Source organism: Kurthia sp. YJT4 (assembly GCF_030219945.1).
Taxonomy (GTDB): domain Bacteria; phylum Bacillota; class Bacilli; order Bacillales_A; family Planococcaceae; genus Kurthia; species Kurthia gibsonii.
Window position 1 is genome coordinate 2,000,661 of sequence record NZ_CP126689.1, and the last position, 57,671, is coordinate 2,058,331.

General features: G+C 36.6%; 54 protein-coding genes, 2 tRNA genes and 1 other annotated feature (1 of these 57 only partly in view). Of the genes, 17 read left to right on the top strand and 39 right to left on the bottom strand.

Annotated features, from left to right (window positions below):
- The first annotated feature begins 331 nt into the window (after positions 1–331).
- A complete protein-coding gene (locus QN089_RS09945) occupies positions 332–1,876 on the top strand; it encodes a hypothetical protein (protein ID WP_285215241.1) in 1,545 nt (514 codons plus the stop codon).
- A gap of 71 nt (positions 1,877–1,947) precedes the next feature.
- Here the strand turns inward: QN089_RS09945 and QN089_RS09950 are convergent, their stop codons facing one another.
- Entirely contained in the window at positions 1,948–3,192 is a 1,245-nt protein-coding gene (locus tag QN089_RS09950) for a bifunctional folylpolyglutamate synthase/dihydrofolate synthase (protein WP_285215242.1), read from the bottom strand.
- A 95-nt stretch (positions 3,193–3,287) separates the two neighbouring features.
- Between QN089_RS09950 and QN089_RS09955 the strand changes: the two genes are divergently transcribed.
- A complete protein-coding gene (locus QN089_RS09955; RefSeq protein ID WP_285215243.1) occupies positions 3,288–4,154 on the top strand; it encodes an ATP-grasp domain-containing protein in 867 nt (288 codons plus the stop codon).
- A 7-nt stretch (positions 4,155–4,161) separates the two neighbouring features.
- On the top strand, positions 4,162–4,983 hold the full coding sequence (locus tag QN089_RS09960; protein WP_068452242.1) for an ATP-grasp domain-containing protein: 822 nt from the start codon (positions 4,162–4,164) through the stop codon (positions 4,981–4,983).
- A gap of 141 nt (positions 4,984–5,124) precedes the next feature.
- Here QN089_RS09960 and QN089_RS09965 read toward each other — a convergent pair whose 3' ends face one another.
- The 17 genes from QN089_RS09965 to QN089_RS10045 form a co-directional block, all read right to left on the bottom strand.
- Complete coding sequence (locus QN089_RS09965) at positions 5,125–7,773, bottom strand: valine--tRNA ligase (protein WP_068452239.1); 2,649 nt, start codon at positions 7,771–7,773, stop codon at positions 5,125–5,127.
- Positions 7,774–7,839: 66 nt separating this feature from the next.
- Positions 7,840–8,053, bottom strand: a binding site (T-box leader).
- A gap of 99 nt (positions 8,054–8,152) precedes the next feature.
- Complete coding sequence (hemL, locus tag QN089_RS09970; RefSeq protein WP_068452236.1) at positions 8,153–9,445, bottom strand: glutamate-1-semialdehyde 2,1-aminomutase; 1,293 nt, start codon at positions 9,443–9,445, stop codon at positions 8,153–8,155.
- A 2-nt stretch (positions 9,446–9,447) separates the two neighbouring features.
- A complete protein-coding gene (gene hemB / locus QN089_RS09975; RefSeq protein WP_285215244.1) occupies positions 9,448–10,431 on the bottom strand; it encodes a porphobilinogen synthase in 984 nt (327 codons plus the stop codon).
- A 1-nt stretch (position 10,432) separates the two neighbouring features.
- Complete coding sequence (locus QN089_RS09980; protein WP_068452230.1) at positions 10,433–11,191, bottom strand: uroporphyrinogen-III synthase; 759 nt, start codon at positions 11,189–11,191, stop codon at positions 10,433–10,435.
- Positions 11,181–12,113: a hydroxymethylbilane synthase gene (gene hemC, locus QN089_RS09985; protein WP_068452227.1), complete on the bottom strand. Its 933-nt coding sequence runs from the start codon at positions 12,111–12,113 to the stop codon at positions 11,181–11,183. The genes QN089_RS09980 and hemC overlap by 11 nt, the downstream gene beginning before the upstream one ends.
- A gap of 18 nt (positions 12,114–12,131) precedes the next feature.
- On the bottom strand, positions 12,132–12,962 hold the full coding sequence (ccsA, locus tag QN089_RS09990) for a cytochrome c biogenesis protein CcsA (RefSeq protein ID WP_087680358.1): 831 nt from the start codon (positions 12,960–12,962) through the stop codon (positions 12,132–12,134).
- Between the two features lie 86 nt (positions 12,963–13,048).
- Positions 13,049–14,413, bottom strand: coding sequence for a glutamyl-tRNA reductase (gene hemA, locus QN089_RS09995; protein WP_068452221.1), 1,365 nt, complete (start codon positions 14,411–14,413; stop codon positions 13,049–13,051).
- Between the two features lie 145 nt (positions 14,414–14,558).
- Positions 14,559–15,164: a precorrin-2 dehydrogenase/sirohydrochlorin ferrochelatase family protein gene (locus QN089_RS10000; RefSeq protein ID WP_068452218.1), complete on the bottom strand. Its 606-nt coding sequence runs from the start codon at positions 15,162–15,164 to the stop codon at positions 14,559–14,561.
- Positions 15,165–15,226: 62 nt separating this feature from the next.
- Entirely contained in the window at positions 15,227–15,808 is a 582-nt protein-coding gene (yihA, locus tag QN089_RS10005) for a ribosome biogenesis GTP-binding protein YihA/YsxC (protein WP_068452215.1), read from the bottom strand.
- A 1-nt stretch (position 15,809) separates the two neighbouring features.
- A complete protein-coding gene (lon, locus tag QN089_RS10010; protein ID WP_068452212.1) occupies positions 15,810–18,137 on the bottom strand; it encodes an endopeptidase La in 2,328 nt (775 codons plus the stop codon).
- Positions 18,138–18,245: 108 nt separating this feature from the next.
- Positions 18,246–19,514, bottom strand: a complete 1,269-nt coding sequence (gene clpX, locus QN089_RS10015; RefSeq protein ID WP_068452210.1) for an ATP-dependent protease ATP-binding subunit ClpX — start codon at positions 19,512–19,514, stop codon at positions 18,246–18,248.
- A gap of 208 nt (positions 19,515–19,722) precedes the next feature.
- Positions 19,723–21,009: a trigger factor gene (tig, locus tag QN089_RS10020; protein WP_068452206.1), complete on the bottom strand. Its 1,287-nt coding sequence runs from the start codon at positions 21,007–21,009 to the stop codon at positions 19,723–19,725.
- Positions 21,010–21,114: 105 nt separating this feature from the next.
- Positions 21,115–22,113 (bottom strand): tetratricopeptide repeat protein, encoded by a 999-nt coding sequence (locus QN089_RS10025; RefSeq protein ID WP_285215245.1) that lies wholly within the window; start codon positions 22,111–22,113, stop codon positions 21,115–21,117.
- A 387-nt stretch (positions 22,114–22,500) separates the two neighbouring features.
- The gene (locus tag QN089_RS10030) at positions 22,501–23,694 is read right to left on the bottom strand and encodes an NAD(P)/FAD-dependent oxidoreductase (RefSeq protein ID WP_068452199.1); all 1,194 of its coding nucleotides are present in this window, start codon (positions 23,692–23,694) and stop codon (positions 22,501–22,503) included.
- A 37-nt stretch (positions 23,695–23,731) separates the two neighbouring features.
- Entirely contained in the window at positions 23,732–24,157 is a 426-nt protein-coding gene (locus QN089_RS10035) for a DUF1641 domain-containing protein (protein ID WP_068452196.1), read from the bottom strand.
- A gap of 690 nt (positions 24,158–24,847) precedes the next feature.
- Complete coding sequence (locus QN089_RS10040) at positions 24,848–25,888, bottom strand: AbrB family transcriptional regulator (RefSeq protein ID WP_165442640.1); 1,041 nt, start codon at positions 25,886–25,888, stop codon at positions 24,848–24,850.
- Between the two features lie 65 nt (positions 25,889–25,953).
- Positions 25,954–27,372, bottom strand: coding sequence for a SulP family inorganic anion transporter (locus QN089_RS10045; RefSeq protein ID WP_285215246.1), 1,419 nt, complete (start codon positions 27,370–27,372; stop codon positions 25,954–25,956).
- 99 nt (positions 27,373–27,471) lie between these two features.
- Here QN089_RS10045 and QN089_RS10050 point away from each other — a divergent pair, with 99 nt between their 5' ends.
- Entirely contained in the window at positions 27,472–28,005 is a 534-nt protein-coding gene (locus QN089_RS10050) for a recombinase family protein (protein WP_285215247.1), read from the top strand.
- Between the two features lie 143 nt (positions 28,006–28,148).
- Here QN089_RS10050 and QN089_RS10055 read toward each other — a convergent pair.
- Positions 28,149–28,222: transfer RNA gene (locus QN089_RS10055), tRNA-Arg, on the bottom strand.
- A gap of 51 nt (positions 28,223–28,273) precedes the next feature.
- The gene (gene sstT / locus QN089_RS10060; RefSeq protein WP_285215248.1) at positions 28,274–29,482 is read right to left on the bottom strand and encodes a serine/threonine transporter SstT; all 1,209 of its coding nucleotides are present in this window, start codon (positions 29,480–29,482) and stop codon (positions 28,274–28,276) included.
- Positions 29,483–29,885: 403 nt separating this feature from the next.
- On the opposite strand from sstT, the gene QN089_RS10065 reads away from it, so the two are divergent.
- Positions 29,886–31,175 (top strand): globin-coupled sensor protein, encoded by a 1,290-nt coding sequence (locus QN089_RS10065; protein WP_285215249.1) that lies wholly within the window; start codon positions 29,886–29,888, stop codon positions 31,173–31,175.
- Between the two features lie 40 nt (positions 31,176–31,215).
- On the opposite strand, the gene mqo is transcribed toward QN089_RS10065, so the two are convergent.
- On the bottom strand, positions 31,216–32,694 hold the full coding sequence (gene mqo / locus QN089_RS10070; RefSeq protein ID WP_068452178.1) for a malate dehydrogenase (quinone): 1,479 nt from the start codon (positions 32,692–32,694) through the stop codon (positions 31,216–31,218).
- A 541-nt stretch (positions 32,695–33,235) separates the two neighbouring features.
- On the opposite strand from mqo, the gene QN089_RS10075 reads away from it, so the two are divergent.
- From QN089_RS10075 to QN089_RS10085, 3 genes are all read left to right on the top strand, one after another.
- A complete protein-coding gene (locus QN089_RS10075; protein ID WP_087680366.1) occupies positions 33,236–33,736 on the top strand; it encodes an Lrp/AsnC family transcriptional regulator in 501 nt (166 codons plus the stop codon).
- Entirely contained in the window at positions 33,736–34,908 is a 1,173-nt protein-coding gene (locus QN089_RS10080) for an aminotransferase (protein ID WP_285215250.1), read from the top strand. The genes QN089_RS10075 and QN089_RS10080 overlap by 1 nt, the downstream gene beginning before the upstream one ends.
- A gap of 171 nt (positions 34,909–35,079) precedes the next feature.
- Positions 35,080–35,805, top strand: a complete 726-nt coding sequence (locus QN089_RS10085; protein ID WP_068452169.1) for a 3-ketoacyl-ACP reductase — start codon at positions 35,080–35,082, stop codon at positions 35,803–35,805.
- Between the two features lie 104 nt (positions 35,806–35,909).
- Here the strand turns inward: QN089_RS10085 and QN089_RS10090 are convergent, their stop codons facing one another.
- Together QN089_RS10090 and pruA are read right to left on the bottom strand one after the other, a co-directional pair.
- Entirely contained in the window at positions 35,910–36,212 is a 303-nt protein-coding gene (locus tag QN089_RS10090) for an antibiotic biosynthesis monooxygenase family protein (protein WP_068452166.1), read from the bottom strand.
- Between the two features lie 164 nt (positions 36,213–36,376).
- On the bottom strand, positions 36,377–37,921 hold the full coding sequence (gene pruA / locus QN089_RS10095) for an L-glutamate gamma-semialdehyde dehydrogenase (RefSeq protein WP_068452163.1): 1,545 nt from the start codon (positions 37,919–37,921) through the stop codon (positions 36,377–36,379).
- 181 nt (positions 37,922–38,102) lie between these two features.
- Between pruA and QN089_RS10100 the strand changes: the two genes are divergently transcribed.
- On the top strand, positions 38,103–39,431 hold the full coding sequence (locus QN089_RS10100; protein WP_285215251.1) for an AAA-type ATPase lid domain-containing protein: 1,329 nt from the start codon (positions 38,103–38,105) through the stop codon (positions 39,429–39,431).
- A 648-nt stretch (positions 39,432–40,079) separates the two neighbouring features.
- Here the strand turns inward: QN089_RS10100 and QN089_RS10105 are convergent.
- On the bottom strand, positions 40,080–41,057 hold the full coding sequence (locus QN089_RS10105) for a proline dehydrogenase family protein (protein WP_068452158.1): 978 nt from the start codon (positions 41,055–41,057) through the stop codon (positions 40,080–40,082).
- A 352-nt stretch (positions 41,058–41,409) separates the two neighbouring features.
- Here QN089_RS10105 and QN089_RS10110 point away from each other — a divergent pair, with 352 nt between their 5' ends.
- The 6 genes from QN089_RS10110 to QN089_RS10135 all read left to right on the top strand — a co-directional run bounded on the left by QN089_RS10110 (position 41,410) and on the right by QN089_RS10135 (position 45,305).
- Complete coding sequence (locus tag QN089_RS10110; protein WP_068452156.1) at positions 41,410–42,129, top strand: metal ABC transporter ATP-binding protein; 720 nt, start codon at positions 41,410–41,412, stop codon at positions 42,127–42,129.
- A gap of 1 nt (position 42,130) precedes the next feature.
- Positions 42,131–42,973 carry a metal ABC transporter permease gene (locus QN089_RS10115; protein ID WP_068452153.1) on the top strand — a complete coding sequence of 281 codons (843 nt, stop codon included), beginning with the start codon at positions 42,131–42,133 and terminating at the stop codon, positions 42,971–42,973.
- Positions 42,970–43,905: a metal ABC transporter substrate-binding protein gene (locus QN089_RS10120; protein WP_068452150.1), complete on the top strand. Its 936-nt coding sequence runs from the start codon at positions 42,970–42,972 to the stop codon at positions 43,903–43,905. Before QN089_RS10115 ends, QN089_RS10120 begins: the two co-directional genes overlap by 4 nt.
- A gap of 123 nt (positions 43,906–44,028) precedes the next feature.
- Positions 44,029–44,382 (top strand): DUF2089 domain-containing protein, encoded by a 354-nt coding sequence (locus QN089_RS10125; protein ID WP_068452147.1) that lies wholly within the window; start codon positions 44,029–44,031, stop codon positions 44,380–44,382.
- Positions 44,382–44,750: an SHOCT-like domain-containing protein gene (locus QN089_RS10130; protein ID WP_068452144.1), complete on the top strand. Its 369-nt coding sequence runs from the start codon at positions 44,382–44,384 to the stop codon at positions 44,748–44,750. The genes QN089_RS10125 and QN089_RS10130 overlap by 1 nt, the downstream gene beginning before the upstream one ends.
- 324 nt (positions 44,751–45,074) lie before the next feature.
- On the top strand, positions 45,075–45,305 hold the full coding sequence (locus QN089_RS10135; RefSeq protein WP_285215252.1) for a hypothetical protein: 231 nt from the start codon (positions 45,075–45,077) through the stop codon (positions 45,303–45,305).
- Between the two features lie 40 nt (positions 45,306–45,345).
- Here QN089_RS10135 and QN089_RS10140 read toward each other — a convergent pair whose 3' ends face one another.
- Together QN089_RS10140 and QN089_RS10145 are read right to left on the bottom strand one after the other, a co-directional pair.
- A complete protein-coding gene (locus QN089_RS10140) occupies positions 45,346–45,492 on the bottom strand; it encodes an alcohol dehydrogenase (protein WP_068452138.1) in 147 nt (48 codons plus the stop codon).
- Between the two features lie 64 nt (positions 45,493–45,556).
- Positions 45,557–46,177 (bottom strand): hypothetical protein, encoded by a 621-nt coding sequence (locus tag QN089_RS10145; RefSeq protein WP_285215253.1) that lies wholly within the window; start codon positions 46,175–46,177, stop codon positions 45,557–45,559.
- A gap of 150 nt (positions 46,178–46,327) precedes the next feature.
- Here QN089_RS10145 and QN089_RS10150 point away from each other — a divergent pair, with 150 nt between their 5' ends.
- On the top strand, positions 46,328–46,798 hold the full coding sequence (locus QN089_RS10150) for a hypothetical protein (protein WP_068452132.1): 471 nt from the start codon (positions 46,328–46,330) through the stop codon (positions 46,796–46,798).
- Positions 46,799–46,837: 39 nt separating this feature from the next.
- On the opposite strand, the gene QN089_RS10155 is transcribed toward QN089_RS10150, so the two are convergent.
- The 11 genes from QN089_RS10155 to QN089_RS10205 all read right to left on the bottom strand — a co-directional run bounded on the left by QN089_RS10155 (position 46,838) and on the right by QN089_RS10205 (position 55,139).
- Positions 46,838–47,035: a hypothetical protein gene (locus tag QN089_RS10155; RefSeq protein WP_285215254.1), complete on the bottom strand. Its 198-nt coding sequence runs from the start codon at positions 47,033–47,035 to the stop codon at positions 46,838–46,840.
- Positions 47,036–47,770: 735 nt separating this feature from the next.
- Positions 47,771–48,013, bottom strand: coding sequence for a hypothetical protein (locus QN089_RS10160; protein ID WP_068452109.1), 243 nt, complete (start codon positions 48,011–48,013; stop codon positions 47,771–47,773).
- 462 nt (positions 48,014–48,475) lie between these two features.
- Positions 48,476–48,549: transfer RNA gene (locus QN089_RS10165), tRNA-Arg, on the bottom strand.
- A 72-nt stretch (positions 48,550–48,621) separates the two neighbouring features.
- On the bottom strand, positions 48,622–49,137 hold the full coding sequence (locus tag QN089_RS10170; RefSeq protein WP_285215255.1) for a metallophosphoesterase: 516 nt from the start codon (positions 49,135–49,137) through the stop codon (positions 48,622–48,624).
- Between the two features lie 21 nt (positions 49,138–49,158).
- Positions 49,159–49,743 carry an XTP/dITP diphosphatase gene (locus QN089_RS10175; protein ID WP_121176286.1) on the bottom strand — a complete coding sequence of 195 codons (585 nt, stop codon included), beginning with the start codon at positions 49,741–49,743 and terminating at the stop codon, positions 49,159–49,161.
- Positions 49,744–49,965: 222 nt separating this feature from the next.
- The gene (gene racE, locus QN089_RS10180; protein WP_285215256.1) at positions 49,966–50,760 is read right to left on the bottom strand and encodes a glutamate racemase; all 795 of its coding nucleotides are present in this window, start codon (positions 50,758–50,760) and stop codon (positions 49,966–49,968) included.
- Positions 50,761–50,785: 25 nt separating this feature from the next.
- Positions 50,786–51,238 (bottom strand): MarR family winged helix-turn-helix transcriptional regulator, encoded by a 453-nt coding sequence (locus QN089_RS10185; protein ID WP_068452098.1) that lies wholly within the window; start codon positions 51,236–51,238, stop codon positions 50,786–50,788.
- A 112-nt stretch (positions 51,239–51,350) separates the two neighbouring features.
- Positions 51,351–51,788, bottom strand: a complete 438-nt coding sequence (locus tag QN089_RS10190; RefSeq protein ID WP_068452095.1) for an acyl-CoA thioesterase — start codon at positions 51,786–51,788, stop codon at positions 51,351–51,353.
- Between the two features lie 154 nt (positions 51,789–51,942).
- Positions 51,943–52,710 carry a succinate dehydrogenase iron-sulfur subunit gene (sdhB, locus tag QN089_RS10195; RefSeq protein ID WP_285215257.1) on the bottom strand — a complete coding sequence of 256 codons (768 nt, stop codon included), beginning with the start codon at positions 52,708–52,710 and terminating at the stop codon, positions 51,943–51,945.
- A gap of 2 nt (positions 52,711–52,712) precedes the next feature.
- Complete coding sequence (gene sdhA, locus QN089_RS10200; RefSeq protein WP_068452089.1) at positions 52,713–54,464, bottom strand: succinate dehydrogenase flavoprotein subunit; 1,752 nt, start codon at positions 54,462–54,464, stop codon at positions 52,713–52,715.
- A 63-nt stretch (positions 54,465–54,527) separates the two neighbouring features.
- Positions 54,528–55,139, bottom strand: a complete 612-nt coding sequence (locus QN089_RS10205; protein ID WP_068452087.1) for a succinate dehydrogenase cytochrome b558 subunit — start codon at positions 55,137–55,139, stop codon at positions 54,528–54,530.
- A 274-nt stretch (positions 55,140–55,413) separates the two neighbouring features.
- On the opposite strand from QN089_RS10205, the gene QN089_RS10210 reads away from it, so the two are divergent.
- The gene (locus QN089_RS10210; RefSeq protein ID WP_068452083.1) at positions 55,414–55,845 is read left to right on the top strand and encodes a YslB family protein; all 432 of its coding nucleotides are present in this window, start codon (positions 55,414–55,416) and stop codon (positions 55,843–55,845) included.
- Between the two features lie 65 nt (positions 55,846–55,910).
- Here the strand turns inward: QN089_RS10210 and QN089_RS10215 are convergent.
- Both QN089_RS10215 and QN089_RS10220 read right to left on the bottom strand, forming a co-directional pair.
- Positions 55,911–57,265, bottom strand: a protein-coding gene (locus QN089_RS10215; RefSeq protein ID WP_285215258.1) for an IS3 family transposase whose coding sequence is annotated in 2 segments (ribosomal slippage) — positions 55,911–56,812 and positions 56,812–57,265 — 1,356 coding nt in all. Because the reading frame shifts where the segments join, the coding sequence is not laid out codon by codon here.
- A gap of 83 nt (positions 57,266–57,348) precedes the next feature.
- A protein-coding gene (locus tag QN089_RS10220; RefSeq protein ID WP_285215259.1) for an aspartate kinase crosses the window boundary here: on the bottom strand, positions 57,349–57,671 show its 3' portion. The gene runs 913 nt beyond the window's last position; the window shows 323 of its 1,236 coding nt (coding positions 914–1,236); its start codon lies off the right edge, out of view; it ends in the stop codon at positions 57,349–57,351.

Below are 57,671 nucleotides of genomic sequence, written 5' to 3' on the forward strand. Positions count from 1 at the left end.
TTATACATTCCACATGTTACTACTTGGATATATACCCTATTTTTTTACATAACAAATACATTTTAAGGAAAAAGATAGAATTTATTTTTTTCTTTCATACGTTTTTTTATTATAATACTTTTAGTTTGTAAAATAAATATATTGCCCTAAAAATTAACAAGATAGCTATTGAGTACACTTTTTGTAAATTGTATGATAATTACGTTAGAAAAAAACGATTATTACTATAATACATCAAAAAAAGAGCTAAAATAGAAAAAAATGGGTATATTATAAATAACATGACTTTTTACATACACAGAAATCAAATTGATTAACCGGGGTGAATTACGTGAGAAAAACAAACAAGCGACCTTTACAAAAAAAGAATGGGTCGCTCATTGCAATTTTATTAATTAGTCTATTCATTATTTCTGGCTTCATTGTGAACAAAGCAGTGGAAGGAAAACAAATTCCTCTTGTCACAACAAAAGATACGAAAGAAAGCTATCTAGTTGCAAATGAAGGATTAGATTATGCACGACTAGAAATTAAACAACAGATGGTAAAAATTTATCAAGATGTTCAAAAACGATACGAGCGATTAAGTCCATCTGAAAAAGCAGCCTTTGATGTAAAAGAAATTTCTCTTTATAAAATTCAAACTTTATTAAACCGTAAATCAGGTATCCCGAAAACATGGGACACACATCAAAAAGTAGATGATATACAGCCGACCTCTACCACACTCATTATAAAAGATTCAAAACCAAATCAATATACAATTCAATCGACTGGACGTATCGGTGGGGAGCAGACAAAATTAAAGCAATCCCTTCAATTAGACTTAGAAATTGATACAACGATGAGGCAAGGTCGCTATGAGCCACCTTATGCCATTCATGCATCTAAGGAAATTGTTGTCCAGAATGCTTCAAAGGTTTGGGGGTTAATGGCGAGTAAAAATCCACGTAATATTCAAATAGATGGTTCTTCTTGCCAATATGAAATGACCAGAACAAATTATTTAAATGAATGTTTTAACGATGGGAATACAGAAGCATCGGATTTAAAAATTTGGAATGAACAAAATTTCAATAATTTTTTACCATCCTTCCCAACGAATGAATTAAAAACAATCGATGAACAGCCATATAATGAAGAAGAAAAATATGTAACTGAAATTATCCCTAATCCAGACCCTGAAAAAAAAGATAAAAAAATCAAGTATTATTACTTACAAAATGGTGTCCTAACCGTAACCGATAAAACGCAAGAAGACTTCTCAATCGAAACACCTTATCAATTCACTTCTTCTGAAGAACGTCTTCAAGAGTTAACACTGGACGGTGTAGATACTTATATTGATATTGGCGACGGTGTACAAACTTTACGATTAGATACACTAAATTTAACTGGTGGCGCAAAACTTCATATTTTAGGCAGTGGAACACTCAAATTATTCATTCAAGAAATGGGTGAATCTGAAGGTAAGATTATAGCAGAAGAAGCAAAAGTCGCTACTTATTTTGATGGGGATGCTGCTTTAGAATTCTCGAAAAATTTCCGTAGTAGTGGTTTTATTTATACTAAAAAAGCAGATGTCACTTTACGAGCAAACACGTATAAAGGCAATATTTTATCGGGTGGTAAACGTGTAGTCATGAATGGTGGGAAAACAAATATAGGAAAATTATTACTCGCACCGAAAGCGAATATTGAATTGAAAGACAAAACAAACTTTAAAGGTTCTATTCTTGGTCAAGCCATTGTCGTTACAGACTCAAATGTGCAGCATAAACCGTTAAAAGACAATGTTAATATTCCGATTCAATATGCAGTATATGATAAGCCGAAACATTTTGCTTTGTACGGACAAATTAAACAGTTTGAATAAAAGACAAAAAGCCAACATCGTGCTACAAGCGTGATGTTGGCTTTTCTTATATTCAGTTAGAATAAAATTCTTCATTCTAATACTTGCTGTAAAATCGAACGCCACTGCGCTAAAAGATAGAGTGAACCTGTTACGACTACAGACCCTTCTTTTTGCTTCTCTTGAACAGCTTGTAAAACAGATGATGCAATTTGTTTGTGCTTTGCATGACTTAACTTCATTAATTCTTCTGGTTGCATTAATCGATCTTGTTCACGCTCAACTGCTACAAAGATAAAATCATCTGACACTTGTTCAAGTTCACGCAATACCGCTTCTACATCCTTATCTTTTAAAATCCCAACAACCATCGTCACTTTTTCGCCTTTCAATACTTGTTGAATGGTTTTTCGCAAGCTCCTTGCACTTGCTGGATTATGCGCTCCATCTAACCAAACTTGTGGAGCGAGTTGTTCAAAACGTCCTTCGAGCTTTGTAGTTGCTACAGCTTGTTGAACTCCATCTTCTACTAATTCAATATGCAGTACTTTCGCCACCTCTATAAATGCTTGAATCGCGAGTGCCATATTCTCTTTTTGGTGTTCGCCTTTTAGGCTTGGATGTAATCCTGACATACAGATTACTTCATTCGACCACGTATCATCTAACACTTTAAAATCTTTGCCATTTATTTTAATCGTTGCTTGTTGCATATGTGCTTCTTCTTCGATTACTTTTTGTGCAGCTTCAGGTATTTCACCTATTACAGCATAGCCATTCTTTTTAATAATCCCAGCTTTATGCCATGCAATCTTTTCTAGTGTATCACCTAAAAAATTCGTATGCTCTAATGCAATACTTGGAATGACTGATACAATGGGCTCAACCACATTCGTACTATCAAAACGCCCACCCATACCACTCTCGATCATCGCAAGGTCTGGTTTAGCTTGACGAATGGCAATAAAAGCGATAGCTGTTAATAATTCAAATTCTGTCAATAAGCCACTTAGCCCTGCTTTTTTTGCTTCTTCGAACGCTCGATTCATCTGCTCTGGTGTAATCGATTGTCCATTCAACCGAATTTGATCGTGGACATTTTCGATACAGGGTGACATAAATGTTGCAGTCGTCAAACCATGTTCCTGTGCGATTCGTTCGATCATGCGAATGGTAGAACCTTTGCCATTTGTACCTGCGACATGAATGGTTGGTATAGCAAGTTGTGGATTGCCTAACTTCTCCATCGCTACTTGAATCGCTTCAAGACCAGGCTTAATCTCATTTGCACTCTCAATTTTGTATGTATTTTGATATTCTTCAAACATTGGAATCATGGAATTTTCCCTACCTATTCATTTTCTACGTAATTCGTGCTAAAATTTGTATTGATTGTTTTTATTATAACACTGTTATTCGGAGGTTTGAACGTATGAAGACATGCTGGATTATTTACAATGGTAGTCTTGTATCGGATAAATTTTTAGACCAAGCAAGACTCATGGCTGAAGCCTGTCAAAATCATGGCGTTCAACCGTTTATTTATAAAAATTATGAAATTCAAATGCATTCCGCTAAAAAGTTAGAACAGGCACCTGACTTTGTCATCTTTTTAGATAAGGATATTTTGCTCGCTACGTATTTAAAAAATCAAGGAATTCCCGTTTTCAATGATCCTGAAGTGATTGAAACATGTGACAATAAAGCAAAGCAATACATACAATTAGCCAAAGCAAATATTCGTATGCCAAAAACGATTATCGCACCGAAAGTCTACCCTAAATTCACAATTCGTGAAAGTGGTTATTTTGAAGGTGTATTAGAAGAACTTGGACTACCTCTTATTATTAAGGAGGCGCATGGTTCATTTGGTATGAAAGTGTATTTAATTGAAACACAAGAAGACTTTTTCGAAAAGGTAGATACACTACGTGGTGTTGACTTCATCTTCCAACAATATATCGCATCAAGCTATGGACGTGATATTCGTGTCAATACGATTGGTGATGAAGTCGTCGCTGCAATGTATCGTCACTCTGAAACAGATTTCAGAGCGAATATTACAAATGGTGGTAAAGCTGAAACGATTACATTAACAAAAGAACAGGAACAATTAGCGCTCGCAGCAGCCAAAGCGATCGGTGCTGACTTCGCTGGTGTTGATTTACTGTTTGATGAACAAGAACAGCCACTTGTATGTGAAGTCAACGCAGCTTCACATATTCGCAACATTTACAATGTAACAGGTATTCACGTGGGCGATGCATTCGTTCAGTATATTTTAAAAAAGTTAGGATGAGAAGATTTTGAAACGCGCATATCTTGTATATGACGCAGCTGATGCAAAAGTGAATATGGCCTTTATCAATCAGCTCGTCGTATCTGCAAAAAAACAGATGATTGACTTGCAACTTGTGCTGTTAAATGACTTCTCTGTTCCAGAATTAGTCGAACATTGCCAAGATGCTTGTTTTGTATTTTATCGTGCACGTAACTGTGACTATGTTACTTCATTGGAACAAGCAAATATTCCGGTTGTAAATAGCAGTCACGTAAACGCACTCGCAAATAATAAATATATGACTTTACAATTTGCTCGAACACTTGGCATTCCAACTGTTCCACTCTATCAACAAGCTTCAGATTACGAGTATCCACTTGTATTTAAAACAATTGATGGACATGGTGGCTCAGAAGTCATGCTTTGTCAGGATGAACAAGAGTTAAATGCTTGTCAAAAACAGTTTGAAAATCGTTTAACACTGGTTCAACCTTATATTGAATCCAATGCGACAGATGTTCGCGTTTGGGTGCTCGGTAACCGTATTATTGGTGCGGTTAAACGTCAAGGTCGTGCTGATTTTCGTTCGAATGTCACATTAGGTGGTTCGATTGAAAAATATGAACTTGATTCACTTCAAATGGACCATGTACTTGCGATGCAAAAAGCCATTCGTAGCGATTATATCGGTATGGACTTCTTACTACTAGAAGACGGTACATGGCTATTGAATGAAATTGAAGACCCTGTAGGTGCTCGTTCATTCTATGATTTATTCGATGAATATTTACCTGATTTACTGATGGATTATTTAGTGAATCATTATGTAAACGTAACAATTTATTAAAAAAAGATACTGAGATAAAACATTTCATTTTCTTTTTAGAGTTCGCAACAAAAAACCAGAATCGCGCCACAGTGCGATTCTGGTTTTTATTATGCTCATATGAGACGGTGTTTTTACACATATGTCCCAGGCTATTTTTTATTACATTTCTTTTAGTTCTGCAATACGTTTTTGAACAGTTGCTTGTTTTTCAAGATAGTCTGCTTCTTTTTCACGCTCTGCTGCAACAACTGCTTCAGGTGCGCTTGAAACAAATTTCTCGTTGTTCAATTTACCTTGAACACGTTTTACTTCTTTATTCCACTTGTCTAACTCTTTTTCAAGACGTGCAATCTCATCTTCTAAGTTAATTAAACCTTTTAGTGGTAAGAATAACTCTGCTCCTGAAATAACTGCTGACATCGTTTTACCTTCTGGTTCTACGTTTAAGCCAATTGTTAATGTTTCTGGGTTACAGAATTTTTCGATATATCCTTTATTCGCTTCAAGTACAGCTAATTCTACATCTGATTTTGCTGAGATGAACATTGGTACTTGTTTGCTCATTGGTGTATTTACTTCTGCACGAATGTTACGAACTGCATGGATAATATCCATTAATAACTGCATGTTTTTCGCTTCTTCTTCAAAGTGAAGATCTTCGCGTACTGTTGGCCATGCTGCATTTACGATTGTGTCGCCTTCGTGTGGTAAGTGTTGCCAGATTTCTTCTGTGATGAATGGCATTAATGGGTGTAATAGACGCATCGTTTGATCTAATACGTAAGCAAGTACTGAACGAGTTGTTTTCTTCGCTGCTTCATCCTCACCATATAATGGTAATTTCGCCATCTCGATATACCAAGAACAGAAATCATCCCAGATGAAGTTATTTAAGTAACGACCTACTTCACCAAACTCATACTTCTCAGCAAGCTCTGTTACTTTTTCGATTGTTTCATTTAAGCGTGTTAAAATCCACTTATCTGCAACTGATTTTTCACCTGTTAAATCAATCTCATCATATGTCATGCCTTCCATATTCATTAATGCAAAACGTGAAGCATTCCAAATTTTGTTTGAGAAGTTCCAAATCGCTTCTACTTTTTCAGTTGTATAACGTAAATCTTGACCTGGTGATGAACCTGTTGCTAAGAAGAAGCGTAATGAGTCTGCGCCGTATTCTGCGATGACGTCCATCGGATCAACACCGTTACCAAGTGATTTTGACATCTTACGACCTTCACCGTCACGTACTAAACCATGAATTAATACGTCTTTGAATGGACGCTCGCCTGTGAATTCAAGTGATTGGAAAATCATACGAGATACCCAGAAGAAGATGATGTCATAACCTGTTACAAGTGCACCTGTTGGGAAGTAGCGTTTGAAATCTTCTGATTCAACGTCTGGCCACCCCATTGTTGAAAACGGCCATAATGCAGATGAGAACCATGTATCTAATACGTCTGCATCGCGTGTCCAGTTTTCTTCATCAGCTGGTGCTTCTGTACCTACATATAATTCACCTGTTTCGTTATGATACCAAGCTGGAATTTGATGTCCCCACCATAATTGACGTGAAATACACCAGTCATGGATATTCTCCATCCAACGTGTGTACGTATTTTCAAAGCGTTGTGGCACGAAGTTTACTTTTTCGTCTTCTTTCGCTTGTAAATCAAGTGCCTCTTTTGCTAGTGGTCCCATTTTAACAAACCATTGTTTTGATAAATATGGTTCAACTACTGCACCAGAACGCTCTGAGTGACCTACTGAATGTAAGTGATCGACGATTTTAATTAATACACCTTGTTCTTGTAAATCTTTTACGATTTCTTTACGGCATTCAAAGCGGTCCATACCTGCATATTTACCAGCCATATCATTCATCGTACCGTCGCCATTCATCACCATAATGCGCTCTAGGTTATGACGATTACCTACTTCAAAGTCATTCGGGTCATGTGCTGGTGTCATTTTTACAACACCTGTACCGAATTCCATGTCTACATAGTCATCTGCAACGATTGGTAATTCACGACCTACGATTGGTAGAATTGCCGTTTTACCGATTAAGTGTGCGTAACGTTCATCATTCGGGTTTACTGCAATCCCTGAGTCACCTAACATTGTTTCTGGACGTGTTGTAGCGATTTCTACTTTTTCGTCGCTATCTTTGATTGGGTATTCCATATGGTAGAATGCACCTTGTACATCTTTATAAATTACTTCGATATCTGAAAGTGCTGTTTGTGCTGCTGGGTCCCAGTTGATAATACGTTCACCGCGGTAGATTAGGCCTTTTTCGTATAATTTTACGAATACTTCTTTTACCGCATCTGATAAACCATCATCTAATGTGAAACGTTCGCGTGAGTAATCTAATGCTAAACCTAGTTTCGCCCATTGCGCACGAATTGTTTCAGCATATTCTTCTTTCCACTCCCATGTTTTCTCTAGGAATTTTTCACGACCTAAATCGTGACGAGATACGCCTTGTTCGCGTAATTTTGCTTCTACTTTTGCTTGTGTTGCAATACCAGCATGGTCCATACCTGGTAACCATAATGCATCATAACCTTGCATACGCTTCATACGAATTAAGATATCTTGTAATGTTGTATCCCAAGCGTGACCTAAATGTAATTTACCTGTTACGTTTGGCGGTGGAATTACGATTGAGTACGGTTCTTTATCACTCTCTGGTTGTGCTTTAAAGCAATCTTTTTGTAGCCACCACTCGTAGCGACCTGTTTCAACAGCTTGTGGGTCATACTTCGTTGGCATTGAAATTTCTTGTTCTGACATGTTTTCGTCCTCCTTCATTTCTTGACCATCCATTTTAGGCATAAAAAAAATCCTTCACATCCTTAAAAAAAGGACGAAAGAATTCGCGGTACCACCTTTATTCCAGCACAGTTGACTGGCACTTCATTGGATAACGGTCTCTAAACCGAATTTCGCTACTAAAATCTGTTCACGAAATTTGCTCATGGGCTACCTTCAGACATCTACTTGAGAAACTTTCACCAACCGTTTCCTCTCTCGACAAGTAAGAATGCTTACTCCTCCCAATCATTGCAATTGTTTATTTGAATAAGCTAATTGTATCTGAATTTATAGCTTTTAGCAATACAGTGCATAAAAAAACTTCGACACATATACTGTGCCGAAGTATCTCTTAAAATTAACGACGTAATTGCTTAAATACTTTTTGGAAAGCTGCGATTGTTTGGTCGATATGTTGTTCTGTATGCGCTGTTGATACGAATACACCTTCGAATTGTGATGGTGGTAAGAAGATTCCTTCTTGTGCCATTAAACCGTAGTATTCAGCGAATAATTCTAAATCAGATGTTTTCGCTGTATCAAAGTCGATTACTTTTTCATTTGTTAAGAAGTAACCAATCATTGAACCTGCACGATTCACTGTATGTGGAATATTGTATGTTTCAGCTGCTTCTCTAAAACCAGCTTCTAAACGATCCCCTAATTTTTCAAAGTGTTTATATGAATCCTCTGTTAAATGTTGAATCGTTTCAAGTCCTGCTGTCATCGCAAGTGGGTTACCTGATAGCGTACCTGCTTGATAGATTGGACCAGCTGGTGCGATTCGTTCCATAATATCACGACGACCACCGAAAGCACCTACAGGTAGTCCTCCGCCGATTACTTTACCAAGACATGTTAAATCAGGTGTTACACCGTAGTAACCTTGTGCTGAATGGTAGCCTACGCGGAAACCAGTCATGACTTCATCAAAGATTAATAGAGAACCTGCTTTTTTCGTCAAGTCACGTAAACCTTCTAAGAAGCCTGGAAGCGGTGGTACACAGCCCATATTTCCAGCAACCGGTTCAACGATTACTGCTGCAATCTCTTCACCGAATGCTTCAAATACTTGTTGAACTGCTTCTAAATTATTATAAGGAACTGTTAATGTGTTTTGTGCAATTGACATTGGAACGCCAGGACTATCTGGTAAACCAAGTGTCGCAACACCTGAACCCGCTTTGATTAATAGTGAATCACCATGTCCATGATATGAACCTTCAAATTTCAAGATTTTATCGCGACCTGTGAAACCACGTGCTGCACGAATGGCAGACATTGTAGCCTCTGTACCAGACGATACCATACGAATCATCTCAACAGAAGGTACACGACGAATCACTTCTTTCGCTAATTCGTTTTCAATACGTGTTGACGCACCAAATGATGTACCTGTTGTAGCAACTCGTTGAATCGCTGCTACTACGTCTGGATGTGTATGACCGATAATGAGTGGACCCCAAGATAAAACGTAGTCGATATAATCATTGCCATCGACATCTGTAATAATCGCTCCATGACCTTTTTCCATAACGATTGGCTCTTGTTTAACAGCTTTGAACGCACGAACAGGACTATTTACGCCACCAGGCATTAAATCTACTGCTTCTGCAAAAACTTTACGTGATTCTTCAAAAGAACGTGTCATCTCTATTTCTCCTCCAACCAACGTGCCGCATCTTTTGCATGGTACGTCATGATTAAATCTGCACCTGCACGTTTCATACTTAGTAATGTTTCTAAAACCGTTTGCTTTTCATCCATCCAACCATTTAATGCTGCTGCTTTGACCATTGCATATTCGCCTGATACATTGTAAGCAACAACTGGCATATCATGGTTATTACGTACATCACGTATAATATCTAAATACGATAATGCTGGTTTAACGATTAAGAAATCAACGCCTTCTTCAACATCTGAAGCTGCTTCACGCATCGCTTCTAAACGATTTGACGGGTCCATTTGATACGTTTTACGATCACCAAACTTTGGTGCACCATCTGCTGCTTCACGGAAAGGTCCATAGTAAGCAGAAGCATATTTTACTGCATAGGACATAATCGGTGTATCTTCAAATCCAGCTTCATCTAATCCTTTACGAATCGCCGCAACAAAACCATCCATCATGTTTGAAGGTGCGATAATATCAGCACCTGCTTTTGCTTGTGAAATAGCTGTTTGTGCTAATAAATCAAGTGAAGGATCATTTAAAATACGTTCATCTTCTGACACAACACCACAGTGACCATGCGATGTATATTCACATAGACATGTATCTGCAATGACCATGACTTCAGGATAGTTCTCTTTTACAAAGCGAATCGCTTTTTGAATAATCCCATGATCATGATAAGCTTCTGACCCAACTGCGTCTTTCTCAGCAGGTAAACCGAATAAAATAACAGAAGGAATACCTAGGGCAACAACCTCATCCATTTCCTCATGTAAACGATCTAATGAGAATTGATAAATTCCCGGCATAGAAGCGACAGGGTTTTTAACATTCTCGCCTTCCATTACAAAAATAGGGTAGATGAAATCTTCTTTATGTAGATACGTTTCTTTTACCATTGCACGCATCGTTGCATTTTGTCGTAAACGTCTGTGTCTTTTAAATTGTAAGTTTGTCATATTAAGATTCCTTTCTTCTTGCGATTTCTTCAATTACCTGTTGCATCGTGTATGTTTTTGGCTGGATAATATCCCATGCACCAAGTGCGATTAATGCTTTTTCGGTTACATGACCAATCGCTGCCACTTGGATTTGTTCCCAATCGTGTAGAGGTAATATTTCCTCAGCATACACACGCACAGCCGAGGGACTTGCAAAAACAACCGTACAATTTTTATGTTGAATTTGCTCTTTCAATTCTGGAATTGACTTTTTTGTTGGACGTGTTTCATAAATTGTCCATGTTTCTACTCGACATTTGAGACCATTTGGAATCGTGTCTTTCGCCATCGAACCTCGCATAAATAGACAGGTCGTTTCAGGCTGTAAAAAACGATTAAACTCTTTCACCATTGTATCTGCACTATACGTTGTCGGAACAAAGTGAATTGAAAAACCTGCCATTTCTAAAGCTTCGGCTGTTTTTTCACCCACAACTGCAATTCGCTGTTCTATCCACAAACTTGCATCCTGTTCGTATTGTTCCATTTTTCTAATGAATGCGTGTACTGCATTTTGACTTGTGAAAATTAGCCAGTCTACTTGCTGACTACGCTGCAAAAATAAGCCATCATCATTTGACTGTACATCGGCCACTTCAATCAAAGGTAAATGAAGTGCTTCTCCACCTAGCGCCTCGATTTGTGACTGAGCTTGACCTGTAATCGAGGTGCCTGTTAACACAATGGTATCATGTTGAAGCGGTTGATTATTGCTCATTTTGCTCCGCTTTTACTTTTTGAATCAATTCATACGCACCTTGCTCAGTCAGTTGTTTTGCTACTACTTCTCCTACTGTTTTTGCATCTGTGTGTGTGGCTTTTTCATGGTAGAAGACAGAAGCATCTGGTGCAGCAACAAGTCCTTCAAAATGTAATTGTCCTGCTTCATATGTTGCGTATCCAGCGATTGGCACTTGACATCCACCATCCATCGCTGCTAAAAAAGCACGTTCTGCATGTGCTGTTTCCCAAGTCGCTTGGTCTGTCATTTTTGCCAATGCCGCTAACAATTCGGCATCATCTGCTCGACATTCAATTCCTAACGACCCTTGTCCTACAGCAGGTACACAAAGATCAGTTGATAAATATTCAGTTACAACATCATCTGACCAACCAAGTCGTTTTAAACCAGCAGCAGCTAAAATAATCGCATCATATTCGCCAGCTTCTAATTTAGCTAAACGTGTGTCTACATTTCCACGAATCCATTTAATCGTTAAGTCTGGGCGTGCTTTTAATAATTGAGCACTACGACGTAAGCTTGATGTACCGACAACCGCACCTTCTGGTAAATCCATGAATTTTACATGATTTTTTGAGATGAAGGCATCACGCGCATCTTCACGTTTTGGAATACATCCAATAACTAAACCTTCTGGTAAAACCGCTGGCATATCTTTCATACTATGTACAGCGAAATCAATCTCTTGGTCGAATAAGGCTTGTTCAATCTCTTTTACAAACAAACCTTTTCCGCCAACTTTTGATAACTGTACATCTAAAATACGATCGCCTTTTGTCACAATCTCTTTGACCTCAAATTCAAACGGTGCACCTGTTTTCTTTAATTCTTCGATGAACCAATTTGTTTGAGTTAAGGCTAACTTACTTCTTCTTGAACCAACAATAATTTTACGCAAAATAATCCTACCCTTCTGTTAATACCAAAAATGGAAACCTGATAAGCTACTTCCTAAAAAGAAATTAATAATAACCAATAAAAAGGCACATATGTTGACCCATGCCAATCGAATTGAATGTAGTTGATCGCGACGATTCAATAACACAATCATACAATAGACAAACAATGTAATGAATGAACCGATGATTTTTACATCAAATACATTTAAATTATCGACGGTGATATAAGCCCACATAAACCCTAAAATCAGACTGATAAAAAGAATGGGAATCCCAATTACCATTGCCCAATTTGAACTACTTTCTGCTTGTCCAAGCGATGGTAGCCTCGTCCACTGCTTCGTCCATTTTTTCTTTTTTAATACATTGTATAAAATAACGTACAATGTCGAAAAGACAAAAGATAATGAAAAAGCAACATAAGACAAAATCGCAAACATCACATGAATAAATAATAACTCAGAAACTAAATTCTCACCTACAGGTGATTGCGCCACTTGGTTTGGTGCAAATGTATGAATAACCATAAAGATAAACCCGAGAATATTAATAAAGAATACAGGTAAATCGGCTCGATAAACACAATGCAGTAAAATCGAGATGGATACTAATAACCAACTATAAAAATAAATCCCTTCAAATAGTGTCAGAATCGGGAATCGATGCGTTTGAATAATATATACAATTAAAAAAACTGATTGTAAAATCCAAACAACCGAAACAAACCAAAAAGCGATTCGACGTGACTTTGCATCTTTTTTTAAATAATCTACAAAGTAAAAAATTATCCCGATTGCGTATAGCACAACGATTGCTTCGTGCAATCGGGTCATTGCTAAATCGGTCATATACGACGCTCCTTATATATCATGAAAAAAACGCTCTCGCATCTATATTTTAACACATAGATACGAAAACGTTCTTAAATCAGCTCTTAAAAAGTAAATTTAGGTTCTGCAACGACTTCTTCTGCTACTCGTTTTTGATAGCGCTCTTCTGATTGTAGTTGCTGTTGCTCAATTTGAGCCTGTGTATCTTCTTCAATCCCAAAAATACGTTGGAACAGTTCCAATTGCTTCGCTGCATTTGGAGAACCTGCCAATTCTTTTGCTTGTAGAATTGGTTCTTTTAATAATTGGTTGACGATTGATTTGGTATGCTTACTTAAAATTTTTCGTTCACGATCTGTTAAATTCGGCATTTTATTTTCAATACTTTGCATTGTTTCAGCTTGAATTGTCGCCGCTTTTTGACGCAATGCTGAAATAACTGGAACAACGCCAAGTGTTCCCATCCAATCTTTGAATTCATGGATTTCTGTATCAATCATCTGTGTAATTTCGTTAGCAGCACGTTCACGTTCTGCTAGGTTCGCTTCGACAATTCCTTGTAAATCATCAATATCATATAAGAAAACACTTTGAAGTTCACTAATTTTCGGATCAATATCACGTGGTACTGCGATATCTACCATAAATAGAGGCTTCCCTTTGCGCATCTTCTCCACATAACGCATTAAATCATAATCAATGACATAATCTTTTGCACCAGTTGATGTAATCAAAATATCTGCCTCAAGTAATGTACATTGTAATTCTTGCATCGACTTCGCTGTACCTTGGAATTTATCAGCCAGTGTTTCTGCCTTTTCCATCGTACGATTGACAACAGTTACTTTTCCTACACCACTACCATATAAGTTTTCCATAGCAAGTTCGCCCATCTTACCAGCACCAAGAATTGCGACATGTGTTTTGTCCAGTGTATTGAAAATTTTCTTTGCAAGCTCAACAGCTGCATACGATACAGATACTGCATTTTCACCAATCGCTGTTTCGCCATGTGCTTTTTTCGCAAATGTTACACTTTGTTTAAATAAACGATTAAACAATGTCCCTGTTGTGCCAATTTGTTGTGCCTCTAAGAAGCTATGCTTTACTTGACCAAGAATTTGTGTTTCTCCTAGAACCATTGAATCAATTCCAGAAGTCACTTTGAATAAGTGTTGCATCGATTGATCATTTTCACGAATGTAAAGATGATTTTCGAATTCTGCAACCGGCATATTAAACCAATTCGCTAAAAATTGTTTAATATAATGACGACCAGTATGTAGTTGATCAACGACAGCATACACTTCTGTACGATTACATGTCGAAACAATTACATTCTCTAATATACTTTTTTCATTTTGTAATGCTCGCATTGCCTCAGCTAGTGCTTCTTCTGTTATTGAGAATTTTTCACGAACTTCGACAGGAGCTGTTTTGTAGTTCAAGCCTACTACAATTGTATGCATGACGTCATACACCTCTCACGTTCTATAATTATCGTCTATGATTATACCATACTCTGTCACTTTATATTTACAAAGTCTTATATAATTGCGATTACTGTCATATTTATATACAATCCAGCATATTTCCAGAATCATTTTAACAAATTCAGTTACGTTCTTCAAACAGGTTGTTTACAAATTGTTGTAATGTCTCGTTTCTCTCTTCGTCTGTCATATGAACATATATCTCATTCGTCACTTCTTCAAGTACTTCTTTTTGTCCTTTATACTGCACGCGTACATGCTGTAAAAAAGCAATGTAGCTTTCATAATGCGCATCAAACTGTTGTGACAACTGCTTTTTGATTTTCCTAGAAAAAATGGGACTTGCACCGTTTGTTCCAATACTTAAAACAAAATCACCACGCTGTACAACTGCCGGTAGTACTCCATTCCCTTTTTTTGCGTCATCTACTCGACAAATAATTGCTTGGCTATCTTGTTGAATTTGTTCGTTCACTGTCGTTTGATTCGTTGCAGCTATCACCAATTCATATTGTGCTGCCTCACCTAATTCATACAATCTTTTATGTAATGATATTTGTTGTTCCGTTAAATAATGTTCAAATTCAGGTAATAGTTGTTGCGCAATCACCGTAACTTGTCCCCCTGCTTCTACAAGTGTACGACATTTTCGATAAGCAATCTTACCACCGCCCACAATTAAAATGCGAATCTGTTCACTATTCAAATAAATTGGTATTTGTCCCATAGCAATCCCCTTTTTAGATGTGAAAAAGCAGATCAAGTGGTATCACTTCATCTGCTTGTTCTTTACATACGTTTTTCAATTTCTGCCCATGCTTCGTCAAATCCCATACCTGTTTCAGATGAGAAAAGAATGAGTGGATCAGATGGGTCCATATCAAGTGTCTCTTTTACCACTTTTTTATGTTGCGCCCATTTTCCTTTTTTCACTTTATCTGCTTTTGTCGCAATGATAATGCAAGGAATGTTGTAATGCTTTAAGAAATCGTACATCATGCAATCATCGTCTGTTGGTTCATGACGTAAATCAACAATCTGCACAACCGCTTTTAATATTTCACGACTTGTAAAATATTCTTCAATCATTTTTCCCCATGCTTCACGCTCTGATTTTGATACTTTCGCATAACCATAGCCTGGAACATCTACGAAAAATAGTTGTTCTTCAATTTTATAAAAGTTTAGTGTTTGTGTTTTACCTGGTTTTGATGAAATACGTGCTAAACTTTTACGACCAATCATCTTGTTAATAAAAGATGATTTACCGACATTTGAGCGACCTGCAAGTGCAAATTCTGGATACCCGTCCTCTGGGTACTGGTTTGGTCGAACTGCACTGATGACCATCTCGACATTATGGACTTTCATATTATTCTTTCCCTCCGTCTAACGCTATTTTCAATACCTCGTCAGCGCTTGACACTAGCTTAAATGTTAGCTCTTTTCGTACACTCTCTGGTATATCTTCAATATCCGCTTCGTTTTTCTTTGGAACGATAATCGTTGTTAAACCAGCGCGGTGTGCACTTAACGACTTCTCTTTTAAACCACCGATTGGTAGAACACGTCCGCGAAGTGTCACTTCACCCGTCATACCAACTTCTTTACGGACTGGTGTTTCCGTAATCGCTGATACAAGAGCTGTTACCATCGTTACACCTGCTGATGGACCATCTTTTGGTACAGCGCCTTCTGGTACGTGAACATGAATATCATGCTCATCAAAGTAAGATTGCTCTACCTTTAATAAGTCTAATTTAGAACGGACAAAAGATAAAGCAGTTTGTGCAGATTCTTTCATCACATCACCTAATTTACCTGTTAAAATCAGCTTTCCTTTACCTGGTGTAATCGATACTTCGATTTGTAATGTATCGCCACCAACTGTTGTGTAAGCAAGACCTGTTGCTACACCAATTGGATTTTCTTCTTCCATTTGACCATGCGACACTTTACGTTTACCTAAGTAGTCCGCTACATTTTTCGCTGTAATAACAACTCGTTTCTTTTCTTCCATGACGATTTGCTTCGCTGCTTTTCGACATACGGATGCAAGTGTACGCTCTAACCCTCGAACACCCGCTTCTCGCGTATAGTAACGAACGATTTCCGTTAAACCATCTTCTCTAAATTGAATTTGTGATTTTTTCAAACCGTTTTCTTCAATTTGTTTAGGTGCTAAATGGTTTTTCGCAATTTGAATTTTCTCTTGTTCTGTATAACCGCCAATTTGAATGACTTCCATACGGTCATAAAGCGGTCCTGGAATACTACTTAAATCATTTGCTGTCGCGATAAATAAAACATTTGATAAATCGTATGTTTCTTCAATATAGTGATCACTAAATGTGTTATTTTGCTCTGGATCTAACACCTCTAACATCGCTGATGAAGGGTCTCCGCGGAAATCATTCGACATTTTATCAATCTCATCTAGTAAAAATACAGGGTTAATCGTTCCTGCTTTTTTCATTCCTTGAATAATACGTCCTGGCATAGCACCAATATACGTTCTACGGTGACCTCGAATTTCTGATTCATCACGTACACCACCTAATGAAATACGCACAAATTCACGATTTAAAGAAGTCGCAATCGATTTAGCTAGTGATGTCTTACCTACTCCTGGAGGTCCAGCTAAGCAAAGAATCGGGCCACGTAATGAATCTTTTAATTGTGTCACTGCTAAATATTCTAAAATACGATCTTTTACTTTTTCAAGACCATCGTGATCATGGTCTAAAATATCTTTTGCTTTTTTAATATCTTTACGATCTTTTGTCTTTTTAGACCAAGGTAAATCAATCAACCAATCTAAATAGTTACGAATGATACCACTTTCAGCTGCTTGTGCTGGCAAACGTTCATAGCGCTTCAACTCTTTTAGTGCTGCTTTTTCAGCATGTTCAGGCATTTTCGCTTCGATAATTTTTTTCTTTAATTCATCAACCTCAGATATTTTACCTTCTGTTTCACCCAATTCATCTTGAATCGCCTTCATTTGCTCACGTAAATAAAAATCTTTTTGAGATTTTTCAACGGAACGTTTCACTTTTGTATGGATTTTTTTCTCCACATTTAAAATTTCCTGTTCATTAAAAATACGTTGAACAAGAATTTCTAATCTTTTTTGAACGTCAATTGTACGTAAGATTTCTTGTTTTGCAACCATTTTCAATGGCAAATGACTTGCAATAGTATCAGCTAGTAGACCAGGCTCTTCAATTTCTTCTGATGTTTCAATGACTTCAGGAGAAATTTTGCTTGAAGCTTTCACATAGCGTTTAAAAGCATCTAATAAAGTACGCATCAACGCTTCTAATTCAACAGTTAATGTCGGATCGTCTTCAAATACTTCTACATCAACTACCGTCATTTTTTCTTCTTCGATATAATCAATAGCTTGCGCACGACAAATACCTTCTACTAATACACGTGAGGCGCCATTTGGTAGCTTGATTAATTGCTTAATTTTCACGAGTGCGCCCATACGATAAAAATCATCTGAGTCTGGTGATTCTTTTGCAATTTCTTTTTGTGTTACAACATATAGGATGCTGTCATCATTTAGCGCTTGTTCTACAGCTGCAGTTGATTTTTCACGACCCACATCAATATGTAACAGCGTTTTAGGATAGATTACTAGACCTCTTAGAGGCAGCAATGGAATTCGATACGTTCTCAATTTTGTTGTCATGCAAACTTGCACCTCCACATAAACTTTAACACTTTATTCATTAAAAAAACTGACTTCAAAACAGTGCAATATAAGCACTCCATCGAAGTCAGCTAAAATCCTTTTAAATTAGGCTGATGTTTTTTCGTTATCTGAATCTTTCACTTCAGTGCCATCTTCTAATAAAAGTTTTGGATGAGCCTTTTCAGTAAGTGTTTCTTTCGTAATTATACATTTCGCAATGTCATCACGAGATGGTAATTCAAACATCACATCAAGCATTACATTCTCAATAATCGAACGTAATCCACGAGCACCTGTTTTACGTTCAATCGCAAGTTTTGCAATTTCGTATAATGCATCTTTTTCGAACTCTAATTGTACATTATCCAATTCAATCATTTTTTCATATTGTTTTGTTAATGCGTTTTTAGGTTCTGTTAAAATCTGTACAAGTGCATCTTCGTCTAATTGCTCTAAACTTGCCAATACTGGTAAACGACCGATAAATTCTGGAATTAAACCAAATTTTAATAAGTCTTCAGGAATCAGATGTTTCATTAAGTTTTTATCATCTGTTTCTTGTTTATCCGCAGTACCGAAGCCGATTACTTTTTGACCCATACGACGTTTAATAATTGACTCGATTCCATCGAAAGCTCCACCTACGATGAATAAGATATTCGTCGTATCAATTTGTAAAAATTCTTGGTGTGGATGTTTGCGACCACCTTGTGGCGGAACGCTTGCAACCGTACCTTCTAGAATTTTTAGTAAGGCTTGTTGAACACCTTCACCAGATACATCACGTGTGATTGATGGATTTTCAGATTTACGTGCGACTTTATCGATTTCATCGATATAGATAATGCCACGCTCTGCTTTTTCGATATCATAATCCGCAGCTTGAATTAACTTTAAAAGAATATTTTCAACATCTTCCCCAACATAACCTGCTTCTGTTAATGAAGTCGCATCTGCAATGGCAAATGGCACATCAATAATACGTGCAAGTGTTTGAGCTAGTAATGTTTTACCACTACCAGTAGGTCCGATTAAAACAATGTTTGATTTAGATAATTCTACGTCGTCCACTTTACTTTTTGAGTTGACGCGTTTGTAGTGATTATATACCGCAACAGATAGGGCTTTTTTAGCACGCTCTTGTCCAATTACATAACTATCCAAAGTACCTAAAATTTCTTTCGGTGTTGGAATGTCTTTCAGTTCAATTTCTTCTTCTGTTCCTAACTCTTCTACAACGATTTCTGAACATAAATCAATACATTCGTCACAGATGTAGACACCAGGACCAGCTACAAGTTTACGTACTTGCTCTTGTGGTTTCCCACAGAATGAACATTTTAAATTACCGTTTTCATCATTAAATTTGAACAATTATTTCACCCCTATTCAAGCAACAATATTACAAGACTCTATTAATATTATCAAACATTACGTCTTGCTTGTCTATTATTAACTCTTTTTTTCTGTGTTATGTACAGGTTATTTTTTAACTATGATAAAAACAAGGTATGGGAAGTCCATACCTTGCTCCATTCGTGCATCGTATTTAAGCAAATTCGACTTACGAACTTGTTAAATCTTACTCAGAAATTTTAGCTTGGTCAACTAAGAACTCAACTGTATTTTGGATTTTGATGTCGTGTTCTAAGATGCTAGTACCGCCTAAAGCAGCTTTGATTTGTTCAGCGTCCATGTTGAATTGTGCTGACATTTTTTCTAATTCTGCTTCAAGAGCTTCTTCTGTTACTTCAAGAGCTTCAGCTGCTGCGATTGCTTCAAGTACTAATGAAACGCGTACGCGGTTTTCAGCGTCAGACTTCATTTGCTCGCGTAATGCTGCTTCGTCTTGACCAGAGAATTGGTAGTAAAGATCAAGATTCATACCTTGTGTTTGTAAACGTTGTTCGAATTCTTGTAACATACGGTTGATTTCTGTTTGAATCATACCGTTTGGAATGTCGATTTTAGCATTTTCAGCTGCTTTTTCAACTAATTCGTCACGTAATGCAGTTTCAACTGACATTTCTTTTTCAGCTTTCGCTTGTTCAGTTAACTTTGTACGTAATTCATCTAAAGTTTTTACTTCAGCATCGATTTCAGTTGCTAATTCGTCGTTAAGCTCTGGAAGTTCTTTTGCTTTTACTTCGTGAACTGTCACTTTGAATGTAGCTGGTTTACCAGCTAATTCAGCTGCATGGTATTCTTCTGGGAATGTAATTTCGATATCTTTAGATTCGCCAGCTTTTACGCCTACTAATTGCTCTTCAAATCCTGGGATGAATGAACCAGAACCGATTTCAAGTGCGTAGTTTTCGCCTTTTCCGCCTTCGAATGCTTCACCTTCGTGGAAACCTTCGAAATCGATTACAGCAGTATCGCCGTTTTCAATTGCAGCATCTTCTTTAACTACAAGTTCAGCAAGACGTGCTTGGTGACCTTCGATGATTGCATTGATTTCTTCTTCTGTTACTTCAGTAGAACCTTTTTTCACTTCTAAGCCTTTGTATTCGCCAAGTTCAACTTCTGGACGTAATACTAATTTAGCTGTGAATGTGAATGGTTCGTTTTTCTCGATTTTTTCGAAATCGATTTCTGGTTGATCTACTGGCTCAACACCTGCTTCGATTAGAGCTGTTGGGTAGTTTTCGTTGATTAAAATTTCAAGTGCATCTTGGTATAAAGATTCAACACCGAATTTTTTCTCGAACATTGCACGAGGCATTTTACCTTTACGGAAACCTGGTACGTTGATTTGTTTTACTACTTTTTTAAATGCTTGATCTAATGCAGCATTTACTGTTTCAGCAGGAAGCTCAACTGTTAATAAACCGTTGTTTCCTTCTTGTTTTTCAAATTTAACTGACATGAATATAACCTCCAAAAATAAATTCAAAGTGCTTTAAAAGCGTTCGTTATTACGACTTTGACAACTGTTTTAGTATATCATAGTTCTACATAGTTTCAACAGATTTCATACTTCTGGTATATCTGAAAATTTTTCAAGTTGTTGGATGAGTTCCATCACCTTGTTATCTGTTTCACTTTCATCGGATATTTCTTGTCCTAATAAAGAATGAACATAATGAATATATCCCTCTGATACCTTTTCAGCAGAAGCCCCAAACCATTCAAAAGGATAAGTAACTAAAATGTGACGTGTCAAAACATATTGTACCATTTCTAATGTGCTACTTTCCTTCTCTAGCCGTTCATTTACGATTTTTTTTACAGATTGTGTGACAGGCAGCTCATCTGGAGTAGGTAATGTCATTGGATTAACTGTAAGTGTTTGCTCAAATTTACGAATTGTTAAGTCACCATTCACCTCTTGCTCTACTAATAAGCAAAGTGCCACACTGCGAACAATCGGATGTACTTCTTCCGTTTCAATGATTGTGCGAATTTCATCTATTAAAGGTCGAACGTTCATTTCTGATAAAGATTGAAGACGATGCAGCTGTTCGTATACAGGTAAGTGTAAAAAAACATCTAATGATAACACGACCTCTGCTACTTCTTCCTCTATACTTTGTTCCGAATGCGATAACTTTAATAACTTTTCACTCAAATTATAAATACTTGTGAAACGTTCAATTGAAGAGTTTGGCACAACATTTTCTTCCAATAAAGAACGAACAATCTGTTGTACATGCTGAAAATCGCGTAGCTCCATACAAATTGATAAGTACAGCTCCATTGTTTCAATATATTGACTTGGTCCTTGTGCTAATAGAGACTCCACTACTTCTCTAGCCTGTTCAAATTGTCTTGTTTCGTGTAAACAGTAGGCGTACACATGAAGCGTATGTTCATCCATTTCCTCGTATTGAAGAATATCTTGAAAACATTGAATAGCTTCATGATATTCAAACTTCTCAGCATGCGCGTGACCCTGTTGAAGAAGTCGTTCCACCGTTCCAGGAAACATGACGATTTTTTCGTTCCGATATATCTTCTGTTTTCTTTTCAACTTCGTCACTCTCCTCATTCTTCCATAGTTTATCATATGTGCTTTTACTGAACACGCAAAATCATGAAACAATTCATGTTGGTAGGTTTACAACGTTTTCGTCGGGGTATTTTATTATTAGAAATTCCCTTATTGGTGAAATGAGATTGTGTTCAACCCCAATGGCTCACTCGGCATTCCCCTTCTGAGTGAGCTTACATAGACCCTCTATATAAATAGAATCTATTCCCCAAAACTTTACTCAGATGTAATACCTGAGTCCCCACCCTTGCTTTAGGAGAAGCAACGTCCTCTAAAGCATTTTTATTTTGCCTCAACAAATGTATTGAAACAACAAAAAACGACTTCATGAGAACATTCTCATGAAGTCGTTTTATTCATTTCGGCTTAGTATACGATACCGTATAATGCTTTGATGTGTGATAAGTAACGAATGTTTGAAGCTTCTTTCATCAATGTTGCTGGTAAGCCACGTAATTCAGTGTTGCTTCCACCGACAGTTGCTACAGCATCTTTACGACCTAAAGAAGCTAATGTACCAGAGTTAACTGGAGTGAAGTCATTCATTTCACTACCTTTTAAGTATGCGAATACATTGTATCCAACTAATTCGCCCATTTGCCAAGCATTTTGAGCTGTTGGAGGGTATGGACGATCTGTTTCTTTGTTTGCACCTGGAGGGTATGCAGCTGCAGCGTCACCTACTACGAATACATCTTTATGTGATTCTGATTGTAGGAAGTCGTTTACTACTGCTTTACCACGGTTACATACAAGACCTGATTCTTCTACGATTGGGTACTGAGCTACGCCACCAGTCCAAACAAGTGTGTTTGCAGTAATTGTTTGACCGTCTTTAAGAGAGATCACGTTACCTTCAACACCTGTTACAGGAAGGCCTGTTAAGAACTCTACACCACGATTTTCAAGCGATTTTGTTGCGCGCTCGATTAACTCGTCTGGTAATACAGGTAAGATTTTTGGACCTGCTTCAACTAGCTTGATTTTTAAATCTGCTGGTTGTACGCCGTATTTAATTGCTTCTTTCGTCATGTGGTCAACGATTTCACCAACAAGCTCAACGCCTGTTAAACCACCGCCGCCGATTACGATTGTAGCATCTGCTTCGTTGCGAGTTTTTGCGTATTCTTTAATACGACCAATGATGTGCTCGCGAATTTTGTTTGCATCTTCAACTGATTTAAGAACCATTGAGTTTTCTTCTAATCCTGGGATACCGAAGAAACCTGTTTTAGAACCTACAGCTACTACTAATACATCATAAGTTAAAGTTTCGCCAGTTGATAATTTAACTGTTTTGTCGTCAGCTGAGAATGCATCAGCTTTTGCGATTTTAATGTTGATGTCTTTTCCTTTGAAAAGTTTAGAAAGTGGGAATGCTACCGCTTTCTCTTTAATAGTACCGCCAGCTAAACGGTGTAATTCAGTGATGATTTGGTGAGTTGGGAATTGGTTCACAACTGTGATTTCTACTTCTTCTTTAGTTGCAAATTGACGTAACGTTAATGCAGATAATACGCCGCCATAACCTGCACCTAGAATGACGATTTTTTTTGACATTATAGTTAAACCTCCATGTTACTAAGTGTTTTAAAAATTATTTTGAAGCTTTGTTTTCTTTTGAAACTTCTAAGAATGCGTTTGCGAAACGGAAGACACCTTGTACTTGTGGGTCTTTTAACAGTTTTAAAATACCGAATAAACCGATTGTTTCGTTGCTTTCAGCAGCACGATCTTTTGCTTCAATTGCAGTAGCAGCAAGTGATTTAGCAGAGTTTACGACTGGTTGAGCCATTTCTGTTACAGCACCAACAGCATCGCTGCGGAATACATCATCAGTAGCTAAAGTTTGTGCTACGTCATATGCTTTTGTTAAAGTTGTTACCATTTCTGTTAACTTTGGTAATTGGTCCACTAGTTGAGTTAGTGATTCTTGTACTTCAGGTTTTAATAATTGATCTAAAACGTCTAATTGTTGTTGGCTTACTGCCGGTTGTACTGATTGAGTAGTCTGTTCTGACATATCCAATTCTCCTTTACAATAGCTATTTCTTCTGTCGGGAATTCCCGAACGTTTTACTTACATAAGAGTCATATTATTCATACAATTCTCATCTTACTATTACATGATGCCATGTAATGGTAGCAACTGCAACATCTGTTTTCTAGACATATTTATTGCTTTTAAACACCTATAAACTAAAGGACTATACTGTCATATTTCTTTAATACCCTTTTTCGATTTATCATAAAAATATATGACGTATTTTTATTGAAAAATGAGAAAAATTCATATAAAAGAAAGAGAATTTCGAACTTAAATTTTATAGTGTGTTCACTTCATTTATAGCTTCCATGTTGCATTATACACCTCAATTTCAGGAATTCCAATAGAACTGAAAGCTTTTTTTCGCTCAACTATTCTATGACTTTGTTCAAAGTTTCACAAATCCTCACAACCATGCGTTTTCACGCCACTTTTTATTCTTAAAAAAATATTTTATCATTAAAGAATCTTAGACGTTCTAAATGATTTTCTAACCCTTTCCCCTAAGAAAACATGTATATATCTTATAAAGCTTACACAAAAATGTCACTTGCCTTTTTCATTAAAAAAAGTGATACAAACCTTGTATTCTCAACATTCTGAAATGTTAAAATGTGTTTAAACACTATAAAAAAACTTCCATACACAGATGAAAGTTTTCTTACTTTATTTAATAATTTGTTTGCGTAAAAAATAGGCAATAATCGGTTGAATAACGAATAAAATATAAAAAGCACGAAATACTTGATATCCCGCAACAATTGATAAATTTGCATGAATCGCATGCGCAATTGCCCCCATTTGATCCATACCACCTGGCGCTAAACTCAAAAGTGCTGTCGCGTAATCTAAATGATTTACTTGTGCAAAAATAATACCTAGTAGCATCGCTACAATAAATAATGCAGCTGCACTTGTTACAGCGAGCGCAATCGTCCGTCCTTTTTGCTCTAACTCCCTCGGTTTCATCATCATGCCGATATTAATCCCAATCATGAGTTGTGCAAATGACAAAATCGGATTCGCTAATTCCACTCCTACGACGCCTATGTTTTGTAAAATAGCGGTAACGAGCGCTGGTACAAGTAAAAAAGCGGTCGGAAATTTATATTTTTTACCTATAAAGGCTAATAATATACAAATAAATAGAATGAGCACTGTTTCAAATGACATCCATTCCGATACATGCTCTGTTTGTGTCGGGACTGTTGTTAAATGAAACGTTGTCAATAGTAGTGGCATTCCAATGACAATAAATAATAAACGAATTGTCTGTGTCACCGTGACAACAGTTAAATTCACACTTTTCATTTCCTCAGCCATCATAATGATTTGCGTCATACCGCCTGGAATACTGCTTAGGAGTGCTGTAGGGTAGTTCACTGCTGACTTCTTTGATACAACCCATGCAATGCCCGCACTAAGTAAAATAAGTAAAGTCGTCATGCCAAACATATATGGTAATTGCCTGCCAATCTCTCGTACAGCCTCTCCTGTAAGTGCTTGACCGATTGTATAACCAATTAACACCATTCCAATACTTTTATACGATTTAGGCCAATAAAACCATTCTGAACGTAAACTATTACCTATCAAAACAAAGAGTAATGGTCCGAGTAGCCACGGTACAGGTATATGAAGTTTTGAAAATAGTAATCCTCCACATATGCCGACAATTGCTGTAAGTAAAATTCTTTGAAGTTTCAAAATCTCGTCGCCTCTTTTCAACTTTTACGTTATCACATTCTTTCGTGACTGAAAATAGTTGATATTTATTTAATCGGTGTGAGTCGTTCGAGTAATTGCTGACTTTGTAAATCGAGACCCGTAAACGTGACATGTACTCCTTCTTGTTCCAATTGATTCTTTATTTCAAGAACTTTCGTCACTGCGGTTTCATCCCAAATACGACTATTTGAAAAATCAAATTCTAGCTTCTTTCCCTTAAAGTCCTCTAAAATAGGTGCTAACTTTTCAGCTGAGGCAAAAAAGAGTGGACCTGTAATTGTACATGTTTCGTCTGACAGTAAAAAGGTTGGTGTTGCACTTTTCACCATGAAACGAATCGCACTCATCAACACGCCCACACCTACACCAATCGCTAAATTATGCGTTGCCAAAATCACTATTACAGTTGTAATCATAATAAAGCTCTCTGATTTTGGTGCTTTTCGTATGAAGCGAATCGTTTTAAAGTCAAATGTCGTAAAACTCACCATTATCATAACTCCTACTAAAACAGGCATCGGAATTTTAGAGACGACATCACCAAGAACCAATATTAAAAATAATAAAAAGACACCTGCTGTTAATGTAGATAGTCGACCTCGACCACCTGACTTTACATTGATGATAGATTGACCGATTAAAGCACAACCAGCCATACCACCGAAAAAGCCATTTACAATATTTGCGATTCCTTGACCGCGTGATTCTTTATTTTTATTTGACGTAGTTTTTGTATAACCGTCTAAAACTTGTGCAGTAAGTAAAGATTCAAGTAATCCAACAACTGCCAGTGCTAAAGCATACGGTAAAATAATTTGGAGTGTTTCAAAATTCAAAGGAATATCTGGTAAGAAGAATGTCGGTAATGTTGTTGGCATTGTGCCTAAATCACCAATTGTCAGTAATGAAAAGTTCCCAAATATCGCGAGCGATGTCATGATAACAATCGCAATGAGTGGTGCTGGAATTATTCGAATAAATCTTGGTATCACATAAACTAGAATCAATGTAACGATCGCAAAAGCATAAGTTGCAACTGAACCATTCTTTAAATATGGTAATTGCGCTAAGAAAATCATAATGCCGAGTGCATTCACAAAACCAAGCATCACTGAATTAGAGATGAAGCGCATTAGTCTTGCAACTCCAAAAATCCCCATAAAAAACTGTATAATACCCGTTAAAATTGTTGCAGCAAGTACATATTGTAACCCGTGATTTGCCATTAGCGTGACGAGTATTAGCGCCATTGCTCCAGTCGCTGCAGAAATCATTGCGGGTCTTCCTCCGACAAAAGCCGTCATGACAGCCATTGTAAATGAAGCGTAGAGCGCGACTTTTGGATCGACACCGACAATGAACGAAAAGGCTAGAGCTTCTGGAATTAGCGCTAAACCTACTACAACCCCTGCTAAAATATCAGCACGAATAGATGAAAACCATTGTTCTTTTATAACCTGCAAAAAAATCACCTTTCTCATATGGAATAAAAATAGCGTACAATAGAAGTAATCGTAACAAAAAAAGTTTCATAAGTATATACTTTTGGGAAGGAGATTATTATGCGATATGGTTATAAAAGACCAACTGTTTGTGATAACGACATTACACAACAGTTGGTACAAGTAAATTTGGATGATGTACATGAAGAAAAGCACGGTTTAGCAAAAAATAGAGAGGTATTTGAAGAACTTCTCATGCAATTAACAACAGAGGATGAGTTATATGTTCAAAACATTGAGGTGTTGGCAGATTCTACACAACAATTAATCGACGTCCTACAAATTGCTGAACGAGATGAATTTACAATTATTTTCTTGGATGAATGTATGTGTTCAACAGAATTATTTAAAAAATCATTATTAGATGGTTTACGTTACTTTTCGAAATTACAATCTATCTTTAAACGCCATGCTTCAACTTTCGCATTACAAGAGGCAAAAAAACGCGGAACTGTTATTGGGAGACCTAAAAAGTCAGATGTACAGATGCAACGTGCAATTGAAATGTATTATAGTAAACAATATACATTACACCAAATTAAAGAAGAAACAGGTATTTCAAAATCGACGCTCTATCGTCAACTCGATCAATAACATGGACATAATAAAACACGCTGAAACAAATTTTTAGTGTTCACAACGAAAAACTGGAACCGCGCCATAGCGCGATTCCAGTTTTTATTATGCTTATGTGGGCACAGTGTTTTTACACGTATGTCCCAACCTGTTTTTTTAAATGTCCCAGATAGGAATTGAACCTACGACCTACAGCTTAGGAGGCTGTTGCTCTATCCTACTGAGCTACTGAGACAGTATACAACAGATAAGTATATGCCTCTTTTTTTACTCCTTCAAGAGCTTTTTAATTATTTTTACGTTCTGCTGCATATTCAGCTGTTGCTGTAAATACAACATCTGATGAAGAGTTTAATGCGGTTTCACAAGAATCTTGAACAACACTAATAATTAAGCCCACACCAATTACTTGAACTGCTAAATCATTCGGAATACCAATTAAACCACATGCTAATGGAATTAATAATAATGAACCACCTGGTACACCAGAAGCACCTGCAGCTGAAATTGCTGTGACAACCATCAAGATGATTGCTGTTGCGATATCTACATGCACATCTAGTGTATAAGCAGCTGACATCGTTAAGACAGAGATTGTAACTGCTGCACCAGCCATATTAATTGTTGCACCTAAAGGAATCGACATAGCATACGTATTTTTATCTAAACCTAACTTTTCACAAAGCTCCATATTCACTGGAATATTCGCTGCTGAACTACGTGTGAAGAATGCTGTTAAACCACTCTCTCTTAAAGATGCCCATACTAGCGGATATGGATTACGGCGCGCTACAACGAAAACGATAATCGGGTTGATAACAAGTGCAATTAATAACATAGAACCTACTAAAATAATAATTAATGTACCATAGTGTTTTAATTCTCCAAAACCACTTGTCACAATTGTGTTATACATAATCCCAATAATACCGAATGGTGCTAAGTTAATTACCCAGTGAACTACTTTTGAAACAGCTTCAGATAAGTTCGTGATTACTGTTTTTGTTGTACTGCTCGCTGCTTTTAATGCTAATCCTAAAACAATCGCCCATGCAAGAATACCTATGTAATTTGCATTCATTAATGCATCTACTGGATTCGATACGATATTATTTAAAAGTGTTTCCATAACGCCCCACACATTTTCTGGTGGTTGTAAATCTGCATCCACTTCTTTAAACGTTAATTTAACAGGGAATAATTTAGCGGCAATTACACCGACTGCTCCTGCAATGAATGTTGCAAATAGATATAAGAAGACAATGCCCTTCATATTTGTTTTTTGTCCACTGACATGGCTTGCTAATGCATTAATAACTAACACAAAAACTAAAATTGGTGCTACTGCTTTTAATGCACCTACAAACAATGTACCGAGCATCGCTAACCAAGTTGCACTTGGGAAGGCAACTGCTAAAACTGCACCGAGGATGATCCCCATGACGATACGCAATACTAAACTTGTATCGCTCCACTTTTGAAATAAATTTCGCATATTTTTCCCTCCAAAATTATACAAATATAAATAATAAATTCATTTTTCCACCTGAGAAAACACAATGTATTCTCATAGAATACAGTTTAACATAAACAATTTAAGTTTTATAGATTATTTTTTATATTAGAATGTATTTTTTTCGTTTTTTCTTTTTACATAATTAATTATTCTGTAAAAACAAAATATTTTACACTATTTAAAAAGTGTAAAACTGAAAAAATAAAGTTCTTTTGAACTAATATTTATATGCTCTTTTAAATTTATGTGTATTTTTTTACAAATATATCTACATGTTTATTCATTTTTTTGAAAAATTTACATAAATACAGTATTTTAAACACGATTTTTATATTCAACAATGGTACTATAGATACAAATATAAAAAATAGGGGTGTTTTCCATGTTTTTCTTAAAATCAAAAGCAGCCACAGCTACATTGCAAACGAATGTAGAGCATGTTGGTATTTCATTAACCGATTCAGACTATCTGTTACAACTCGATATGATTGATTTAAAAAAACATGATTTGCAAATCGTTCAGGCACTTCATTCTTATATGTTGCCGCATATGCCAAAAATTGTAGAACATTTTTATAAAGCGATTTCTACTCCACCGCATCTGGCTAAAATGATTCAAAATCATAGCTCAGTTGAACGACTAAGCCAAACACTTTATGGGCATATTGAGCAAATGTTTGCTGGTAAAATTGATGCGGCATATATTCAAGCACGAAAACAAGTAGCACATGCCCATGTAAAAATTGGTTTATATCCTAAATGGTATTTAGGTGCTTTTCAAAAATTGGAATATGAAGTACGCCAAATTATAAAAACGCTTCCAATACCTATACATGAACAGTTCCAAGCAATCGATGCATTCGGTAAAATCTCTAGTTTTGAACAACAACTCGTTTTAGAAGAGTACAATCGTTATTCCGATCAATTAATTGAACAACAGCGAGAAGAAGTGAACCGGAAAGTACGAGAAGATTTAGGCTCTGTTGCTGATCACTTAAATACACAAGCATCTCATACATCAGAAGCTGTAAATGCATTAATGAATCATACAGTATGTGTAGAAAACAGCGTGAAAACAACAGTAAAAGAGTCCCTAGATACAAAAGAAGCATCTGATAAGGGACTTGCACAAATGCAGCACCTAAGTGAACAAACTGAGGCAATCCATGTTAAGACAAATGAAATGACTTCGATGGTTCAGGCATTGAATAATTCTTCTACTGAAATGAAAGATGTGATTGAAATGGTTAAATCAATTGCAAACCAAACGAATTTACTAGCACTTAACTCTGCAATTGAAGCTGCACGTGCTGGAGAACATGGAAAAGGTTTTGCAGTTGTTGCTGAAGAAGTACGTAAATTAGCCGATCAAACAAAAACATCTGTTGAGCAAATTGCTCTCTTAATAGAAGAATCCAATGAAGTAACAAGTGAAGTTGTGGAAGTGATTCATCAAATCCAACAACTTGTAATCCAAGGTACAGAACAAAATGAAGTGCTCAAAGAATCCTTTGATGATATTTCAAGTAATATTACAAAAACGATTGGTGATATTAAGGAAGTCGGCGAACAAGTAAGTGAATTAGCAAGCGGTATTTCTTCCATGTCTTCCACTTCAAGCGAACTACGAAATTCAGCTAAAGAGCTAAATGATACGATTCATGCATTTTAAAATAAAAATGAGGTACCGCTTAATCGCGATACCTCGTTTTTTAGTCTTCTAATTTTAAAGATTTTGTAGTTGATGCATGTAATTCTTTGAATAGAGCTTCATCTTCCACTAATTGTTTACCGTATGAAGGAATCATCTCTTTAATTTTTGGTTCCCATTCGTTCATTTTTTCTGGGAAACATTTGTTAATTACATCTAGCATAACTTGTACAGCTGTAGAAGCACCTGGTGAAGCACCTAATAAAGCTGCTACTGAACCATTTGCGCCAGTGATTACTTCTGTACCGAATTGTAGTGTACCTTTACCCTTGTCTGTGTCTTTGATTACTTGAACACGTTGACCAGCGATAACGATTTCCCATTCTTCATCTTTTGCTTGTGGAACGAATTTACGTAATTCTTCCACACGTTGTTTTTTATTTAACATTAATTGTTGAATTAAGTATTTTGTTAAGCCCATTTCTTTTGCACCACATGCAAGTAACGTGAAAATGTTATTCGGCTTAATTGATGTGAATAAGTCTAAGTTTGAACCTGTTTTTAAGAATTTTGGAGAGAATCCTGCGAACGGTCCAAATAATAAAGCTTTTTTACCATCGATATAGCGTGTATCTAAGTGAGGTACTGACATTGGAGGAGCACCTACTTCAGCTGTACTGTACACTTTACCGTGATGTTGATCTGCTACTTCTTGGTTATTACATACTAACCAAAGACCACTTACAGGGAAACCACCGATGTGTTTACTTTCAGGAATACCTGTTTTTTGTAATAAGTGTAAGCTACCGCCACCAGCACCTAAGAATACAAACTTCGCTGTTTGCGTAATGATTTTACCATCAGCTGTTTTCACTTTTACTTCCCAACGACCGTCAGCATTTTGTTTAATGTTTTCAACTGAAGCATTATAAGTTGCTTCTACACCATCTTGTTCTTCAAGACTAGACATTAAAATACGTGTTAATGAACCGAAGTTAACATCTGTACCTGATTCAATACGTGTTGCAGCGATTGGCTCGCTACTTGTACGACCATTCATGATTAATGGAATCCATTGTTTTAATGTTTCTTGATCTTCTGAGTATTCCATTCCATCGAATAAATGGATTTTTGACAGTGCTTCAAAACGCTTTTTAAGGAATGCTACATTATCTTCGCCTTGTACCATACTTAAGTGTGGAATTGGTTTAATGAATTCTTCTGGGTTTTGGATATGACCATTTTCCACTAAATAAGACCAAAATTGACGTGACACTTGGAATTGTTCATTTACGTTGACTGCTTTAGAAGTTTCAACAACACCATTTTTTTCAGGCGTGTAGTTTAACTCACATAATGCCGAGTGACCTGTACCCGCATTATTCCATTCATTCGAACTCTCAAGGCCTGGTTTATCAAGTTTCTCAAATACTTTAATGTTCCAGTCTGGTGCTAATTCTTTTAAAATTGTACCGAGAGTTGCACTCATGATACCAGCACCAACTAAAATAACGTCAGTCGAAGTTTGTTTGTTACTCATGCTTACCATCCTTATATACTAAATTTTGCCGAAAAAATGTATGCGCTAACACAAAGGGTCTTAACAAATTACATACTTACTACATTGCATACAATTTTCAATATCAAAAATATCCTTTTCCTAGTGTATCACAATTATTTTTAGAATAACACTAGACCGAAACAAGTGATAATTCTGTGAACAAGAATCAACAAAAAACATACATAACATAGATTTTTTTACCATTTAACTAACATAAATTGTGAATATATAATGGAAAAAATGTGATAAAAAGCGAAGAATAGACATTCATTTTTTGAATGACTGTTCATCAAGTTTGTTCAATGACCTTGTTTTTTCACTTAAATTTATTATGAAATGTAGCAATTAAAGTTATATAACGATATAAATTCACATAGGTATAACGTCTTATTTTCCAACAAATTACCACTGCTCTATAACAGATAGACTAATTTTAGAAAATTTCTATTTTTTATGTTCCTATAAGCTTTTCTTGTATTATAATAAGAAAAAATAAATGTTACACATGAGGAGATTTTATATGAAACTAAATGCTCAACAGATTGAGATTATTGAAATTTTAGAAAAAGATGCACGTATGCCTTTAGAAGATGTGGCAAAAATGGTGGGGTTATCTTTAGAAGAAACAACAGCAATTGTCAAGCAATTAGAAGACGAAAAAATCCTTGTTCGCTACATCTCACTTGTTGACTGGACAAAGGTTGAGGAACATCCTGGTGTGCGTGCAATGATTGATGTGAAAGTAACACCAAAACAAGGTGTGGGTTTCGATGATATCGCAGAACGTATTTATCGTTTTGACCAAGTTCAATCGGTTTATCTTATGTCAGGTGTCTATGATTTATCTGTTATTGTGGAAGGTAAATCAATGAACGAAGTTGCAAACTTTGTTTCACAAAAACTTTCAACACTTGATTCTGTTATTTCAACAACAACACACTTTATCCTAAAAAAATATAAACATGATGGCACTGTTTTAGAAACGGGTAAAGAAGATCAACGAATCGTGGTGTCACCTTAATGACATTAACCAAAAAATCTTACGTATCGAAAATGGTGAATGAACTTAAGCCATCAGGTATTCGCCGTTTTTTTGACCTTGCAGCAAGTATGGAAGGTGTCATCTCACTCGGTGTAGGTGAACCTGATTTTGTTACGCCTTGGCATGTGCGTGAAGAAGCCATTCGCTCGCTTGAGATGGGTTACACAGCCTATACTCCAAATGCCGGGCTACTTGAATTACGTCAAGAAATTGCACATTATATGGAAAAAGAATTTGATGTTTCATATCATCCTCAGAATGAAATTATCGTTACAGTTGGCGCAAGCTCCGCAATCGATATTGCGATGCGTACCATTTTAGATCCCGGAGACGAAGTCATTGTTGTTGAGCCATGTTTCGTATCTTATGTTCCAATGGTCGAACTTGCTGGTGGTAAAGCCATTACAGTTCAAGCAACAAAAGAACATGATTTTAAAATCTTACCGAGTCAATTAGAGGCAGTCGTTTCTGAGCGTACAAAAGCGATTATGTTATGCTCTCCTAATAACCCAACAGGTACAATGTTAAATAAAACTGAGCTTGAAGCCATTGCACAATTTGCGATTGAACACGATGTACTAATTATCGCCGATGAAATTTACGCTGAACTCGCTTATGATGAAGAGTACACAAGTATGGCAGCCATTCCTGGAATGCACGAACGTACCATCTTAGTATCCGGATTTTCTAAAGGCTTTGCAATGACAGGATGGCGTTTAGGTTTTGTTTGCGCGCCTGAACCAATTGCTGAAGCAATGCTAAAAATCTTCCAATATCAATTAATGTGTGCTTCTACGATGTCACAATATGCAGCTATCGAAGCGTTGAAAAATGGTCGTTCAGAAGTTGAAAAGATGGTAAAAAGCTATCGTCGCCGTCGTAATTTCATCGTCCAATCTTTCAATGATATGGGGCTTTCATGCCATAACCCAGGCGGTGCATTCTATGCATTCCCTTCGATTAAATCCACTGGACTAACATCACAGGAGTTCGCTGCACAACTTTTACAACAAGAAAAAGTAGCTGTTGTACCAGGTGATGTTTTTGGTGAAAGTGGCGAAGGTCATATTCGTTGTTCATATGCTGCTTCACTTGAACAATTACAAGAGGCTTTAAAACGAATCGAACGTTTTATTCAAAACTTTAAATAAGCATGATTGGAATCATATACACATATGGTTCCGATTTTTTGTGTAGTCATATTGAATTCGGGTATGGATTAATGGTGTATTTCATGCCAATTCATAAGCATATTTCTTTTTTCTATTTCCAAAAAAGCATATACTACTAAATGTAGAACAGAATCGAAAGGATTGATAAATTTGCCACAATCATTAGAAGGTAAAGTAGCATTCATTACAGGAGCAGGACGAGGTATTGGTCGTGCTGTAGCAGAAGCATTAGCAAAACAAGGTGTAACAGTTGGGCTACTTGCTCGTACAGAACAACAAGTGAAAGAGGTAGCTGAAAAAATCATCGCTGATGGTGGTAAAGCTGCTTTTGTAACTGCAGATGTGACAAATTTAGAAGAAGTCGATGCAGCAATTGATTCACTAACAAAACAAACAGGTAAAGCAGATATTCTAATTAACAATGCAGGAATTGGTGAGTTCGGTACACTGTTAGACCAAGATCCATTAATGTGGAAGAAAATTGTTGATACAGGCATTTTCGGTACGTACCATGTAACACATGCAGTATTACCACAATTAATCGAGAAAAATGAAGGCGATATTATTAATATCTCGTCTACAAATGGTCTAAACGGCGCTGCAACATCTACTGCTTATTCAGCTGCTAAATTCGGTATTATCGGCTTAACTGAGTCATTAGCTCAAGAAGTACGCCGTAATAACATTCGTGTTACAGCGCTTGCACCAAGTACGGTTGTAACAGAATTAGCACGCGAATCTGGTTTAATTGATGAGTCAAAAGTAGATCGCATGATGCATCCTGAAGACTTTGCAGAAGTAATTGTTAACCAATTAACATTACCAAACCGTATTTATGTAAAACAAGCAACAATTTTAGGTACAAATCCATACTAAAATCTCTTGAACATAAAAAAGCTGGAATCGCGCTGTGGTGCGGTTCCAGTTTTTTGTTACAAACGCTAGTGAAATGTCTTGTCCCAGCTTGTTTTTTATGTACTTTATTTTACTTCATACATCGAAACGTCTACGTTCACAATATACTCTGGCTTTTCTTTACCACGATTATTGCGATGCCCTGCAATATGTTCTGGGCTTTTCTCCCACGCTTTCCATGCTTCTTCTGACTCCCAACGTACCATCATGATGACTTCTTCTTCACCACGACGTACTTTCTTTTGAAGAACAGTTTTATCAATAAAGCCAGGTTGTTGCTCCACTAATCCCCCACCCTGCTTAAATTTTTCAACTACAAGATGGCCATTTCCTTCTGTTACTGTAAAGCGACGTAATTGTACAATCATATGTAATCTTCCCTTCTTTTCCAATTATCTTTATCTTACTAAATAAATTGAATGACTGTCAATGAAAATGATTATCATTATTATTTAAAGATGATTAATTTGAGTTTCTTCCTATTATATATACAAAAAACTAGCATCGTAAAAATACGATGCTAGTTACATGATTAGAACATTTCTGAAGTTGTTTTTGCTTGCATGTGTAATTGTAAGTAATCTGGTCCGCCTGCTTTTGAGTCTGTACCTGACATATTGAAACCACCGAATGGTTGGTAACCTACAATCGCACCTGTACAACCGCGGTTGAAGTAAAGGTTTCCGACATGGAATTCTTTACGTGCTTTTTCTTGATTTAAACGGTTTTTCGTAATAACTGCACCTGTTAAACCGTACTCTGTATCGTTCGCAATTTGAATTGCTTCATCAAAGTCTTTTGCTTTTGCAATCGCTACTACTGGTCCGAAGATTTCTTCTTTCATAATACGTGCACTTGGCGCTACATCTGCAAATACTGTTGGGTGTACAAAGTAACCAACTGAATCGTCTGCTGTTCCACCTACTAATAATTTACCTTCTGTTTTACCAATTTCGATATATGAAGTAATCTTTTTAAACGCCGCTTCATCAATTACTGTTGCCATGAAGTTATCTGGGTTTGTTGGATCACCAATTGTTAATTCTTTTGTTAATTCTTCTACACGCTCTACTACTTCATCGTACACATCTTCTACGATGACTGCACGAGAACATGCTGAACATTTTTGACCTGAGAAGCCGAATGCTGATTTCACAATTGATTGCGCTGCTAATTCTAAATCTGCCTCTTTATCGACAACAATTGTATCTTTACCGCCCATTTCAGCGATAACACGTTTCATCCAAATTTGTCCTTCATTTAGTACTGAAGCACGTTGGTTAATACGTAAACCTACATCACGTGAACCTGTGAATGATACGAAGCGTGTGCGTGGGTGGTCAACTAAGTAGTCACCTACTTCTGCGCCAGAACCTGGTACATAGTTCACAACGCCTGCTGGAAGACCTGCTTCTTCTAATACTTCGATAAATTTATAAGCAACTACTGGTGTTGTAGAAGCTGGCTTTAATAATACTGTGTTACCGGTTACAACTGCTGCCACTGTTGTACCAGCCATGATTGCGAACGGGAAGTTCCATGGTGAGATTACAATCCCTACCCCTAGAGGAATGTAGTCGTAACGGTTGTATTCGCCCACGCGGCTCTCTACTTTTTGACCGTCTTTTAAACGAAGCATTTGGCGTGCATAATACTCTAAGAAGTCGATTGCTTCTGCTGTATCTGCATCTGCTTCATTCCACGGCTTACCTGCTTCAAGTGTTAATAGTGCTGAGAATTCAAATTTACGACGACGAATAATTGATGCCGCTTTGAATAATACATCTGCACGAATTTCTGGTTCTACTTGACTCCACATTTTGAATGTTTCATCTGCTACTTGCATCGCTTTTTCAGCTAAATCTTTCGTTGCTTTTGAAACTGTACCAATTACTTCTGTTTTCTTTGCTGGATTGTAAGAAGTGATTTGATCTTCAGTCGTTACACGTTCGCCACCAATAATGAGTGGATATGCTTGACCTAAGTAACCTTCTACTGTTGCTAATCCTTCTAAGTACGCTGCTTTATTCTCTTCTTTCGAAAAATCTGTAAATGGTTCGTGTTTGTATGGAATCATGTATATTTCCCCCTTGTTTTTGAAGTGCCAAATTATTTTGCACATAAATTTCTCAACTAAGTATATAATGCAATATTATTTAGCATTAATCAATAGGAATTTTCTAAATTTTTTAAAATTCCCTCAAAATTTTTAAACTGATGGTAAAATAAAGGGAAGAAGCGCGGTACAGGAGGAACATATGGAAAAGCAAAAACTATTACATATCTATCAATACATTATCGAACAAGGCGATACAGGAATCCGTGTTGTAGATGTAGAAGGAAACCTCATCATCTATAATCAAAAGATGCGTGAGCTTGAAGGCATCGATACGATTGACTTTGAAAACTATCGCGCCCATGAAATTATCGATTTTGAAAATGAACAAAGTGAAATTTATCATGTACTACAATCCGAAAAACCATTAATCAACCATAAAAAGACGTTTTGGAATAAGAAAAATCAAGAAGTCACATATATTAGCAACATCTATCCCCTACATGAACAACAAGAATTAATCGGAGCAGTAGAATTCGCACGCGATATTACACAACTCGAATTTATGATGTACCGTCCTCTTCGAAGGTACGGTGCTCCACTAACATTTGATATTATTACAGCGGTTTCTGCTGTCATGAAAGATGTCATTCAAAAAGCGAAAATCGTAGCACTAAGTAAGATGCCTGTTCTACTCATTGGCGAATCTGGAACAGGAATTGATATGATTGCGGAAGGTATTCATCATGATTTACAGCAACCAAACCAAGCTTTTGTTACGATAATTTGTCGTCGCGATGAAGAAACGATTTTAAAACAGTTTGAAAAATATATCGCAAAAGAAGAACAAATTACGTTCTTCGCTGAGCGCATTGAATATTTATCTATTGAGGCACAGGAAAAAATTGTAGCTTTATTTGAACAACATCCACATCATGGACATATGATGATTGCGAGTGTTGGTAAAGATCCCATTGATTTAATTCAGGAACAGGCACTTTCTAAAAACCTGTATCGTCTTTTTTCATCAATTACAATCTATATTCCGCCACTACGCGAGCGAAAAGAAGATATTATGCCTTTCATTAACGATTATTTCCAGCGTCATCGCGATCAATACGGTTCATCAATCGAGGCACTCTCTCCTGAAGTAACGGAATTATTTTTAAATTATGATTGGCCTGGTAATTTAAAAGAGCTTGAAGTTCTTCTTGATGAAATGACGAACATCATTACAACTGAAACCGTCATTGATGTAAACTTACTCCCACCTCATTTCAAGTGGAAAATTCAAAATAGCTTACCGACAGAAGAACAAAATTCAAGTGAGTTATTTATTATTGAAAACTCGAACGACCTTCGCCCCCTCGACCACTACATGAAAGAAGTTGAGGCATATTACATTACAAAAGCACTCGAAATGCATGATGGGAATATTTCTAAAACAGCCGAAGCACTTGGCATTCGTCGCCAAAGCCTCCAATATCGCATGAAAAATTTTCAAATTGACGCAAAACAGTTTGTGAAGTAGTAAGGTTTAGAGTAATTAGAGGACTTTAATTGCTTTGATTCATGTGAATTCGAACATTCATCCAAGCTTTTGGGACATTCGAGAGCGGTGTTGGGACATTCGCCCGGTAGTTCGGGGCACTCGCCAATCAAAACGGGACATTCGAGGGCGGAAATGGGTCACTCGCCTAAAAAACTTAAATTGCTCACTTTTTGCACTTTCTTCAAGGGTTTTGAGTAATTAGAGGACTTCATTTGCCTTGTTTCATGTGAATTCGAACATTCATCCAGTAAAACGGGGCATTCGATTACGGTGTTGGGGCATTCGCCCGGTAGTTCGGGACATTCGCCTGTTTATTTGGGTCATTCGAGGGCGGAAATGGGTCACTCGCCTAAAAAACTTAAATTGCTCACTTTTTGCACTTTCTTCAAGGCTTTTGAGTAATAAGAGGACTTTAATTGACTAGGCTAGTGAAAATTCGAACATTCATCCAGTAAAACGGGGCGTTCGATTACGGTGTTGGGGCATTCGCCCGATAGTTCGGGGCACTCGCCGATCAAAACGGGACATTCGTACAGCAAAACGGGACATTCGAGAGCGGAAATAGGTCACTCACCTAAAAAATTGCATACAAAAAGGAGCCGCCATCATGTGCGACTCCTTTTTTGATTACTTTTTCGATTTTTTTGATAAGCGGCCTAGTAAGAATGTTGCTGCACCCACTGCAAGAACTGTATTTGTCTTTTTATTGAATACTTGTTTCGTTACAAGTGCCATATTTTGTGGACGTTCTGCTAAACGACGCATGAAATATCCATACCAGTCATTACCGAATGGTAAGTATGTGCAGAAATTATAACCTTCACGTGCTAAATCGTATTGCATTTCTTTACGGAAGCCGTATAACATTTGGAACTCGAACTTGCTATTTGGAATATTGTTGTCTTTTACGAATTTTTTCACATGATTGATTACGTTATGATCGTGTGTCGCAATCGATGTGAACTTGCCATTTAATAAATGCTGTTCGATTAGACGTAAATAGTTTTGATCGATATCTTCTTTTGATTGATACGCTACTTCTGGACTCTCTTTGTACGCACCTTTTACAATACGTAATCGGAAATTCTTATATTTTTCAATGTTTGCTTCTGATTCGAAGAAGTACGCTTGAATTACAGTACCTACATTGTCATATTCTTTGTGTAGTTCTTCAAGTAAGCTGAATGAGCTTTGAAGACGTGCATAGTTTTCCATATCGAAGTTTACGAAAATACCATATTGATGTGCTAAGGCTACAACTTCTTTTAAGTTTTCATAGCAGAAATCAACATCGATATCTTGACCTAATTGAGATGGTTTTAGTGAGATATGCGCATCTAAGTTTTCATCATGAATCGCTTGAATCACTTTTAAGATATTCTCTTTTGCTTCTGTTGCAGCTGATTTTTCAAATACAAATTCCCCTAAATTATCTACTGTACATGAAATGTTCGCCTTATTTAATTCTTTAATTGTTTTAACTACTTCTGGAATTGTTGTACCTGCTACAACACTTTGCGCCCCCATACGTAAACCATATTTTTGAGCCATTCCGTTTAATACTTGATTTTCAGATAAATACATAAATACATCACGTAATGCCATGAAAATTCCTCCCTAACACCCTAAATTTGTTTGCAACGAGATTATAACACTATATTTTTCGAAATTAAAAGAACAATTTTTATTTTTAAAAAAAGAAAAAGAAAAAAATTATTCTAAAATCCTTGATACACCTAGCTTTCAAAGACAACAAATTTTTTTCTTTGTAAACGCTTTTTTACGCTCTTACTTCATGCAATCTATTATTTTTCTGAAAAAACAATTTACTCGATGTAGTATATCTATTTACAAATTAAATGAGAACCTGTATCATATGATTAAAGTTTCTTTAAGGAAACATTTTTAGTTAAGGTGAATATTATTTTATATAAGAAAAAGAAAGGGTTGTGGGAAAGTGTTAACTGTTCAAAACTTAACCGTCTCTTATAGTGGTAATCGTCCAGCTGTTGAAGACGTATCATTTGAAATTAAAAAACCTGCACTCATCGGGATACTTGGTCCCAATGGTGCAGGCAAATCAACATTAATCAAAGGTATTTTAAAATTAGTATCGAGTAAAGGAACTGTCTTATTCAATCAACAGCCATTCAGTAAAATACAACGAGAAATTGCTTACGTTGAACAAAAAAGTGCGATTGATGATACATTTCCTATTACCGTACGCGAATGTGTCTCTTTAGGTCTCTACCCTAAAATGAGTTGGTTTAAAAAAATCTCGAAAACACAGTGGGAACAAGTCGATGCCGCTTTAGAAAAAGTAAATATGTTGTCTTACAAAAACAATCAAATTGGTGAGTTATCTGGTGGTCAATTCCAGCGCGTATTAATCGCTCGAACACTTGTACAACAAGCAAAATTCATCTTTCTAGATGAACCGTTTGTAGGAATTGATGCGACAAGTGAACAAGTCATCATGTCTCTACTTCGTGAACTGCGCGATGAGGGAAAAATGATTCTAATTGTGCATCATGACTTAAGTAAAGTCGATGATTATTTTGATGAAATTCTTATGATGGATCAACATCTTATTGCTAAAGGTCCCACAAAAGAAACATTTACAAAAGAACAGCTTGCTAAAACATATGGTGCTGCACTTGGATTAGGGGTGTTATAACATGTTCTCAAACTTTATTGATGGACTAACTAATTATGAGTTTTTACAAAATGCACTGGTCACATCGATTGTAATTGGTGTCGTCGCTGGTGTCGTTGGTTGCTTTATTATTTTACGCGGAATGTCTCTTATGGGGGACGCTATTTCACACGCAGTACTTCCCGGTGTCGCCATTTCGTATATCTTTAGTATCAATTTCTTTATTGGCGCTATTTTATTCGGTCTTTTCGCATCAATCATTATCACATTCATTTCGAACAATAGTAAAATAAAGGGCGATACAGCGATTGGAATCACCTTTAGTTCGTTCCTAGCACTAGGTGTTATTTTAATCGGGTTTGCGAACAGTTCAACAGATTTATTCCACATTTTATTTGGAAATGTTTTAGCTGTTCAAGATGTTGATAAGTGGTTAACTATTGGTATTGCTGCGATTGTACTTATCATTGTATGGCTGTTTTTCAAGCCATTACTACTCACCTCTTTCGACCCAAATATGGCGAAAGCATTCGGTGTGCGCGTCAATGCCTATCACTATTTATTAATGGCACTTTTAACTGTTGTATCTGTTACAGCGATGCAAAGTGTCGGAACCATTTTAATCGTAGCTCTACTCATAACACCTGCTGCCACTGCTTACCTCTATACAAAGAGTTTACGTAACATGATTTTCTTATCCGCCTTTTTCGGAGCGCTCGCTTCAGTAATCGGCTTATTCATTGGTTACTCATTCAATTTAGCAGTTGGTTCGACAATTGTTCTAACCGCTACTAGTATCTTTTTAATTAGCTTTTTAGTATCACCAAAACAAATTCATTTAAGAAAGAAGGTTCTTCGTTCATGAAAAAATCAACCATTTGGATGAGTCTTATATTGATTCTATCCATCGCTCTTGCTGCGTGTGGTAATGGCGAAGCAAAAAAAACAGAGACAGATCGTAAACAAGTTGTTGTTACAAACTCGATTCTATATGATATGACGAAAGAAATTGCAGGTGATAAAGTCGATGTACATAGTATTGTACCTGTCGGAAAAGACCCACATGACTATGAAGTATTACCAGAAGATATTAAAAAAGCAACGGATGCTGACTTAATTCTTTATAACGGTTTAAACCTTGAAACAGGTGGTGACGCATGGTTCACAAAACTGATGAACAATGCAAATAAGAAAGAAAACCGCGATTACTTTGCTGTATCAGAAGGTGTTGAACCTCTTTATTTAGAAGGTAAAAATGCAGATGGTAAAGAAGATCCGCATGCATGGTTAAGTCTTGAAAACGGTATGATTTACGTGAATAACATTACACAAAAATTAGTGTTATTAGATAAGGATAATAAAGACTATTATGCTAAAAACGCTGCAGATTATACGCAAAAACTAATGAAATTACACCAAGAAGCGAAAGAAAAATTTAGTAAGATTCCAAAAGACAAGCGTATGGTTGTCACAAGTGAAGGTAGTTTTAAATACTTCTCTCTTGCATATCAAATTCCTTCAGCTTACATCTGGGAAATCAATACAGAAGAAGAAGGTACACCAGATCAAATTAAAAATTTAGTTGATCAATTACGCAAATCAAAAGTACCTGCCCTATTCGTTGAAAGTAGCGTAGATGATCGCCCAATGAAGACCATTTCAAAAGAAACAGGTATTCCAATTCATGCAAAAATCTTTACAGACTCTATTTCTGAAAAAGGCGATCATGGCGATAGTTACTACAACATGATGAAATGGAATTTCGACCAAATTTATGATGGCTTAATGAAAAAATAACACTTTTTAAAGCAGCGAGATAATTCTCGCTGCTTTTATTTTATTAAAATTTATATTAATTTAATTGATTTATTATATAATTAAAATTAAAATATTTAATATGAATTTTAAGGAGTGACGAATTTGGTTGAATTATTAACCCATTGCCCCATCTGTGATCAAACATTAACTGTTCAAAAACTACATTGCGAGAGTTGCCATACAATAATTGAAAATAACTTTTCATTATCACGACTGATGACCTTATCAAAAGAACAACTACATTTTGTCGAGACATTCTTACTTTGTCGAGGAAATATTAAAGAAATGGAAAAGAAACTACAGATTTCATATCCAACTGTTCGAAATCGCTTAGATGCCATTGTGGAATCTCTAGCGGATACACATACACATGATGTTTTAACGGATATTCAAAATAAAAAAATAGATGCAGATGAAGGTATTGAACAAATTCGCACATGGAAGGAAGAAAAATAATGCAAGAGAATTTAACACGTATTTTAACAATGGTTCAAGATGGTACAATCTCTGTTGAACAAGGAACTGAATTAATCGAATTATTAAAAACTCCTCCTCTAAAGGAATCCACTGACAAAATACTACGTGTTCGTATTCAGTCCGATCAAACTGAAAAAGTAGAAGTGAATTTACCAATCACACTGGCAAAAATACTTTTACAAACGAGCGAACAAATTTTACCGAACATACCACAATTGAAGGACTATGTGACACAAATCGACTTAGCACAACTGAGCTATGCTGTTGAACATGAATTAACTGGAACGATTGTTGACATTCAATCCGCAAATGGTGATTATGTTTCCATCTTTATTGAAGAACAATGATGCGTATTCATATTCAAACAACTGATTATAATTTGCGACTCCCGATTCCCTATTTATGTATGACAACTCTCTGTAAAGCGGCACAAATCACGCGCACTGCATCCTATATTGAAAGAAAAATACCGATGCTGCCAAAGTTTGATACTATTTTATATTTAGTTAGACATTGTAAAAAATATAAAGGGTTACATCTTATAGACCTTTCGACGAAAGACGGCACAGTCATTCAAGTAAGACTGTAATATTCCCCAGGAAATAAACGATTGTGAAGTCATTACAACGGGTATAGAGCCTCATAGAATAGTTGCTCTAGGAGGAAACTATATGACAAATCGTATGTATAGGATTGGCGAATGTGTCGTACTCAAAAAGACTTTAAAGATTAATATGGCATATGATGGTTTAATATATTTTCAAGAAACAGACGCTGAGTTAGGTCGTGAACCTTTTCTGATTATAAATGGTTTGAAAAATCGTTCTTATACTGTTCGTGAGTACGATTGGATGATTAATGATGAGATGATTGAAGGTCGTGTCGGTGAAGTAGAGGAATGAAAGAAAGACTGCGACAATTTACTGTCACAGTCTTTTATTATTATGATTTTTTAGCTTGTTTTTTCTTCAAGTATAATTCACGCATCTTCTCCATCTTCTCTTGTTGGTTTGTGCGTGTTGGCTTTTGCTTTTCGTGGTATTTTGTCACCGCTGCTTGCCCTTTTGTATCTAATTGATATTTCCCCATTGAACTCACCTACTTTTTTTCAATGATTCTATTATACATGGAATTAGAGGTGAATCATAGAAAGCTATTTCTTTTTTACGACTTTTGTCATTTGCCATTCACTCTGCTTTAAAGCACCAGTATAATACTCAAATTTAATGACACCAATTCCAGGTGCATACCATTTTTTCGACGGTGTCTTCGTATTTACAGATGTAACTTTTACAATATCAGTATATGTTTTTGAGCCTATTTTTATTTTACCATTTATATATTCAATGACATTTTTTTCTTTAAACACTTTATCTGATGCATCAATTGTAGTAGCTGTAAAATATTCAGATTTTTTAAGACGATATGGCAATATATAATCCTCTACATCATAATATTGTCCATAGCTGTTATAAATCGTATTTTCAAAAAAGCCTTTTTTACTAACCATTTGTAGCGTTCGAGCATGGAATTCAATCGGATATCGTTTTAATTCTTTATCATAATGAAAATAATATAAAGCATTATGTTCACTCACTTGTTTTGTATGATAAATATACTTTCCATACTGATATTCAATTCCCTTGCCATAAATTATATACTTCGGATTTGTCATATATTTTTCAGCTAGAACACTTTTAGCTGCTTTGCCACTCATTGGTAATTGACTAAAAACAAAAAGTAATATACCACACACAATTACAAACTTTTTCACAATCATCTCCTCCTTATTTTCTATTATATACTTCCAAAACAAAATTGGATATTTTTTACTTTAAAACCCCTTACTAAAGTCATATTATACCGTTTTCTCATTACAGATGATGGAATATTTGTTAGACTAGTAGAAAGGAGTGAACCGTTTATGATGTTTCTAACAGTTATGGCATTATTTTTATTTGGTATTATGGCGTTATCAGGTGTCATCCTACTAATTTTAGCCATTATCCGTCCAAAAACACGCAATACAAAATTCATCTTACCTATCGTTTTATTAGTCATTTCAGGTATTGGAATTGCTTCTATGATGAGTCTATTTTTCATTACACCTAAAGAAGGAACTGTGCAAGAGTATGAAAAAACAGAGAAGCTTACACAGAATATGACGATTGATGGAAATGCAGCGAAAGTGTTTGTTGAAGTTCCAAAATCAGCCGAAACACCTGATTTTTCAAAACAAGCAGATCAAATCGTACAATCTGTACGAAAAGAACATGCAAATGTACGTAAAGTAATTATTCTTTGGAATCGTGAAGGTTCCAATCAAAAAATAGCGAAATCTACATTCCATAAAGAAGGACAGGATTTCGTGTTAGATCATGAATGGTCTGAATAAAAAGTAAGAGGCTCTGGGATAACTCCCTAAGCCTCTTTTTTATACATTCTTTTGCTCTTGCCACATACTTAAAATGCCGAGTATTAATAATAAACAAACACCTGTGAATGTCAAAGATGACCATGTTAATCTCGGGTCGAGTAATTGAAAAAAGAAAGTGAAGACAAGAATGAAGCACAGCGACATCATGACGATGAACGTCTCACAATATTGAATGCCTTTCTGTAATAGATACATGGGAATTAATACCTCCATTATGGTCACCATCATAATCCACGCGATATTTTCGAGAAAATAAAGTATCAATGTATCATATATGGCGATAAACGACAGAATAATAATAGCGATAAAACGCTTCGACAAAATCATCGAACTACTCCAACCAAGTGTACTTAATTGTTTTGAATAGATGGTACAAAGAACAGCACCAAGGGAGTAAAACGGTTGGTCCAATCAGGGAACTTTCAGCCAGTGATTCCCCTCTCTTTCGATCTTCACTCAAACACCTCATACCCTCTTCCATGCTTTTGAATTGAAATTAGTAACTAACTTAACCCATTCATTTTCAATTCTCATTTTTTTGAATAAAACATCAGGTTAAAAACCTATAATTAAATTCCTTTTTTTGTGATAAATTATATTATTAGTATAATAAAAAGGAGGCATTTATGAAAAAATATCTTTTATTAATTATTGTGGTTCTCTTTTTCGGTATGAACATTTTAGCGTATATAAGTCGTTTCAACCTGCTCAACACTATACAAGCTTTTCTCAACCTAGCAATCATTGTGACCATTATGATTTTTTATCCTCTCTATAATTAAAAGAAGAGGTAGTTGTATTACATCATCTAAAATTAATCCAATGTAGTACATCCACCCAAGTCTTTACTGCAAGACAGTAATTATTATTTGGTAATTTAGTATATTACTTCTTTTTAATCGTTTCTAACATTATATAGTATTCTATTAATTACCATTCTAAATCAGGTACTCTTTCAATAAATTTTTTCCCATCAATAATTCCATTCGTAAATAATTCTTCAGCTGTTAGGAACTCTTGTGTGTATGAATCCTTAGAACGTGTTAATAAATAGCTTTTTTCTTTACCGTATAGTCGGCTTATCCACCATTCTTCTGATTTATAGGAAAAGCTTAGTTCCTGTTCTTCATCTACTATTCCTTCTTTAAATTCTTTCCACTCTTTTTCGCTCACTTCTTTCACCTCTTCACTTTTATTATTTTAGTACCTATTAAAATCGTATTATCATTTATGGAGATGAGCATGCTTTTTAGGATCACCATGATTTACATAATATATCTATGTCAGTTTTTCCCGTAGTACCTTCTGGTATTCAATTTTCCATCTTTATAACGATCTTTTGTTAATTTTTTCAAAACCAAATCAACCTTTAACTATAATTATAGGTTGATTTAAATAAAATATGAAAAAAAGAGTATTTTTGTTTCAGATAATTCCTTTACTTTTAGTCATACAAAAAAATCTTCCTAATATTATTAGGAAGATGATTACATAAACTTATTCTTATTATAATCCATTTCAAAAAAGTAAGAAGGGATTATTTTAAGGATTTCACTACATTTTTTAATCCCCGTTATAATCCCTTCACGTTTGACAAATCCTTATACAACAAGGATTTAAACTCTCTAACTTGTATGTCCCAGGAGGGATTCGAACCCCCGACCGACGCCTTAGAAGGGCGTTGCTCTATCCAGCTGAGCTACTGAGACAGTGTTGCTTGAGAAAATTGAATTTCTCAAGGACAATACTTATTATAGACAAAGCTAGATAATATGTCAACATTATTTTTTTGGTATAGAAAAATAGTGTTGTGAAATGATTTGTTGGTCGGGTGTTTTGAATGTGACTGTGAATTCGTCTTGATTTTCTTCCCACTCGATTGTTGCATAGCTCTTCGGATTGCCGCCTCTTGGCAACAAGAGACTTCCTGGGTTTAAAAAGAGTGTGCGTCCTACTTGTTGTGCGCCGAGTACGTGCGAGTGTCCGAATAATACGATGTCTGCTTCTACTTCTTGCGCTTTATAATCAAGTGGTGTCAGCGTCATTTTAATATTGTATAAATGTCCATGTGTCATGAAGATGCGACGTTCTCCAATTGGTACAACGAGTTCATCTACATAGTCGGAATCAAAGTCGCAGTTCCCTTTTACGCGGTACATCTCGTGAAAATGAGGATCATCATAACTTAACTCACTGTCGCCACAATGAAAGAAAGCATTTGCTCCCTGTTCTTGTTCATATACTTGTTCAATGATTTCTGCATTACCATGTGTGTCACTTAACACAACCACTTTCATCTAGCCAACCACCTTATCGAATTAGAGATTGATTTTTTCTTGTAATAGCTTGAGTGCATTACCGCGGTGTGAGATTGCGCCTTTTTCAGCTGGTGACATTTGTGCCATTGTTAGTCCTTTTTCAGGTACGTAGAAAATTGGATCATAACCGAAGCCATTGTCGCCGCGACGTTCTTCTAAAATAATGCCTTCACATGTGCCGAATACTGTTTGTGTTGGATAATCTGGACCTGTGATGGCTAAGCAGCAACCAAAGCGTGCTGTGCGTTCTGCTTCCGGTACACCTTGTAAATTCTTTAATACTTTTTCGATATTTGCAGCATCGTCATGGTCGCCTGCATAACGTGCTGAATACACGCCTGGCTCGCCGTTTAACGCGTCAATCATCAGTCCGCTATCATCTGCTATTACAAGAAGATTCAACGCTTTAGAGAGTGTTTCTGCCTTTAAGATGGCATTCTCTTCAAATGTTGTTCCTGTTTCTTCTATTTCCATATCTGGGGCTACGTCAAACATCGTTACGACTTCATAACCCAGTGGTCCAAAGATTACTTCAAAATCTTTTGCTTTTCCTTTATTCTTTGTGGCAATTACTACTTTTTTCATTCTTCCTTACCTCCCGTACAATGTATGTCTATTTTAGCATAAACGGTGCATAGACACGAAAAAACATGATGGAACAAAATATGTCACTTACCTTTTTTTAGCGTTCGCAACGAAAAACTGGAACCGCGCCACAGCACGATTCCAGTTTTTCTTATGCTTATGTGGGATATGTTTTTTGTATTTATGTCCCAGCATATTTTTATTTTGCATATATGTATGCAATTATAATTCAATTTTCTCTGCTTGCAGCTCAGGAAGCTGTAGCCAGTCATCTACAATCTGTTGAAACATCGGTACAGATCCTGTTGCAAAAAAACGATGCTTCGCACGATGTGTCGATTTGTTTTCTAGACTGTAATATGCAAGTAAATCTTTTGCATGGAGCGCCGTCTCTTTTGCGGATGACACAACATGTACATCTTCTCCTACTACTTTCTCAATAAGATGTTGAATAATTGGATAATGCGTACAGCCTAAAATCATCGTATCATAAGAGATTGTTTCCAATGGAGATAGCACTTCTTCTATAAGCTTTTCTGCAAAAGGCCCTTCATATTGACCACTTTCAACCATAGGTACAAGGGGTGGACATGCAAGCGAATAGATTTGACTTTTAGAATAAAGCGAACCAATCGCTTCCTCATACGCGCCACTCTTTACTGTCCCCACTGTTGCGATGACCGCAATTTGATGGGTTTTTGTCTCTTTCATTGCAGCCATAGCACCTGCATTAATTACGCCAATCACAGGAAAGTCACAGGTTTTTTGAAGTGGTTCAAGCGCTACTGCTGTTGCTGTATTACAAGCAATAACTAGCATCTTGATTCCCATCTCTTTTAACTTCTGTGCCATCTGTGTTGTAAACTCCACTACTTGTTTTGCCGTTCGTGGCCCATATGGACATCTGGCTGTATCGCCAATATAATAAATCGTCTCATTTGGTAGATAGCGAAGCATTTCTTTTGCAACGGTTAATCCACCTACACCCGAGTCAATCACACCGATGGGAGCATTCACACTAACCGCCTCTAATCTTTTATTGTTAATCTTCATTCATACGAACGTATAATTTTTGTAATAGTTCCGATAATTGTTGGATTTCTTCATTTTCAAAATCACTTACAATATCAACTAAATATAATTGTCTTTTTTCGATTACTTCTCGAATAATCTTTTCGCCTTCTGGTAAAAGATGAATGCGCACGACACGTCGATCTGCTGTGTCACGAACTCGTTGTACAAGTTCATTCTTCTCCATACGATCGATTAAATCTGTCGTTGTACTAAAAGCTAAATACATACGATTTGATAAATCTCCAATCGTCATATCGCCTAATTCATCAAGCCATTGTAAAGCGATGAATTGTGGTGGGGTAATCGTGTAATTCGTTAAAATTTCACGTCCCTTTTGTTTAATAATCGCTGCAATGTGTCTTAAGTCTTTTTCTAGTATACAGATATTTTGTGCATTTACATCGAAACCTTCTTCAGCCATTTAGTTCACTCCTATTTCGTACATAGTATTTCCATATACGAATGATCATTAATTATATTGTGAATGTATTTCTGAAAATTGGCAAGCCATCTCGTATAAATTCTTAAAAAACTTAATGAATTCGTTGGATTTGTGGCATGGACCACTTCTCTGCCCTTCCAGTATGTGCATTCATTTGAACGAGTGTACCACGTCCTGTTAGACGTACTTCTCCATTCACAACACCCATATAATGAATGTCTACTGATGAACTACCCAATTTTGCAAATTTCGCAAACATTTGAATGGTCTCTCCAAAGAAAATTTGCTTTAAAAAATCACATTGTAAATCAGCTACAACAGGAACAATCGGTGAATCAGGTGAAAGATTGGCTCCTACTAATTCATATTCTTTCATTAAAGCAATACGCGCCTGCTCAAAATAGACGAATGGAACCGTATTATTCAAATGTCCAAATAAATCGGTTTCTGAAAAGCGCACCTCAATATCAATTGAAAATGTAAACTCTTTTTGCCATGCTTCAAAATCTTGAATATAACTCTCTTTCATCTTTCATCCCTCCAAACTGAATAGTTATTCATATTGTAACAAATTTCAAGTTCTTTGAAAAAGAATAGCCTTTCGTCTGACGAAACAATCAAAAAGCAGGAACCGCTTATAGGCGATTCCTGCTTCGAATTATAACGTAAATTTACGTATTAAATTAGTCAACCATATGGTCAGAACCGAAGAAGTTTCTGAACATTTGAACTGTTGCTGAACGGTTAAGTGAAGCGATAGAAGTTGTCAAAGGAATACCTTTTGGACAAGCTGCTACACAGTTTTGAGAGTTACCGCAGTTAGCTAAACCGCCGTCTCCCATGATTGCATTTAAACGTTCGTCTTTGTTCATTGCACCTGTTGGATGTGCGTTGAATAGACGTACTTGAGATAATGGAGCTGGTCCCATGAATGAAGAGTGAGAGTTTACGTTAGGGCAAGACTCTAAGCAAACACCACAAGTCATACATTTTGAAAGTTCGTAAGCCCACTCACGTTTACGCTCTGGCATACGTGGACCTTCACCTAAATCGTAAGAACCATCGATTGGAATCCATGCTTTTACTTTTTTAAGTGAGTCGAACATACGAGAACGGTCGATTTGTAAGTCACGAATTACAGGGAATGTGCTCATTGGTTGTAATTTTAATGGTTGTGGTAACTTGTCAACAAGTGCTGAACAAGATTGACGTGGACGACCATTGATTACCATTGAGCAAGCGCCACATACTTCTTCTAGACAGTTCATGTCCCATGTTACTGGTGTTGTTTTCTTACCATCAGCAGTTACAGGGTTTTCACGAATCGCCATTAATACCGAAATTACGTTCATATTTGGACGGTATGGTACTTTGAATTTCTCCCAATATGGTTGAGAATCAGCGCTGTCTTGACGTTGTACTTCAACATCTAACATTTTTTGTTCTGCCATGATTAGTGAGCACCTCCAGTATAGTCACGTTTACGTGGTTTAATCATTGAACAATCTACTTCTTCATAGGTGATGATTGGATCGAATGAAGGTGTGAATTGAGCAATTGTTGTTTTTAAGAAGTTTTCATCGTCACGTTCTGGGAAGTCTGGTTTGTAGTGTGCACCACGAGACTCATCACGTAATAATGCTCCTTTAGCCATAACACGCGCAAGAGCAAGCATGTTTTTCAATTGGCGAGTGAATTGAGCACCTTGGTTAGACCATTTGTTTGTATCATTGATGTTAATGTTGTTCCAACGTTGTTGTAACTCCTCTAACTTCACTAACGTTTTTTCTAAACGGTCGTTATGACGTACAACTGTTACGTTTTCAGTCATTAATTCACCAAGTTCTTTGTGTAATAGGTAAGCATTTTCTGTACCGTTAAGGTTTAGAATTTCTTCCCATTTCTCTTCTTGTTCTTTTACTGCTGCAGCGTAAAGCTCTTCTGGAAGATCTTCAACGTGCTTATCTAGGCTCTTAATATATTCAGTTGCTTTTGGACCTGCTACTGAACCACCGTAGATTGCAGAAAGTAAAGAGTTTGCACCTAGACGGTTACCACCGTGTTGAGAGTAATCACACTCACCAGCAGCGAAACATCCAGGAATTGTTGTTTGTTGATCGTAGTCTACCCATAGACCGCCCATTGAATAGTGAACAGCTGGGAAGATTTTCATTGGTACTTTATGTGGATCGTCACCAACGAATTTTTGATAGATCTCGATGATACCACCAAGTTTAATATCTAACTCGTGTGGATCTTTGTGAGATAAATCTAGGTATACAACGTTTTCACCGTTGACACCAAGTTTTTGGTTGATACATACGTCGAAGATTTCACGAGTTGCAACGTCACGAGGAACTAAGTTACCGTACGCTGGATATTTTTCTTCTAGGAAGTACCAAGGTTTACCGTCTTTGTATGTCCAAATACGGCCACCTTCACCACGTGCTGATTCTGACATTAAACGTAGTTTATCATCGCCAGGGATTGCAGTTGGGTGGATTTGGATAAATTCACCGTTTGCATATTTAGCGCCTTGTTGATAAACGATTGATGCAGCAGAACCTGTGTTGATCATTGAGTTTGTTGATTTACCAAAGATAATACCAGGGCCACCTGTAGCCATGATTACAGCATCAGAACGGAATGCTCTGATTTCATGTGTAGTTAAATCTTGTGCTGTAATACCTTTACATACGCCATTCTCATCTAATACTAAACCTAGGAATTCCCAGCCTTCGTATTTCTTAACTAGACCTTCAACTTCCCATTTACGAACTTGTTCATCTAGTGCGTAAAGAAGTTGTTGACCTGTAGTCGCGCCTGCGAATGCAGTACGGTGATGTAGTGTACCACCGAAACGACGGAAATCAAGAAGACCTTCTGGTGTACGGTTAAACATAACGCCCATACGGTCAAATAGATGGATGATACCAGGTGCAGCATCACACATTGCCTTTACTGGTGGTTGGTTTGCTAAGAAGTCTCCACCGTAAACAGTATCGTCAAAGTGAATCCATGGAGAATCCCCTTCACCTTTCGTGTTTACAGCGCCATTAATTCCACCTTGCGCACATACAGAGTGTGAGCGTTTAACAGGAACTAATGAGAATAACTCAACTTCAGTGCCTAGCTCAGCAGCTTTCATAGAAGCCATTAAACCTGCTAGACCTCCACCAACTACTATTAATTTACTTTTCGCCATTTTCCTCTCACTCCTCGTTCAATTAGTAGTCAAGCGCTTTCATACTTTCATCATAAGAGTTAATTATGCGAAAGCTAAGATCGCCATTACGCCAACTACTGATAACAGTACAAAGAAAATCATTGTAATGTAAGTTGTAACTTTTTGTGATTTTGGAGATTGAATAAGTCCCCAGCTTACTAAGAATGACCAAATACCGTTTGATAAATGGAACGTAGCTGCAATGATACCAACAATGTAGAAAATAAGCATTCCTGGATTTGATACAACGTCAGCCATTAAGTTGTAATCAATTTCGGCACCATTGATTGTTTTTTGTAAACGTGTTTGGAAGATGTGCCAAGCGATGAAAATCACAAGGAAAATACCTGTTACACGTTGTAACATGAAGAACCAGTTACGAGTTGTTCCGAAACGGTTCAAGTTTGGTTTCGCAGTGAACGCAATGTATACACCATAGAATGCATGGAACATTAATGGGATATAGATTACTACCCACTCAACGATTGGTAAGAATGGAAGACTTTCCATTGTAGCTGAAGCTTTGTTGAATGCTGCTTCACCGTTTGTAGCTGAATAGTTGATTAACAAGTGGACCGTCACGAATAGACCTACAGGAATTAGACCTAGTAGAGAATGTAGACGACGCCAGTAAAACTCTCGATCTTTCGACAAGACTGTTACCCCCCTTAATACTTAAAGTAAATCCAAGTCAAAAACTTCACGACTAATTTGTCTGACATTCTTTGACTGTTTACTTTATCATGGTACAATATTATGACAAGTTCATTGTACTCCCACTCCCAATGAACGTCAAGGTTACCAACGTTTTTCAGCAGTATCAATTACTCCGAAAAAATAGTATCAAAGTCGATTTTTCGCTATTTGAAAGCGTTTTTTTCTAAAAAGGACAAAAATTCGACAAAAAATATGAAAGAAGGATTTACACATGTCTACAATGGAAATGAAAAATGTTACAGCTTTTGGTTACGAAATTATTCGCGACCATATTCTCTCAACAATTGTTGGTAAAAATGAGGCGGATATCCTCTACTGGTGCGGTAAAGAAACTGCACGTAAGTTCCCACTACTTGAAATTGAGGAATTACCTGCCTTTTTCGCTGAGGCGTCATGGGGTGTTCTCGAGCAAACGAAATTAGGTAAGTCTGAAGCTATCTATGTCTTAACAGGCGATGCAGATATTTTAAAATTTGAACAACGCTGTTTCCGAATTGAATCTGGTTTCATCGCTGAACAAATTCAAAAACATAATGGCTTCTTAACAGAATGTTATGAAGAAGTAGATGTAAAAAAAGGTCGCGTAACATTCCAAGTGAAATGGGATTTAAAAGATCCAATTCATCAAGAAGAAGTAAAATAATGCGTACATACAAAAAGCCCCTTCAAATTGAAGTGACCCCTAAAAGTTAGACACGGTTATTTCATTTAGGCAGCTTGAGTGAAATGGGTTCGGTACGCTACCGGACTCATTTTGTATTTTGCCTTCATACGTTTTGTGTTGTAATACGTTATATACTTTTCAAGTTCCAATTTAAAATGCTCCACACTTTCAAATTCCTTCAAGTAAAGGAATTCCGATTTCAATATGCCGAAGAAATTCTCCATGACGGAGTTGTCGTAACAGTTCCCTTTACGGGACATACTTTGCACAATCCCTTTTGATTCAAGGGCATGGCGATATTGCTTCATTTGATAATGCCAGCCTTGATCAGAATGCATCAATAGTTGATGTTCTTCCGGCAATCTCTCTAAAGCCTTCTCTAACATCTCAGATACTAAAGAATACGTTGGTCTAGAGCCAATGGTATACGTGATGATTTCTCCGTTAAATAAGTCTAAAACAGGTGATAAATAGAGCTTTTCACCAAATAGCTTAAACTCCGTAATATCTGTTACCCATTTCTCATTCGGTGCCTCTGCTGTAAAGTTACGATCTAAAATATTTGGCGCAATTTTACCGACGGTACCTTTATAGGATTTATACTTTTTCATACGCACTAAGCACTTTAAACCCAGCTCTTTCATGATGCGCTGCACCTTCTTATGATTCACCTTTTGCCCACGATTCGCTAGCTCATCGCGAATACGGCGATAGCCATAACGACCCTCATGTTCTTCATAAATCGCTTTGATTTCTGCCTTCAGTTCGGCATCGCGGTCTGGACGATTCATCTTTTTTACTACATTGTAATACGTGCTGCGTGGAATTTGTGCGAATGTTACAAGTGCTTTCACCGAGTATTTTTGCCTTAATTCATAGATGATCTTTACTTTGTCTTCTTTGGTGATTTTTCCTTGGCTTGAACTAAGGCATTCAACTTTTTTAAATACTCGTTTTCCATACGTAGACGGTCGATTTCTGCTTGTAGTGCTTCTGGTGAGCCTTCTACTGGTGCTTGTTTTGGTTGTTTATTTGTTTCTTTTTTCATGGATGGACGCCCCTTTTTCTTTGATTGAAGGGCATCAAATCCTTTGGTTTCGAATATTTTTCTCCATTGAAGAATCGTGGATGGTGCGGCTATACCGAAGATAGCCGCTGTTTCAAGTAAGGACGTACCTTGTTCAATCATGAAGTTTAGTACGTCTAGTTTAAACTGTGCTGTATAGTTTGTATACGATTTTGTAAACGCTTCTACACCGTTATACTTATATTGTTTCGTCCAATTAAGAATGGCCTTATGATCTGTCCCGATCGATTTAGCAATTTCACGTGAACTTTCTTTGCCTTCTAAGTAGCGTAAAGCCGCTTGTAATTTTTCCGCTGCCGTATATTTAGCCATAAAAAACTGCACCTCCAATTGTTAGATGTGTCTAACAATTGGGGTGCAGTTCAAATTCGCAAGGGACTTTTTGTTTTATCCATTTAATTTTCTATTGCCACTGCTGCTTTTGATAATTCAAACTGTTCATGTAAGGCATTCGCCGCTTTAAACATCTCTTCTTGTGGTACAACGACGGATACTTTGATTTCAGATGTGCTGACCATCTTCACCGGAATTCCTAATCTAAACAAGCAATCAAACATCGTCGCTGCAACACCTGGATTGGATGCCATACCTGAACCGACAATCGATACTTTTGCAAGTTCTAGTTCATGATCAATATAATCATAACCTAATGTATTTTTATATTCTTTTAACACATTTAATGTTTCTTCTAATTGTTCTTTTTTCACTGAAAATGATA

Bases quoted from the DNA above. Each gene is read 5' to 3' on its own strand.
- hemB (WP_285215244.1), bottom strand. From the start codon at position 10,431: ATGACAAACTTACAATTTAAAAGACACAGACGTTTACGACAAAATGCA.
- QN089_RS10100 (WP_285215251.1), top strand. From the start codon at position 38,103: ATGGAAAAGCAAAAACTATTACATATCTATCAATACATTATCGAACAA.
- sdhB (WP_285215257.1), bottom strand. From the start codon at position 52,710: ATGGCAGAACAAAAAATGTTAGATGTTGAAGTACAACGTCAAGACAGC.
- QN089_RS10105 (WP_068452158.1), bottom strand. From the start codon at position 41,057: ATGGCATTACGTGATGTATTTATGTATTTATCTGAAAATCAAGTATTA.
- mqo (WP_068452178.1), bottom strand. From the start codon at position 32,694: ATGAGTAACAAACAAACTTCGACTGACGTTATTTTAGTTGGTGCTGGT.
- QN089_RS09965 (WP_068452239.1), bottom strand. From the start codon at position 7,773: ATGTCAGAACAAGAAATTTCAATGCCAACGAAGTATGACCCACAAGCT.
- QN089_RS10035 (WP_068452196.1), bottom strand. From the start codon at position 24,157: ATGTCAGAACAGACTACTCAATCAGTACAACCGGCAGTAAGCCAACAA.
- hemL (WP_068452236.1), bottom strand. From the start codon at position 9,445: ATGACACGTTCTTTTGAAGAATCACGTAAAGTTTTTGCAGAAGCAGTA.
- hemA (WP_068452221.1), bottom strand. From the start codon at position 14,413: ATGCATACAATTGTAGTAGGCTTGAACTACAAAACAGCTCCTGTCGAA.
- QN089_RS10130 (WP_068452144.1), top strand. From the start codon at position 44,382: ATGCAAGAGAATTTAACACGTATTTTAACAATGGTTCAAGATGGTACA.
- QN089_RS10075 (WP_087680366.1), top strand. From the start codon at position 33,236: ATGAAACTAAATGCTCAACAGATTGAGATTATTGAAATTTTAGAAAAA.
- tig (WP_068452206.1), bottom strand. From the start codon at position 21,009: ATGTCAGTTAAATTTGAAAAACAAGAAGGAAACAACGGTTTATTAACA.
- QN089_RS10115 (WP_068452153.1), top strand. From the start codon at position 42,131: ATGTTCTCAAACTTTATTGATGGACTAACTAATTATGAGTTTTTACAA.
- QN089_RS10170 (WP_285215255.1), bottom strand. From the start codon at position 49,137: ATGAAAGTGGTTGTGTTAAGTGACACACATGGTAATGCAGAAATCATT.
- QN089_RS10065 (WP_285215249.1), top strand. From the start codon at position 29,886: ATGTTTTTCTTAAAATCAAAAGCAGCCACAGCTACATTGCAAACGAAT.
- QN089_RS10150 (WP_068452132.1), top strand. From the start codon at position 46,328: ATGATGTTTCTAACAGTTATGGCATTATTTTTATTTGGTATTATGGCG.
- sstT (WP_285215248.1), bottom strand. From the start codon at position 29,482: ATGCGAAATTTATTTCAAAAGTGGAGCGATACAAGTTTAGTATTGCGT.
- QN089_RS09955 (WP_285215243.1), top strand. From the start codon at position 3,288: ATGAAGACATGCTGGATTATTTACAATGGTAGTCTTGTATCGGATAAA.
- QN089_RS10185 (WP_068452098.1), bottom strand. From the start codon at position 51,238: ATGGCTGAAGAAGGTTTCGATGTAAATGCACAAAATATCTGTATACTA.
- QN089_RS10175 (WP_121176286.1), bottom strand. From the start codon at position 49,743: ATGAAAAAAGTAGTAATTGCCACAAAGAATAAAGGAAAAGCAAAAGAT.
- QN089_RS10090 (WP_068452166.1), bottom strand. From the start codon at position 36,212: ATGATTGTACAATTACGTCGCTTTACAGTAACAGAAGGAAATGGCCAT.
- QN089_RS10135 (WP_285215252.1), top strand. From the start codon at position 45,075: ATGACAAATCGTATGTATAGGATTGGCGAATGTGTCGTACTCAAAAAG.
- QN089_RS10140 (WP_068452138.1), bottom strand. From the start codon at position 45,492: ATGGGGAAATATCAATTAGATACAAAAGGGCAAGCAGCGGTGACAAAA.
- QN089_RS10000 (WP_068452218.1), bottom strand. From the start codon at position 15,164: ATGGGACAAATACCAATTTATTTGAATAGTGAACAGATTCGCATTTTA.
- lon (WP_068452212.1), bottom strand. From the start codon at position 18,137: ATGACAACAAAATTGAGAACGTATCGAATTCCATTGCTGCCTCTAAGA.
- QN089_RS09980 (WP_068452230.1), bottom strand. From the start codon at position 11,191: ATGAGCAATAATCAACCGCTTCAACATGATACCATTGTGTTAACAGGC.
- QN089_RS10050 (WP_285215247.1), top strand. From the start codon at position 27,472: ATGCGATATGGTTATAAAAGACCAACTGTTTGTGATAACGACATTACA.
- QN089_RS10030 (WP_068452199.1), bottom strand. From the start codon at position 23,694: ATGTCAAAAAAAATCGTCATTCTAGGTGCAGGTTATGGCGGCGTATTA.
- QN089_RS09950 (WP_285215242.1), bottom strand. From the start codon at position 3,192: ATGATTCCAATGTTTGAAGAATATCAAAATACATACAAAATTGAGAGT.
- QN089_RS10080 (WP_285215250.1), top strand. From the start codon at position 33,736: ATGACATTAACCAAAAAATCTTACGTATCGAAAATGGTGAATGAACTT.
- sdhA (WP_068452089.1), bottom strand. From the start codon at position 54,464: ATGGCGAAAAGTAAATTAATAGTAGTTGGTGGAGGTCTAGCAGGTTTA.
- yihA (WP_068452215.1), bottom strand. From the start codon at position 15,808: ATGAAAGTCCATAATGTCGAGATGGTCATCAGTGCAGTTCGACCAAAC.
- QN089_RS10210 (WP_068452083.1), top strand. From the start codon at position 55,414: ATGTCTACAATGGAAATGAAAAATGTTACAGCTTTTGGTTACGAAATT.
- ccsA (WP_087680358.1), bottom strand. From the start codon at position 12,962: ATGACCGATTTAGCAATGACCCGATTGCACGAAGCAATCGTTGTGCTA.
- QN089_RS10190 (WP_068452095.1), bottom strand. From the start codon at position 51,788: ATGAAAGAGAGTTATATTCAAGATTTTGAAGCATGGCAAAAAGAGTTT.
- QN089_RS10120 (WP_068452150.1), top strand. From the start codon at position 42,970: ATGAAAAAATCAACCATTTGGATGAGTCTTATATTGATTCTATCCATC.
- QN089_RS10155 (WP_285215254.1), bottom strand. From the start codon at position 47,035: ATGTATCTATTACAGAAAGGCATTCAATATTGTGAGACGTTCATCGTC.
- pruA (WP_068452163.1), bottom strand. From the start codon at position 37,921: ATGATTCCATACAAACACGAACCATTTACAGATTTTTCGAAAGAAGAG.